54 protein-coding genes and 1 pseudogene (1 of these 55 cut by a window edge) are annotated in these 55564 nt (G+C 70.9%); 21 read left to right on the forward strand and 34 right to left on the reverse strand.

What is annotated here, in order from left to right; genetic code table 11:
• Positions 1–218 precede the first annotated feature (218 nt).
• The gene (locus ACFFCA_RS07565) at positions 219–1565 is read left to right on the forward strand and encodes an RNB domain-containing ribonuclease (protein ID WP_375483386.1); all 1347 of its coding nucleotides are present in this window, start codon (positions 219–221) and stop codon (positions 1563–1565) included.
• A 32-nt stretch (positions 1566–1597) separates the two neighbouring features.
• On the opposite strand, the gene ACFFCA_RS07570 is transcribed toward ACFFCA_RS07565, so the two are convergent.
• The 3 genes from ACFFCA_RS07570 to ACFFCA_RS07580 all read right to left on the reverse strand — a co-directional run bounded on the left by ACFFCA_RS07570 (position 1598) and on the right by ACFFCA_RS07580 (position 5109).
• Complete coding sequence (locus ACFFCA_RS07570; RefSeq protein WP_375483388.1) at positions 1598–2410, reverse strand: PhzF family phenazine biosynthesis protein; 813 nt, start codon at positions 2408–2410, stop codon at positions 1598–1600.
• A gap of 20 nt (positions 2411–2430) precedes the next feature.
• Positions 2431–3264: a 3-methyl-2-oxobutanoate hydroxymethyltransferase gene (panB, locus tag ACFFCA_RS07575; RefSeq protein WP_375483390.1), complete on the reverse strand. Its 834-nt coding sequence runs from the start codon at positions 3262–3264 to the stop codon at positions 2431–2433.
• 126 nt (positions 3265–3390) lie between these two features.
• Positions 3391–5109: an NAD+ synthase gene (locus ACFFCA_RS07580; protein WP_375483392.1), complete on the reverse strand. Its 1719-nt coding sequence runs from the start codon at positions 5107–5109 to the stop codon at positions 3391–3393.
• A gap of 353 nt (positions 5110–5462) precedes the next feature.
• Between ACFFCA_RS07580 and ACFFCA_RS07585 the strand changes: the two genes are divergently transcribed.
• The 3 genes from ACFFCA_RS07585 to ACFFCA_RS07595 all read left to right on the forward strand — a co-directional run bounded on the left by ACFFCA_RS07585 (position 5463) and on the right by ACFFCA_RS07595 (position 8995).
• Complete coding sequence (locus tag ACFFCA_RS07585) at positions 5463–6803, forward strand: Ig-like domain-containing protein (protein WP_375483394.1); 1341 nt, start codon at positions 5463–5465, stop codon at positions 6801–6803.
• A 98-nt stretch (positions 6804–6901) separates the two neighbouring features.
• On the forward strand, positions 6902–8260 hold the full coding sequence (glnA, locus tag ACFFCA_RS07590; protein WP_375483396.1) for a type I glutamate--ammonia ligase: 1359 nt from the start codon (positions 6902–6904) through the stop codon (positions 8258–8260).
• Positions 8261–8335: 75 nt separating this feature from the next.
• Positions 8336–8995, forward strand: a complete 660-nt coding sequence (locus ACFFCA_RS07595) for a cyclase family protein (RefSeq protein WP_375483398.1) — start codon at positions 8336–8338, stop codon at positions 8993–8995.
• An 88-nt stretch (positions 8996–9083) separates the two neighbouring features.
• Here the strand turns inward: ACFFCA_RS07595 and ACFFCA_RS07600 are convergent, their stop codons facing one another.
• The 5 genes and pseudogenes from ACFFCA_RS07600 to ACFFCA_RS07620 all read right to left on the reverse strand — a co-directional run.
• Positions 9084–9764, reverse strand: coding sequence for a hypothetical protein (locus tag ACFFCA_RS07600; protein WP_375483400.1), 681 nt, complete (start codon positions 9762–9764; stop codon positions 9084–9086).
• Between the two features lie 98 nt (positions 9765–9862).
• Positions 9863–10522, reverse strand: a complete 660-nt coding sequence (locus ACFFCA_RS07605; RefSeq protein WP_375483559.1) for an NADPH-dependent F420 reductase — start codon at positions 10520–10522, stop codon at positions 9863–9865.
• 18 nt (positions 10523–10540) lie between these two features.
• Complete coding sequence (locus tag ACFFCA_RS07610) at positions 10541–11473, reverse strand: SDR family oxidoreductase (protein ID WP_375483402.1); 933 nt, start codon at positions 11471–11473, stop codon at positions 10541–10543.
• 15 nt (positions 11474–11488) lie between these two features.
• A complete protein-coding gene (locus ACFFCA_RS07615; protein ID WP_375483561.1) occupies positions 11489–11860 on the reverse strand; it encodes a nuclear transport factor 2 family protein in 372 nt (123 codons plus the stop codon).
• Between the two features lie 3 nt (positions 11861–11863).
• Positions 11864–12475: pseudogene (locus tag ACFFCA_RS07620) on the reverse strand (NADPH-dependent F420 reductase); the annotation flags it as partial.
• Positions 12476–12599: 124 nt separating this feature from the next.
• On the opposite strand from ACFFCA_RS07620, the gene ACFFCA_RS07625 reads away from it, so the two are divergent.
• From ACFFCA_RS07625 to ACFFCA_RS07635, 3 genes are all read left to right on the forward strand, one after another.
• Positions 12600–13508: a LysR family transcriptional regulator gene (locus tag ACFFCA_RS07625; protein WP_375483406.1), complete on the forward strand. Its 909-nt coding sequence runs from the start codon at positions 12600–12602 to the stop codon at positions 13506–13508.
• A gap of 1235 nt (positions 13509–14743) precedes the next feature.
• Positions 14744–15403, forward strand: coding sequence for a GntR family transcriptional regulator (locus ACFFCA_RS07630; RefSeq protein WP_375483408.1), 660 nt, complete (start codon positions 14744–14746; stop codon positions 15401–15403).
• A 4-nt stretch (positions 15404–15407) separates the two neighbouring features.
• Positions 15408–16448, forward strand: a complete 1041-nt coding sequence (locus ACFFCA_RS07635; protein ID WP_375483410.1) for a 1-aminocyclopropane-1-carboxylate deaminase — start codon at positions 15408–15410, stop codon at positions 16446–16448.
• 67 nt (positions 16449–16515) lie between these two features.
• Here ACFFCA_RS07635 and ACFFCA_RS07640 read toward each other — a convergent pair whose 3' ends face one another.
• Entirely contained in the window at positions 16516–17211 is a 696-nt protein-coding gene (locus ACFFCA_RS07640) for a dienelactone hydrolase family protein (RefSeq protein ID WP_375483411.1), read from the reverse strand.
• A gap of 113 nt (positions 17212–17324) precedes the next feature.
• On the opposite strand from ACFFCA_RS07640, the gene ACFFCA_RS07645 reads away from it, so the two are divergent.
• Entirely contained in the window at positions 17325–18179 is an 855-nt protein-coding gene (locus ACFFCA_RS07645; RefSeq protein ID WP_375483413.1) for a methyltransferase domain-containing protein, read from the forward strand.
• A 126-nt stretch (positions 18180–18305) separates the two neighbouring features.
• On the opposite strand, the gene ACFFCA_RS07650 is transcribed toward ACFFCA_RS07645, so the two are convergent.
• Entirely contained in the window at positions 18306–18926 is a 621-nt protein-coding gene (locus ACFFCA_RS07650) for a TetR/AcrR family transcriptional regulator (RefSeq protein ID WP_375483415.1), read from the reverse strand.
• Between the two features lie 22 nt (positions 18927–18948).
• Here ACFFCA_RS07650 and ACFFCA_RS07655 point away from each other — a divergent pair, with 22 nt between their 5' ends.
• Positions 18949–19650: a VC0807 family protein gene (locus ACFFCA_RS07655; protein WP_375483416.1), complete on the forward strand. Its 702-nt coding sequence runs from the start codon at positions 18949–18951 to the stop codon at positions 19648–19650.
• A 38-nt stretch (positions 19651–19688) separates the two neighbouring features.
• Here the strand turns inward: ACFFCA_RS07655 and ACFFCA_RS07660 are convergent, their stop codons facing one another.
• The 4 genes from ACFFCA_RS07660 to ACFFCA_RS07675 form a co-directional block, all read right to left on the reverse strand.
• A complete protein-coding gene (locus ACFFCA_RS07660; RefSeq protein ID WP_375483418.1) occupies positions 19689–20231 on the reverse strand; it encodes a hypothetical protein in 543 nt (180 codons plus the stop codon).
• A 78-nt stretch (positions 20232–20309) separates the two neighbouring features.
• Complete coding sequence (locus ACFFCA_RS07665; RefSeq protein WP_375483420.1) at positions 20310–21071, reverse strand: class I SAM-dependent methyltransferase; 762 nt, start codon at positions 21069–21071, stop codon at positions 20310–20312.
• 25 nt (positions 21072–21096) lie between these two features.
• On the reverse strand, positions 21097–21690 hold the full coding sequence (locus tag ACFFCA_RS07670; RefSeq protein ID WP_375483421.1) for a hypothetical protein: 594 nt from the start codon (positions 21688–21690) through the stop codon (positions 21097–21099).
• Between the two features lie 136 nt (positions 21691–21826).
• On the reverse strand, positions 21827–22666 hold the full coding sequence (locus tag ACFFCA_RS07675) for a phytanoyl-CoA dioxygenase family protein (protein WP_375483423.1): 840 nt from the start codon (positions 22664–22666) through the stop codon (positions 21827–21829).
• A 57-nt stretch (positions 22667–22723) separates the two neighbouring features.
• Between ACFFCA_RS07675 and ACFFCA_RS07680 the strand changes: the two genes are divergently transcribed.
• The 3 genes from ACFFCA_RS07680 (at position 22724) to ACFFCA_RS07690 (ending at position 25629) form a co-directional block, all read left to right on the forward strand.
• Positions 22724–23722 carry a LacI family DNA-binding transcriptional regulator gene (locus ACFFCA_RS07680; protein WP_375483425.1) on the forward strand — a complete coding sequence of 333 codons (999 nt, stop codon included), beginning with the start codon at positions 22724–22726 and terminating at the stop codon, positions 23720–23722.
• Between the two features lie 87 nt (positions 23723–23809).
• Entirely contained in the window at positions 23810–24376 is a 567-nt protein-coding gene (locus tag ACFFCA_RS07685; protein WP_375483427.1) for an ArsR/SmtB family transcription factor, read from the forward strand.
• Between the two features lie 14 nt (positions 24377–24390).
• Positions 24391–25629 (forward strand): MFS transporter, encoded by a 1239-nt coding sequence (locus tag ACFFCA_RS07690; protein ID WP_375483429.1) that lies wholly within the window; start codon positions 24391–24393, stop codon positions 25627–25629.
• Here ACFFCA_RS07690 and ACFFCA_RS07695 read toward each other — a convergent pair.
• Positions 25614–26342, reverse strand: coding sequence for a hypothetical protein (locus ACFFCA_RS07695; protein ID WP_375483431.1), 729 nt, complete (start codon positions 26340–26342; stop codon positions 25614–25616). The genes ACFFCA_RS07690 and ACFFCA_RS07695 overlap by 16 nt on opposite strands.
• A 92-nt stretch (positions 26343–26434) precedes the next feature.
• Between ACFFCA_RS07695 and ACFFCA_RS07700 the strand changes: the two genes are divergently transcribed.
• On the forward strand, positions 26435–27352 hold the full coding sequence (locus ACFFCA_RS07700) for a type 1 glutamine amidotransferase (protein ID WP_375483433.1): 918 nt from the start codon (positions 26435–26437) through the stop codon (positions 27350–27352).
• On the forward strand, positions 27349–30399 hold the full coding sequence (locus tag ACFFCA_RS07705) for a bifunctional [glutamine synthetase] adenylyltransferase/[glutamine synthetase]-adenylyl-L-tyrosine phosphorylase (RefSeq protein ID WP_375483435.1): 3051 nt from the start codon (positions 27349–27351) through the stop codon (positions 30397–30399). Before ACFFCA_RS07700 ends, ACFFCA_RS07705 begins: the two co-directional genes overlap by 4 nt.
• 86 nt (positions 30400–30485) lie before the next feature.
• Here ACFFCA_RS07705 and ACFFCA_RS07710 read toward each other — a convergent pair whose 3' ends face one another.
• Together ACFFCA_RS07710 and ACFFCA_RS07715 are read right to left on the reverse strand one after the other, a co-directional pair.
• Positions 30486–31229 carry a TIGR00266 family protein gene (locus tag ACFFCA_RS07710; protein ID WP_375483437.1) on the reverse strand — a complete coding sequence of 248 codons (744 nt, stop codon included), beginning with the start codon at positions 31227–31229 and terminating at the stop codon, positions 30486–30488.
• The gene (locus tag ACFFCA_RS07715) at positions 31226–32020 is read right to left on the reverse strand and encodes a MerR family DNA-binding transcriptional regulator (protein WP_375483439.1); all 795 of its coding nucleotides are present in this window, start codon (positions 32018–32020) and stop codon (positions 31226–31228) included. Before ACFFCA_RS07715 ends, ACFFCA_RS07710 begins: the two co-directional genes overlap by 4 nt.
• A 51-nt stretch (positions 32021–32071) precedes the next feature.
• Here ACFFCA_RS07715 and ACFFCA_RS07720 point away from each other — a divergent pair, with 51 nt between their 5' ends.
• A complete protein-coding gene (locus tag ACFFCA_RS07720; protein ID WP_375483441.1) occupies positions 32072–32533 on the forward strand; it encodes a nuclear transport factor 2 family protein in 462 nt (153 codons plus the stop codon).
• A 24-nt stretch (positions 32534–32557) separates the two neighbouring features.
• Here ACFFCA_RS07720 and ACFFCA_RS07725 read toward each other — a convergent pair whose 3' ends face one another.
• Positions 32558–33805 (reverse strand): GAF domain-containing protein, encoded by a 1248-nt coding sequence (locus ACFFCA_RS07725; protein ID WP_375483443.1) that lies wholly within the window; start codon positions 33803–33805, stop codon positions 32558–32560.
• A 244-nt stretch (positions 33806–34049) separates the two neighbouring features.
• Here ACFFCA_RS07725 and mdo point away from each other — a divergent pair, with 244 nt between their 5' ends.
• Genes mdo through ACFFCA_RS07750 form a run of 5 tightly spaced genes read left to right on the forward strand, consistent with a single transcriptional unit; the run spans position 34050 to position 39784 of the window.
• Positions 34050–35342 carry an NDMA-dependent methanol dehydrogenase gene (mdo, locus tag ACFFCA_RS07730; protein WP_375483445.1) on the forward strand — a complete coding sequence of 431 codons (1293 nt, stop codon included), beginning with the start codon at positions 34050–34052 and terminating at the stop codon, positions 35340–35342.
• Positions 35339–36577 (forward strand): AAA family ATPase, encoded by a 1239-nt coding sequence (locus ACFFCA_RS07735; protein WP_375483447.1) that lies wholly within the window; start codon positions 35339–35341, stop codon positions 36575–36577. Before mdo ends, ACFFCA_RS07735 begins: the two co-directional genes overlap by 4 nt.
• 3 nt (positions 36578–36580) lie before the next feature.
• Positions 36581–38119 carry a VWA domain-containing protein gene (locus tag ACFFCA_RS07740; RefSeq protein ID WP_375483449.1) on the forward strand — a complete coding sequence of 513 codons (1539 nt, stop codon included), beginning with the start codon at positions 36581–36583 and terminating at the stop codon, positions 38117–38119.
• Entirely contained in the window at positions 38116–38997 is an 882-nt protein-coding gene (gene mftM / locus ACFFCA_RS07745) for a mycofactocin oligosaccharide methyltransferase MftM (RefSeq protein ID WP_375483451.1), read from the forward strand. Before ACFFCA_RS07740 ends, mftM begins: the two co-directional genes overlap by 4 nt.
• Before the next feature lie 31 nt (positions 38998–39028).
• Entirely contained in the window at positions 39029–39784 is a 756-nt protein-coding gene (locus ACFFCA_RS07750) for a GPR1/FUN34/YaaH family transporter (RefSeq protein ID WP_375483453.1), read from the forward strand.
• Between the two features lie 123 nt (positions 39785–39907).
• On the opposite strand, the gene ACFFCA_RS07755 is transcribed toward ACFFCA_RS07750, so the two are convergent.
• The 7 genes from ACFFCA_RS07755 to ACFFCA_RS07785 all read right to left on the reverse strand — a co-directional run bounded on the left by ACFFCA_RS07755 (position 39908) and on the right by ACFFCA_RS07785 (position 48472).
• Entirely contained in the window at positions 39908–40573 is a 666-nt protein-coding gene (locus tag ACFFCA_RS07755) for a response regulator (protein ID WP_375483455.1), read from the reverse strand.
• Between the two features lie 38 nt (positions 40574–40611).
• Positions 40612–42000 carry a histidine kinase gene (locus ACFFCA_RS07760; protein ID WP_375483457.1) on the reverse strand — a complete coding sequence of 463 codons (1389 nt, stop codon included), beginning with the start codon at positions 41998–42000 and terminating at the stop codon, positions 40612–40614.
• Positions 41987–43204 (reverse strand): iron-containing alcohol dehydrogenase, encoded by a 1218-nt coding sequence (locus ACFFCA_RS07765; RefSeq protein ID WP_375483459.1) that lies wholly within the window; start codon positions 43202–43204, stop codon positions 41987–41989. Before ACFFCA_RS07765 ends, ACFFCA_RS07760 begins: the two co-directional genes overlap by 14 nt.
• 26 nt (positions 43205–43230) lie before the next feature.
• Positions 43231–45204: an acetate--CoA ligase gene (gene acs / locus ACFFCA_RS07770; protein WP_375483461.1), complete on the reverse strand. Its 1974-nt coding sequence runs from the start codon at positions 45202–45204 to the stop codon at positions 43231–43233.
• A gap of 42 nt (positions 45205–45246) precedes the next feature.
• Complete coding sequence (locus ACFFCA_RS07775) at positions 45247–45681, reverse strand: DUF779 domain-containing protein (RefSeq protein WP_375483463.1); 435 nt, start codon at positions 45679–45681, stop codon at positions 45247–45249.
• 116 nt (positions 45682–45797) lie between these two features.
• The gene (gene adh, locus ACFFCA_RS07780) at positions 45798–47321 is read right to left on the reverse strand and encodes an aldehyde dehydrogenase (RefSeq protein WP_375483465.1); all 1524 of its coding nucleotides are present in this window, start codon (positions 47319–47321) and stop codon (positions 45798–45800) included.
• Positions 47322–47443: 122 nt separating this feature from the next.
• The gene (locus ACFFCA_RS07785) at positions 47444–48472 is read right to left on the reverse strand and encodes an SMP-30/gluconolactonase/LRE family protein (RefSeq protein ID WP_375483467.1); all 1029 of its coding nucleotides are present in this window, start codon (positions 48470–48472) and stop codon (positions 47444–47446) included.
• Positions 48473–48562: 90 nt separating this feature from the next.
• On the opposite strand from ACFFCA_RS07785, the gene ACFFCA_RS07790 reads away from it, so the two are divergent.
• Complete coding sequence (locus tag ACFFCA_RS07790) at positions 48563–49471, forward strand: undecaprenyl-diphosphate phosphatase (protein ID WP_375483468.1); 909 nt, start codon at positions 48563–48565, stop codon at positions 49469–49471.
• 12 nt (positions 49472–49483) lie between these two features.
• Here ACFFCA_RS07790 and ACFFCA_RS07795 read toward each other — a convergent pair whose 3' ends face one another.
• From ACFFCA_RS07795 to ACFFCA_RS07835, 9 genes are all read right to left on the reverse strand, one after another.
• Entirely contained in the window at positions 49484–49636 is a 153-nt protein-coding gene (locus ACFFCA_RS07795) for a hypothetical protein (protein WP_375483470.1), read from the reverse strand.
• Positions 49633–50082 (reverse strand): VOC family protein, encoded by a 450-nt coding sequence (locus ACFFCA_RS07800; protein WP_375483472.1) that lies wholly within the window; start codon positions 50080–50082, stop codon positions 49633–49635. The genes ACFFCA_RS07795 and ACFFCA_RS07800 overlap by 4 nt, the downstream gene beginning before the upstream one ends.
• A 49-nt stretch (positions 50083–50131) precedes the next feature.
• Positions 50132–51793: an acetolactate synthase large subunit gene (locus ACFFCA_RS07805; protein ID WP_375483474.1), complete on the reverse strand. Its 1662-nt coding sequence runs from the start codon at positions 51791–51793 to the stop codon at positions 50132–50134.
• A gap of 52 nt (positions 51794–51845) precedes the next feature.
• Positions 51846–53525, reverse strand: coding sequence for an FAD-binding dehydrogenase (locus ACFFCA_RS07810; protein ID WP_375483475.1), 1680 nt, complete (start codon positions 53523–53525; stop codon positions 51846–51848).
• A gap of 1 nt (position 53526) precedes the next feature.
• Positions 53527–54234 carry a GAF domain-containing protein gene (locus ACFFCA_RS07815; protein ID WP_375483477.1) on the reverse strand — a complete coding sequence of 236 codons (708 nt, stop codon included), beginning with the start codon at positions 54232–54234 and terminating at the stop codon, positions 53527–53529.
• A gap of 32 nt (positions 54235–54266) precedes the next feature.
• Entirely contained in the window at positions 54267–54665 is a 399-nt protein-coding gene (locus ACFFCA_RS07820; protein ID WP_375483479.1) for a VOC family protein, read from the reverse strand.
• A 24-nt stretch (positions 54666–54689) separates the two neighbouring features.
• On the reverse strand, positions 54690–55001 hold the full coding sequence (locus ACFFCA_RS07825; protein ID WP_375483481.1) for a YchJ family protein: 312 nt from the start codon (positions 54999–55001) through the stop codon (positions 54690–54692).
• Positions 55002–55105: 104 nt separating this feature from the next.
• Positions 55106–55396: an STAS domain-containing protein gene (locus tag ACFFCA_RS07830; RefSeq protein WP_375483483.1), complete on the reverse strand. Its 291-nt coding sequence runs from the start codon at positions 55394–55396 to the stop codon at positions 55106–55108.
• A 116-nt stretch (positions 55397–55512) separates the two neighbouring features.
• Positions 55513–55564, reverse strand: the 3' portion of a protein-coding gene (locus ACFFCA_RS07835) for a VIT family protein (protein ID WP_375483485.1). The gene runs 707 nt beyond the window's last position; only the last 52 of its 759 coding nucleotides appear in the window; the start codon falls outside the window, past its right edge — the gene reads right to left on this strand; the stop codon is at positions 55513–55515.

The following is a 55564-nucleotide window of genomic DNA, read 5'->3' on the forward strand; positions in this document are numbered from 1 at the left end:
GCGAAGAAGACGACCGCCCGCAAGAGCGCCGCGAAGAAGACGACGGCGCGCAAGACGGCTGCGAAGAAGACGACCGCCCGCAAGACCGCCGCCAAGAAGACGACGGCCCGCAAGACCGCCGCAAAGAAGGCCACCCGCAAGACGGCCGCCAGGAAGTCGACCAGCTGACGCATCGGGTCGCCGGTGTACCTCTCGACTTCGCCGCGCTGCGGACGGAGTTGGAGGTACCCGGCGACTTCGCGTCGGAGGTCCTCACCGAGGCCGAGCAGGCGGCCGCGCATCCCGATCTCCCCGAACTCGACGCGACCGACATCCCGTTCGTCACCGTCGACCCACCCGGCAGCACCGACCTCGATCAGGCCGTCCACCTCGCGCGCGACGGGGACGGGTTCGTGGTCAGGTACGCCATCGCCGACGTCGCCCCGTTCGTCCACCCCGGCGGCACGCTCGACGCCGAGACCCGCCGTCGCGGCGAGACGCTCTACTTCCCGGACACCCGGGTACCGCTGCATCCGCCGTCGTTGAGCGAGGGTGCGGCCAGCCTGTTGCCCGGCCGGCTGCGCCCCGCGGTGCTCTGGACCATCGCACTCGCCGCCGATGCGTCCGTCCGCTCGGTGGACGTCGCCCGCGCGCAGGTCCGCAGCACCGCGCAGCTCGACTACCCGGGCGTGCAGGCCGCCCTCGACGCCGGACGGATGCCCGAACCCATCGCCCTGCTCGGCGAGGTCGGGCGTCGTCGCATGGCTCTGGCCCGTGGGCGGCACGCCATCGACCTCGACCTGCCGGAGCAGGTCGTCGCCCACGGCGGGACGCGGGGTTGGACCCTGCAACTGCGCGACGACCTCGAGGTCGAGCGCTACAACGCGGAGATCTCGCTGCTGACCGGTATGTGCGCGGCGACGATGATGCTGGACGGCGGGTACGGGATCCTGCGCACCGTCCCGCCGCCCGACGCGACCACGATCGCCGAGCTGCGTCGCGCTGCGATCGCCCTCGGCGTCGAGTGGCCCGACGGAGCGACTCCCGGGGACGTCCTGGCCACCGTCGACCGCGCCGACCCGCACCAGGCCGCGGTGATCGAGCACGCGGTGTCGTTACTGCGCGGGGCCGCCTACGTGACCTTCGACGGCGCGGTGCCGGAGCAACCACTGCACAGCGGCATCGGCGCCGCCTACACCCACGTCACCGCGCCGTTGCGCCGTCTCGTCGATCGCTTCGCCACCGAGGTGTGCCTGAGCCTGCACGCAGGCGTGCCGGTGCCGGGGTGGGTGCGCGACGCCATGCCGACGCTGCCTGGCGACATGGCCGAGGCCGATCGTCGTGCGCACGCCGCCGACCGTGCGGTCGTGGACGCGACGGAAGCGTTCCTGCTCGCCGACCGGGTGGGGGAGACCTTCGACGCCGTCGTCATCGCCGCCGGCGAGCACAGCGGCACCGTCGTGCTCGACGAACCGGCGGTGCGTGCACGCTGCGACGGCACCGCGTTGCCCGTCGGCGAGCAGGTCCGCGTGCGGTTGACGCAGGCCGACGTCGCGTCGCGCACCGTGCGCTTCGAGCGCACGTAACGCCGCGGACGGGCCCCGGACGGGCGTGGCCGTCAGACGCGCAGCGTGCCGTCGAGCACGGTCACCGCGCGACCGTGCAGCCGCACGCGGCCGCTCATCACCTCGACACCGACGCGGCCGCCACGTGGGGACAGCTGCACGCCGGTCAGCACGGTGCGGCCGAGGCGGGCACTCCAGAACGGGGCGAGCGCGCAGTGCGCCGAGCCGGTCACCGGGTCCTCGTCGACACCGACCTGCGGGGCGAAGAACCGCGACACGAAGTCGTGGTCCGCGCCTGCGTCGGCGGCCGCGGTGACGACGATGCCCCGTGCCTCGACGCCGGCCAGCCCGTGCAGGTCGGGGTCGAGTCGGGCGACGGCATCCGCGTCGGCGAGCTCGACGAGCACGTCCTGCCCCGCGCGGTGCACCGACACCGGCGCCGTCCGCAGCGCGCGCTGCAGACCGGCTACGCCGGTCAGCTGCTCGAGCGGAGCGGCCGGGAAGTCCATGGTGATGGAACCGTTCACGCCCACCGAGGTGTGCAACAGTCCGCTGCGGGTGTGGAAGTCGAACGTGCCGCGGTCGGTGACGCCGGCCAGTACGTGCGTCGTCGCCAGCGTGGCGTGGCCGCAGAGGTCCACCTCGGTCAGCGGCGTGAACCAGCGCAGGTCGTGGCTGCCGTCGGGGCGCGCCACGACGAACGCCGTCTCCGAATGACGCAGCTCGGTTGCGACGTCCTGCATCCACGACGACGGGGGGAGCGAACCGCCCGCGAAGTCCCCGGCGGCAGCCGTCAGCAGGACGACTCCCGCCGGGTTCCCCCGGAAGGCGGTGTCGGTGAAGGCGTCGACGACGAAGACTCGCACGCCCGAACGGTACCTACGGGTCAGCTGTACTCGTGCTCCGGCGCGGGGTAGGTGCCGCCGCGGACCTCGTCGCCGAAGGTCGTCGCCGCGTCGTGCAGCACCGCTCCGACGTTCGCGAACTCCTTGACGAACTTGGCGGGCTTCCCGGTGCGCAGGCCGGCCATGTCCTGCCACACGAGCACCTGGGCGTCGCACGACGGGCCGGCGCCGATGCCGACGGTGGGGATGTCGAGCACACGGGTGATCTGGCCCGCGACCTCGGAGGGCACGACCTCCATGACCACGGCGAACGCCCCCGCGTGCTGCAGCGCCTTCGCGTCCTGCATGAGGCGGTGCGCGCCTTCGTCGCCTCGGCCCTGCACGCGGTAACCGCCGAAGGCGTTGACCGACTGCGGGGTCAGGCCGATGTGGGCCATGACAGGGATGCCGGCGGAGACGAGAGCCTCGACCTGGGGGGCCACGCGCTGGCCGCCTTCGAGCTTCACCGCCTGCGCACCGCCCTCCTTCATGAACCGCGCCGCGGTCTCGAGGGCCTGCGTGCGCGATGCCTGGTAGGAACCGAACGGCAGGTCTGCGACGACGAGCGCGCGCGATGCGCCGCGGACGACGCCGCGGACCAGAGGGAGCAGCTCGTCGACGCTCACCGGCACGGTGGTGTCGTAGCCGTACACCACGTTCGCGGCCGAGTCGCCGACCAGCAGAACCGGGATGCCGGCCTCGTCGAACACCTGCGCGGTGGAGTAGTCGTAGGCGGTCAGCATCGGCCAGCGCTCGCCGCGCTGCTTCGCTGCCTGTAGGTCGCGGATCGTGATCCGTCGACTCGTGACGCCGCCGTAGAGAGATGTCTCGGCCATCGTTTGCCTCACTTCGTTCCTCGAGGCCACGTCAGGGTCCCCGGGTGTGTCATGCGGACGAAACAATGGTGCAACGTACCGGCCGGTAAGTCTTGCCTGAGTGACGTGCGACGCAACCCGGTTAGATCAGCCGTTCTCACGCCAGCGGTTGGTGATGGGCAGCCGCCGGTCACGGCCGAAGGCCTTGTAGCTGATCTTGGTACCCGGCGGGTACTGCCGGCGTTTCCACTCCGCGGTGTCGACCATCCGGGCCACCTTGCGCACCAGCTCGGCGTCGAAGCCCTCCGCGATGATCTGCGCGACGCCGCGGTCGCCGTCGACGTACCGGGCCAGGATCGCGTCCAGGACCTCGTAGTCGGGCAGCGAATCACTGTCGAGCTGGTCGGGGCGCAGTTCCGCCGACGGCGGCTTGGTGATCGAGTTGGGCGGGATGGGCGGTGTCTCGCCGTCGGCCTCGGCCTGGGCATTGCGCCAGCGGGCCAGCGCCCACACCAGGGTCTTGGGCACGTCCTTCAACGGTGAGAAGCCGCCGATGGAGCCGGCGTCGTAGATCGTCGCGTACCCGACCGCCAGCTCGCTCTTGTTGCCGGTGGCCAGGACGAGATGGCCCTCGGTGTTCGACAGCGCCATGAGTGTCGTGCCGCGCACCCGCGCCTGGACGTTCTCCTCGGCCACCCCGGTCAGCGACAGCATCCCGACGAACTCGTCGATGACGCTCTTCATCGGGATGGACCGGTAGTGCGCTTCGATGCGTCGGACGAGGTCCTCGGCGTCGCTGCGCGAGTGCTCGGTCGAGTACGCGCTGGGCATCGAGACGCCGTAGACGTTCTCGCCGCCCAACGCGTCCGCGGCCACGGCGGCGACGACCGCCGAGTCGATACCGCCCGAGACGCCGAGCACGACCGACCGGAACCCGTTCTTGCCGACGTAGTCGCGCAACCCCACGACGAGGGCGTTCCAGACCTCGGCCTCGTCGGGGAGCCGCGGCGCCACCGGCGCCGGCTGCGGGTCGGCGGGCGGCGGCTCCGGCACGGACGTCGCGACCCGGGTGACGGTCATGACCTCGTCGACGACCTCGGGTGCGGGATCGGTGGCCTCGACCACCGGGACGTCGACGACGAAGACGCCCTCGACGAACTGCTGGACACGGGTGAGCAGGGTGCCGTCGGCGGCCACCACCATGGAGTCGCCGTCGAAGACCAGCTCGTCCTGCCCGGCGACCGAATTGACGTACGCGATCGGTGCGCCGGCCTCGGCGGCGCGGCGCACGAGCAGCGGCAGGCGGATGTCGTCCTTGTTGCGCTCGTAGGGCGAGGAGTTGATGTTCAGCACCAGCCCGACCCCGGCCGCCCCGGCGACGGTGAACGGGCCGCCGTCCTGCCACAGGTCCTCACAGACCGTCAGCGCGATGTCGACCCCGAGGTGGCGCACCACGGTGAGCGAGCGGCCCGGCACGAAGTACCGGCGCTCGTCGAACACGCCGTAGTTGGGCAGGTGATGCTTGAAGTACCGGGCCTTGACCTGCCCACCGAGCAGGAAGGCCGACGCGTTGCGCGGGACGCCGTCGTCGTCGACGTAGCCGACCACGACCGCGGTGTCGCCGAGCCCGGCGTCGGCGAGCGCACCGGCCAGCGCGTCGAGCGCGGCTCGCGAGGCGTCCCGGAAACCGGGGCGCAGCACGAGGTCCTCGACCGGGTACCCGGTCAGCATCATCTCCGGGAACATCACCAGCTGGGCACCTGCCGCCGCGGCCTCGGCCGTGCGGGCGACGACGATGTCGGCGTTGCCCGGAAGATCACCCACGGTGTAGTTGACCTGGGCCAGGGCGAGGCGCAGCACGATCACGTCTCCAGTGTGGCGCACGGAGGCCCCCGTCCGGGAGGTGGCTGTGAGCCGTGCGGTTGCGTTGGGCGAAAGCGCTCTCGGTCAGGCACAATCAGCCCTGACCAGCGCGGAGGACGCACGCCGCGACCGGTCTCGAGACACCCGCGACGTCGTCGGCGACCGCACGCCGCTCGAGGACGTCCACCTAAGTGTGAGCTGATCGTAATGCCCACACGGCCCAAATGTCGGCGCTCGCCGGTAAACACTGAGAGACTTACCAGGGTCCGCGTCGGGGTGCCCGTCACCCCGCCGGCACCCGCAGACCGACCGCGGCCACCGGCACGCAGTCGAGCCAGCACGTACGGAGGATTTGGATGCATCGGGTCGCTCGCACAGCCCACCACGGCACGGGTCGTGGCGCCGCGCTTCGTCGGGTCGCCCGGCGCCGCACCCTGGCCGGTGCCGGGGCGGCCGTCGTCGCGCTGACCACGCTGGCCGCCTGCACCTCCGGCAACGACAACCGCGCCCAGGGCTCGCCGGCCGCCAACGACACCTCCGCCTCCGCGGCAGGCAGCTCGTCGGCCGCGCCCTCGTCCTCGGCTCCGGCGCTACCGGCCGCCGTCACCGTGGCCGCGACGGGCGGGTTCACCCGGGCCAACCCGGCCGCACCCGTCACCGTGAAGGTCGCACACGGCACCCTGACGTCCGTCGTGCTCAAGAACCCCGCCGGCAAGGTCGTCAAGGGCGCCCTGGGCACCGGCGCGACCTCGTGGGCCACCGCCGAGGACCTGGGTTACGACAAGACCTACACCCTCACCGCCGTCACCAAGGACGGCGCGGGCCGAACCGCCACCAAGACCCAGAAGATCAGCACGGTGTCGCCGGACAACCTGACCCAGCCCTACCTGAACGACATCTACGGCACCGCCCTCGACGCCGGTGCCACCTACGGCGTCGGCATGGTCGTCTCCGCCTACTTCGACGAGGACATCCCCGACAAGGCTGCCGCCGCGAAGGCGCTGCAGGTCACGACCAGCCCGCACGTCGACGGCGCCTGGTACTGGGTCGACGCGCACACCGCCCACTGGCGCCCGCAGCACTACTACGCACCCGGCACCAAGGTCAGCGTCGCGACGAAGGTCTACGGCAAGAACCTCGGCCACGGCCTGTACGGCCAGTCCGACGTCAGCACACACTTCGTCATCGGCGCCAAGCACGTCTCGGTGGCCAACGCGAAGACCCATCAGGTCAAGGTCTACTTCAACGACAAGTTCCAGCGCAGCATGCCGACCTCCATGGGCCAGGGCGGCTACGTGAAGGGCAAGAACGGCGAGATCTCGCTGTGGACGATGCCGGGCATCTACACCGTCATCCACCACGAGAACCCGGCCCGCATGTCCTCCGACAGCTACGGCCTGCCGGCCAGCTCGCCGTACGGGTACCGCGCCGAGAACGTGTACTGGGCCACGAAGATCAGCATCGACGGCATCTACCTGCACCAGCTCGACACCACGGTGTGGGCGCAGGGGCACCAGAACCTGTCCCACGGCTGCCTCAACCTGAACCTGAAGAACGCCAAGTGGTTCTACAACAACGCCCGGGTCGGCGACGTCGTGCAGGTCGTGCACTCCGGCGGCCCGGCGATCCAGGTGTGGCAGGGCGGCGACTGGAGCGTTGCGTGGTCGACCTGGACCAGCGGCAAGGTCGCCAGCTAATCCGTGCGTAACCTTCTGCTGGGACGCTGAGGCGGCAGCGGCACGCGCAGTTGTCGCTGGGTCGCGAGGACAACAGTGAGGTCCGGGGTGGCGGAATAGTGGATCGGCAACAGGAATTCGTGCTGCGCACCATCGAGGAGCGCAACATCCGTCTGGTGCGCCTGTGGTTCACCGACGTCCTCGGCACGCTGAAGTCGGTGGCCATCGCCCCGGCCGAGCTCGACGGTGCCTTCGAGGAGGGCGTCGGGTTCGACGGCTCGGCGATCGAGGGGTTCAGCCGCACCAGCGAGAGCGACATGCTCGCCCGGCCGGACCCCGCCACCTTCCAGATCCTGCCCGAGAGCGACGGCAGCGCCCCGGACTCGGCGCGGATGTTCTGCGACATCCAGATGCCCGACGGCTCGCCGTCCTGGGCCGACCCGCGCTACGTGCTGAGGCGGGCTCTGTCGCGGGCGGCCGAGCGTGGTTTCACCTTCTACACCCACCCCGAGATCGAGTTCTTCCTGCTCAAGAACCGCCCGTCGGACGGGTCGGAACCGCTGCCGATCGACAACGGCGGCTACTTCGACATGTCGAACCACGACGTGGCCCACGACTTCCGGCGGGCCGCCGTCGGCGCGCTCGAGGGACTCGGCATCTCCGTCGAGTTCAGCCACCACGAGGTCGCGCCCGGCCAGCAGGAGATCGACCTGCGCTACGCGGACGCGCTGTCGATGGCCGACAACCTCATGACCTTCCGGCACGTCATCAAGGAGGTCGCGATCGCGCACGGGGCGCACGCGACCTTCATGCCCAAGCCCTTCCGTCACCAGCCGGGCAGCGGGATGCACACGCACCTGTCGCTGTTCGAGGGTGACCAGAACGCGTTCCACGACCCGTCGGACCCGCTCAACCTGTCCAAGACGGCCCGCGCGTTCATCGCCGGCGTGCTGGTGCACGCGCGCGAGATCACCGCGGTCACCAACCAGTGGGTCAACTCCTACAAGCGGCTGTGGGGCTTCGGTGCGCCCGGGTCGATCGTCGAGGCGCCGACGTTCGTCTGCTGGGGGCATGCCAACCGGTCGGCGCTGATCCGCGTCCCGCGCTACAAGCCGGGCAAGGCGGGCTCGACGCGGGTGGAGTTGCGCTCACCCGACTCGGCCTGCAACCCCTACCTGGCGTTCGCGATCATCCTCGGCGCCGGCATGAAGGGCATCGAGCAGGGCTACGAGTTGCCCCCCGGAGCCGAGGACGACGTGTGGTCGCTGTCCGACGTCGAGCGCCGCGCGCTGGGTTACGACGAGCTGCCGCACAACCTCGCCGAGTCGCTGCGGGTCATGGAGGACTCCGAGCTCGCGGCCGAGGTGCTGGGGGAGCACGTCTTCGACTTCTTCCTGCGCAACAAGCGCGAGGAGTGGATCGAGTACCGCTCGGAGGTCAGCCCGTTCGAGCTGCGGCGATACCTCCCCACGCTGTAGCGCCCGGGGCGGTGCGACACGTCGGAGGCCGGTCGCCTGGCCTCGTTCGCCCGGCGCCACCCGTGTGGAGCAACGATGCCACCGGACTCCGGAGGGGGTGATCTCGTGCCGTTGATCGACATCTCCCGGCGTATCGCGCCGGGCGTGGCGCTGCCGCCCGACGCGCCCGCCGTGGCCAGCAGCACCCTGGTCGACATCGAAGGGGTCTCGCCCTCTCGGGTGACTCGCCTGGAGAACTGGACCACGCATCTGCTCACCCACGTCGATGTACCGCGCCACTTCGCCACCGACGGCGCGGACCTCGACGCCGTCGCGCTCGAACGGTTCCGCGGGCCGGCGACCGTCGTGGAGGTCGCCGGGACAGCCGTGATGCCCGACGACGTTCCCCGATCGCCGCCCGGCCACAACCTGCTGTTCCGGACATCCAACAGCGGGCGCGACACCGCCACGTTCCATCCTGATCACGTGTTCGTCCATCCGGCGACCGTTCCGGTCCTGCTGGCGCATCGCCCCAATCTCGTGGGCATCGACTACTTCGGTGTGGATGCGCACGACGACCCGGACTGTCCGGCGCACCGTGGGCTGCTCGGCGCCGGCGTGCTTCTGCTCGAAGGTCTCGATCTCTCTGCTGCCGAACCGGGTGAGTACCAGCTGTGGGCCCTTCCGTTGAAGATCGCCAACGGAGACGGATCTCCGGTTCGGGCCGTGCTCGCTCATGGCGGCAACCCCGGATAGCGCGGAAGCGAGGGGCTCCCGCGCAGGGATCAGGGCGTGCGGCGTTGTGGCCGCCGGTGCGCGGCGGGGACAACACCCGTCCGCGGGCTCACCCGGTTCGGGCCCGTGCCGACCCGAACCGTCCCGGTCGACAGATGCCGATGAGCACGCCGCAGCAGAAGGCCACGAGGTGCTCGCGACCGTCCAGATCGTTCTGCACCGCGTCGGCCACCACGAGGGCGGCACCCAGCAGAACGACACAGCGGTGGGCTCGGAATCGGACGAGCAGCCAGGCCCCGACCGCAGTCGTCACGGCCGACGGGCCGGTGTCGAGCACGTGTGCCTGGCTCGCGGAGAGCCCGATCGCATGCAGGGTTGTCAGGCCGAGCAGCAGTCGTGCGGTGACGGTACTGACGATCTGGCCGGCGGCGGCCACGCCGAGTGTCGCCCACCGGCCCAGCAGCATCTCCGCCAGACCCACGACGACCACGATCTGGGCAACCGCGAGCGGCAACGGCAAACCTGGGGTCGGTAGGAATGCCGAAGCAGGTAGCCGCGCACATTCCACACACCACGGCAGCGCTGCGCGGACGGCACCGACGGCCAGCACACTCGATCGCAGGGCAGGAACGCCGTAGGTGACGGTGCCGGCGACCGACAGGACACCGAGCAGGGTGCCCAGCACCGGCCGTGAGCCGTCACGCCACCGTTGCCACGCCTTCTGACTCATCCATTTCAGCTCGTCACCGGGGATCCGGATCGCCGCGGCCGGCGAACGAGAACGATGCACCGTTCCATCATCGGCCGGGACGTTTCGACCTACGAGGGGGAGGTCTCCGCCTGGCGACGATCGCACCGCCCGGGGCTGTTCCGGTCGATCGTGCACGGTTACCGCGTCGCGGCGGCAAGTGCTGCCCGGATGACGTCCTCGTCGGCCGGTTGGCCCTCCTTGCTCGAGTAGGGCCCGTACGGGGTGCCCCAGACGGGGCTGCCCGTCTCCTGTCGCCAACTGTCGGCCAGCGGGCCCGCGTCCACGACGCCGTAGCCGATCGAATCGATGAACGCGGTGACCTGCGCCTTGGCGGACGGCGAGTCGCCGGCGATCGGGAGATACGAGCGGTCGGCCGCCCCCGCGGCACGAGCCAGTGACAGCAGGTGCTCGAAGTAGATGTTGTTGAACGCCTTGACGACGACGGCACCCGGCAGCTGTCGCGACAGCAGCTCGCTCGACGTGAGCGTCCCGTCGTCGAGCTCGGGGAGGTGGCCGTCCCGCTCGGGGCCGTAATTGCAGGTGTCGACAACCGTCTTTCCGACCAGTGCCTCCGCGGGCAGGTTCGTGAAGGCACTCACCGGGACCGTGACCACGACGAGGTCACCGGCAGCAGCGGCGTCCCGGCTGGTCGCGGCGGACGCCCCCGGCCCCAGCTCGGCGACGACACCCGCGAGGGTCTCGGGTCCTCGTGAGTTGCTGAGCACGGCCTGCTGACCAGCCCGGACGGCCAGGCGCGCAATGGTCGTGCCGATCTGTCCGCTCCCGATGATTCCCAGCGTCATTGAGCTCTGTCCTCACGTCTCGGAGAAGTAATAGCCGTTGTCCAGATCGTCGAGCAGGCGGGGGTGCACGGGTTCCCAGCCGAGGGTCCGACGGGTGATGAGGTTGGACGCCGGGTAGCTCTTCGTCACGATGTTGGCGAGGAAGCCGAAGTATCCCGGCACGATCAGTTCGTCCAGGGGAATGCTGACGGCGGGTAGCCCCAGGTGGCTGCCGATGGCCTCGGCGATGTCGCGGAACGCAATGCCACCGTCCTCGACGGCGTGCCAGTACCTGCCGGGCGGCCCCTTCTCCAGCGCGAGCCGGAACAGCGAGGCGACGTCCTGGACATGCACCGCGTTCCACAGGTTGGTCCCGTCCCCGGGGTAGCCGACGACGCCCTTCTCGTTCGCGAGCGCGATCAACATGGGCAGGAAACCGGCATCTGCGGTGCTGTGCATGATGTTGGCGATCCGCACGACGGAGGACCGCACGCCCTGCTCGGCGAGGCCGAGGACGGCGGCCTCCACGACATTGCGGACGTGAAGGGTGCCCCGGTGCTCCTCGCCGACGGCCAGGGCCAGATCCTCCTCGGTGGCCGGCCGACCCAGCGGCCCGGGCGAGCCGATGCTTCCCGCCGCCACCAGCGGCTTGCCCGTTCCCGCGAGCGCCTCTCCGTAGGCGAGCATGATCGGCAGTTCGGCGAGCGCGACGGCATCCATGCCGCCGGTCGGCAGCAGGTCCTGCCGGTGCGCGACGTGGATGACCCCGTCGGACTCGGCGGCAACCTCCTTGAGACCGTCCAGGTCCGCGAGCTCGCCGCGGCGCACCGTTGCGCCGAGCGCGGACACCGCAGCCGCAGCCTCGTCCGATCTGGCCAAGCCGGTGACCTCGTGCCCGGCGGCAATCAGCTCACGAATGATGTACGGACCGGAATGGCCGGTCCCGCCAGTGACGAAGACGCGCATGTGGGTGCTCCGTCCTCAGTAGGTTCGCAAGGACGAGATCTTGCCGTCCTCGTCGAAGGTCATCACGTCGATGACGTCGACCCGTCGGCCGGAAACGATCACCTGTACGTGAGCAGCTGCGTCTGCGCCGGTCACCTTCAACGAGACGACCTCGACGGCCTGCTCCCGGTCGTCCCACAGTGAGTGGTAGGCCCTGCGGATCGCGTCGACCCCGTGATGGACGTCGTCGCCGCTGCGGAAGACCGCATCGTCGGCGAAGAGCGCCGCCACGTCGTCAGCGCTCCGGTGTCCCTGGGCACTGCCGTGTCCCGCCAGCTCGAAGTAGGTTCGGACGACCTGGCTGGTCTTCTCCGCGCTCAACTCCGGCCCGTCGCCCGACCTGGTCACCTTGTCGACGCCGAGGGCGATGTCGAACCCTGCGCCGTTGCCGGCCAGCCCCATCATCAGCAGGCCCGCCCCCTCCAGCCAGTGCGCCATTGCCAGGGGGCCGACATCCAGCGGGCGCAGCCCAAGGCTCTCGATCAGCGTCGACACGCTCTCCTTGGCCCGCTCGTCGTCGCCGGCGAACAGCACGTCCAGTGGGCCGCCCAGGGCAAGGACGTGCCCGAACACGGTATTGAAAGCCTTGACGACGTGCGCGCCTGCCGCGGCGGCCTTCGCGATCTCCTCCGCACCGGACGTGCCGTTCGGCGTGACCAGTTCGGTGTCGTCGGGTGCGGTGAACGTGTTCGAGATGTCGACGATGACTTTGCCGTCCAGCGCGTCCCCGAATCGGGCGACCACTCCCACGGCGCTGGCGTACGGCACGGCGAGGATGACGAGGTCACCGGCCGGGATGCTGCCGAAGACGCCGGCCGTTGCGCCCGCGCCCAATGCAGCGGCCATGTCCTCAGCCTTCGCCGTATCGCGGCCGATGACCTCGACCGCGTGTCCGCTTTCGACCGCGCGGGCGGCCAGAGTGCGGGCCATGCCGCCCAATCCGATGATGCTGATGCTGCTCATGCGGTGCTTCTCTCCTCGACGTGTTGAACCCTCGACGTCCATGGTTGCCACCGCGGTGAGCCCGCGTCCAAGACCTCTTTCGAGCACGGCGATAGCCTGAAGGCATCGCCGATCGGGAGGCTGCATGGACCTGGACCTGCGCAAGCTGCGGTACTTCGTCGCCGTCGCCGACACATTGCACTTCGGCCGCGCCGCCGAGCAGCTGCACATCGCACAACCGGTGTTGAGCCGTCAGATCCGAGCGCTGGAGAAAGAGCTCGGTACCCCGTTGTTGACCAGGGACAGCCACGGTGTCGCGCTGACCGACGCCGGTCGCCAGCTGCTGAGCGACGCCGGTCCGCTGCTGGCCGCCGCGGACGCGGCCCGCCATCGGGTCACCGTGACCGCGCGAGGAAGCCAGCGCTTGACGGTCGGGTTTCGAGCAGGCATCGCCGTCGCTCCGGCTGTCCAGGTCTTCGCCGCTCAGCACCCGGACGTCCCGGTCGACGTGCAGCGGATCGAAGGCGACGAACAGTCGCAGGTGCTGCTCGACGGCCGCGTCGATCTCGGGTACGTGCGACTGCCCATCGACGAAACGGGTCTGCGCATCGCCCCGCTCTACACCGAGCCGCGAGTCGCGGTACTGCCCGTGAGCCACCGACTCGCCGGCAAGGAGGAAGTCACCGAGGCCGACCTGGCCCGCGAGATGCTGGTCTGGAATGCGGAGCTCCCGCAGCCCACCGCACGCCGACATCCCAACGCCGGGTACGTGGTGCGCGGGGTGGACGAAACGCTCGAACACGTCGCGGCCGGCCGGGGCATCTCGTTCCTGGCCCGTTCGGCGACCGTGTTCTACTCACACCCCGAGGTGGTCTACGTTCCAGTGCCGGACGTGGCGCCGGACCAGGTGTGCCTCGCCGTTGCGCAATCGCGTGTGTCACCGCTGGTCGACGCTTTCTTCGCCGCGGCCCAGTCGGCAGCCGAGGTCACGGCCGAGTGCGGGAACTACGAGATGTGGCAGCTGGGCGGCCCCGGCGCAGCGAGGCCCGGTTGACCGCGCGGCCGGTTGACCGCGCCTCGGAAGTCGGTTGCGGTCCCGGCGCGCCAGGTGATGGAAGTACCGGCCGATCGCAGTGGCCGCCGGATCGTCGGACACGGCGAGCCACATCTGGGTCAGGTGAGCCCTATGTAGATCGACGGGAGCGCCCGGAGGGCGCTACCGTTCGAAGCAAGCGATTTGGCTGCAGTGCGCCCGGGAGGTTCTCGAGCGCAAGGTAAGCGGAGCTCTCGCAAACCGCTCCGGTCGATCGGGACCAGGAGTGATCAGTAACAGCCGAAGAACCATCCCAACTCTTGCATCTGCGCCACCCCGGATGCGTTTACGTTCGAGGTCGAGTCTGCACGTATTCCCGTTGTCTTACAGGTTGCGGTGGCGTTGTCGTTGTTTGGGGGGTTTGTGAGCGCGACGCGGTAGACAGGGGACGCCGCTACGTGAACCGAGTATTTCTCCTGGCACGTGGTCGTTACGTCGCCAGTTCCGTCCGTTTTCTTCGACACCACGCTGGGACGTCCTTGGTGGACGGTCAGGATCACGCCGGTGCCGTTCATTATATTGACTGCACCTTCGCGTTCGCCGCACGTTGCGCCGCCTCGGTCCGACCCGGTGGCTATGTCGCTGCCCAGGAAAAAAGTCCAGCTGACCTTGCCTCGGACCGTGTCTTCCTTGGGCTTGGGCGGCGCAGGCGTCATCGTTCGGACCACAGTCTGTGTCGAGACTGCCGTGACGGTGCGCGTAACCGGAGTGGAGGTCGTCGCCAGGTGTCGATCGGCCGCACCTTGTCCACCCGGAGACGGTTGGCCAACGGCTCCTGGCAATCGCGCGGCGGCCGGGACCGCCTGATCGACATGCGAGCCATGGAGTTGGCCAGCGACGATCGCGCCCACTGCGAGGCCGACTACTAGACCAACACCACCTGTCAAAGTTGGGGAGCTGACCGCGCGGTTCCTCCGTCGATGAGCTGACACGAGGCGCCTCCAAGATCGTGTTAGATTCAAGTAAAGTAAAAGCTAGAGATCAGTTAGTCAAGGCTGCGTTGTGCGTACAGAGCAAGCCAGCGCGCGGACATCGATCACGCCGCCCGATGTCTCCTCAGCAGTCGCCAGCTGCCAAGTCGTCTCCGAGCAAGGGTTGTCCCTGCGTCCGAAGCGACGACTCCAGCAAGTCAGAAGCCGGCGGCTTCGGCTCAGGCCAGTTGGCGAGATTCAGTGCCTTAGGGTGCAATATTTTGCATGCCGATTCCGTCGTTCGCGTCATCGCTCCAGCGTGTGCCGCTGCGAAACGAGGTGTTCTACCGCCTGCGGACGGCGCTGGTCGACGGCTCGTTCGCGCCGGGGGAGCAGCTGCGGGACGGCGAGCTCGCGGACTGGCTCGGTGTCAGTAGAACACCGGCCCGCGAAGCGCTTCTGCGGCTGGCAGGTGCCGGGCTCGTGGAGTCGCGCCCGGGCCGCTCGACGACCGTGACCGCGCTGGATCACCGGGCGGCGCGGGATGCCTGCGAGGTCGTCGCTGCCAGGCATCAGCTGGCCGTGCGTGAGTCGGTAGCGAAACTCGCCCCTGCCGACCTCGCGGCCATGACGCGGGCGAACAAGCGCTTCTCCACGGCCGTCCGGGCGAGCGATCTGAACGCCCTGAGCGCGGACGACGACCTGCCCGCGGTACCGGTGGCGGTTGCCGCCAACGCGGCGGTCGCCGCCGTCCTGGATCAGTACACGCCGATGCTCCGCCGGGCCGAGCGGCTGCGTTTCGCCACCCTGGGCGGTCGAGCCTCCGTCGACCGGCACACGACCCTCATCGGCCTGTGCGCCCAGGGCCGAGCAGAGGCAGCCGCCGCCGTCGCCTTCGACACCTGGCACACGCTGCCGACCGACCGGCCCGACACCCAGGAGTGATCCGATGACCCTGTCCGACTTCCCGCGCTACCCGCTGACCTTCGGGCCCAGCCCGGTGCACCCGCTGCCGCGCCTCACCGCACATCTCGGGGGCGCGGCCATCTGGGCCAAGCGCGAGGACTGCAACTCCGGACTGGCCTACGGTGGGAACAAGACCCGCAAGCTGGAGTACCTCGTCCCGGACGCGATCGCGCAGGGTGCGGACACACTGGTCTCGATCGGCGGGTACCAGTCCAACCACACCCGCCAGGTCGCGGCTGTCGCAGCCCGGCTGGGCATGCAGGCGGTCCTGGTCCAGGAGAAGTGGGTCGACTGGCCCGACAGCGTGAACGACCGCGTCGGCAACATCCTGCTGAGCCGCATCATGGGCGCCGAGGTGCGGATCGATCCGGCCGGGTTCGGCATCGGGTTCAAGGATTCGTGGAAGCAGGCCCTCGACGACGTCACCGCCCGCGGCGGCACCCCGTACGCGATCCCGGCCGGCGCCTCGGACCATCGGCTGGGTGGCCTGGGCTTCGCCCGCTGGGCCCAGGAGGTCGCTGACCAGGAGCGCGAGCTCGACGTCTTCTTCGACACCGTCGTGGTGTGCTCGGTGACCGGCTCGACCCACGCCGGCATGATTGCCGGCTTCGCCGCGCTCGAGCAGGCCGGGGGTCGACCCCGTCGGGTGATCGGCATCGACGCCAGCGCGCGGCTCGACGAGACCCGCGATCAGGTGGCGCGGATCGCCCGCAGCACCGCGTCGCTCGTCGGCCTACAGCGCGACCTGCGCGACGACGAGATCGTCGTGCTGCCCGGTTGGGCCGGCGAGCGCTACGGGATCCCGGTGGACTCGACCCTGCACGCCATCAAGCTGACCGGGCAGCTCGAAGGGATGATCATCGACCCGGTGTACGAGGGCAAGTCAATGGCCGGCCTGATCGACCTGGTGACCGGCGGCGACATTCCGAAGGACTCGACGGTGCTCTACGCGCACCTGGGCGGGCAACCGGCACTGAACGCCTACAGCAGCCTGTTCACCCACGCCGACGCTCTGCCGCTGTGATCATCGTCGACCTCAGGGTGATCGCGAACCGCGGCGGGACGCCGGAGCGCCCCGCCGCGGGACGGCCTCACTGCACCTTGGAACGCAGGAACTCCAGCGTGCGGGACCAGGCCTGCTCGGCCAGTTCGGGCTTGTGTGTCCCCATCTTGTCGTCGGGGTTCATGAAGGCGTGGCCGGCGTCGTAGTAGAAGAACTCGACCTCGGCACCGGACTCGGAGCGGATCTGCTGCTCGGTCTTGTGGGCGTCGTCGACCGGCATCATCTGGTCCTGCTCCCCGTAGTGGCCCTGGACCGCGGCGGTGATCCCGGCGTAGCTGGTGGGGGTGCCGGGGCCTACGCCGTAGTACGGGACCGACGCCGAGACCCGATCGCCTTCCTGGGCGGCCAGCAGCAGCGCGAAGGCGCCGCCCATGCAGTAGCCGACGACGCCGACGGACGAGGACGTGACGGCGTCCTGGCCGAGGAGGAAGTCGACCCCGCCGGAGAGGTCCTTCGTCGCCTGCTCGACCGGCAGGGAGGAGAGCATCTGCCCGGCCTCGTCCGAGTCGTGGGCCACGCGACCGCCGTAGAGGTCGGGCGCGAGCGCGAAGAAGCCCTCGGCGGCGAAGCGGTCGACGACCTTCTTGAGGCTGTCGTCCAGCCCCCACCACTCCTGGATGACGATCAGTCCGGGCCCGGACCCGCTGTCCGGAACGGCAAGATAGCCGTGAGCCGTCCCGCCGTTGCTCGGGAAGGTGACGTTCTGGAAGGGTTGCTCGGTCATGGAACTCCTCGTTGTGGTGGGTCGAGCGTGATGTTCGGGCGGGCGCCCGCGCCGGGCTCGCTGCCACGAGCGTGCCCACCTCGCCCGCCGGTGCAACTCGTAGGCTCGGGCCCGTGACGAACGCCGACATGGGCAGGCACTGGGCGGACAGCGCCGCAGGTTGGGTGGAGCACGAGTCGATCTTCGACGCGATCTTCTCCCCGGTGACCGACGCGATCCTCGCCGCCGCGGACGTGCGTGCGGGTCAGCGGGTGCTCGACGTGGGCTGCGGCTCCGGCACGCTGCTCGCTGCGGCCACCGTCGTCGGAGCGACCGCCGTCGGCGTCGACATCTCTCCCGGCATGGTGGCAGCGGCGGCCGCGCGGGTGCCGGCCGCGACCGTGCTGCTCGGCGATGCGCAGACCATGGATCTGACACGCGACGCTCCTGGCCCTCCGTTCGACAGCGTGGTGTCGCGCTTCGGGGTCATGTTCTTCGCTGACCCGGTTGCAGCGTTCACCAACCTCCGAGGGGTCGCGGCCGGCGGCGCCCAACTCGTGTTCGCCTGCTGGCGCACCTTCGCCGAGAACCCCATGTTCACCCTGGGCACGACCGTGCTCGCCGAGCGGCTGGACCCGCGTCCCGGGCCGCCCGCACCGGACGAGCCGGGACCCACGGCCTTCGCCGGCCGCCTCCGGCTCGAGCGGCTGCTGGCCGACGCGGGCTGGGCGTCGGTCGATGTCACGCCGCTGGACGTCGTGCTCGACTACGGCTTCGACGGCGACGACGGCGTCGAGCAGCGCCTGGCCACCGTCCTCAGCGTGACCACCGGGCGCACGGCCCGGGAGAAGCTCCAGCCGAGCCTGGAACCGGGTGCATGGGCCGAGCTGCTCGACGAGGTGCGCGCCGAGTTGCGTCGTCACCTCACCGACGGGGTCGTGCGGGTGCCTGCCGCGCTCTGGTTGGTGACGGCGCGCAATCCGACCTGACCGCCAGGCACGACGCAGCGGCGTCCGCGCGCCGGTTGACGCGCCCGTCGATCCGCCGGACGCGCAGGCGCCTCGTCCACCTCGGACGACGAGTGCGAACGATCCCGGCGACGGAGCGGCCGTCGCTCACTCGACGATGAACGGTTGCGCGGCGAACCACAGCGCCTGCACGTAGGCGTCCTTGGCTTCGTCGGGCGGTACGGGCAGCTGGCCCGACAGTTCGAGGCTCACCATGCCGTGGGCCACGACCCACAGGTGCAGGGCGATGCGCTCGGGGTCCCCGACGAGGTCGCGGTTGTCGACAGCGACGCGCACTCCCTGCACCAGTGGCGCGTAGGTCGCGGCGGCGGCCGGATCGTCGGCAGGGTCGAAGGCAATGTCCTTGGGCAGAGGCCCGAACATGAGGCCGTAGAGGTGCGGGCTATCGAGGGCGGCCTGCCGGTAGGCCAAGCCGATCTCGAGCAGCAGGTTGTCGCCGCCCTCGTTCTCGCCTGCGTGTGTCAGCTGCTGGCCGAGGCGCCGGAACCCCTCGCGGTGCATCGCGGCGAGCAGGCCCGGCTTGCCGCCGAACCGGGTGTAGACCGACATCGTGGAGGTGCCGACGTTGGTCGCGAGCTTGCGCAGCGACAGCCCGGATGGCCCGACCTCGGCGAACATGCGGGCGGCCTCGTCGATCAGCCGACGATCGAGGTCGTCGTGCGGCCCACGGTCGTCGCGCGCGCGGTCGACGGGGTTGACACCGGACATGTCCGCATCCTATAACACTGTTATGAAGCGGTCGGGTCACGGCGCCTCGGTGCTGATCGAGTCGCCATCGCAAGGCCAGTCCGAACCGGGTGCGGCTCATGGGCCGACGTGGAACCGGGCCGGCCTGGCGTTCAACGTCGCCGTCACGGTGCTCGACGTCGGCGTGGCGATAGCCGCATTCGCCGTGGCCCGGGACGCGGGAGCCGGTGAGGCGACGGCCTACCTGATCGCCGGGGTGGGTCCGGTGCTGGGCGGTGTCGCGGTGTGGGTGCGCGCCGGCAAACTCAGCGGTGCGTCGCTCGCCGTGTTCGCGTTCACCGCACTGTCCGCAGCGGCGGCGCTCGTCGGCAGCCGCGATGCCGACGCGCTGCTCTACAAGGACGCGGCCGTCACCGGTCTGATCGGGCTCATCTTCGGCGGCTCGCTGCTCTGCCGACGCCCGCTGGCCTTCTACTTCGGCCAGCGCTACGCCACCGACGGCACGCACGAAGGCATGCAGGAATGGACCGGGATGTGGCAGTACCCGCGTTTCCGGCGCGCGCAGTACGTCATCACCGTCGTGTGGGCGGTGGCCTACCTGCTCGAGGCCGCCGTCCAGACGCTGGTCGTCCACGCCTCGACGTTCGACGTCGCGTATGCCTGGACGCAAGTGCTGCCGTGGATCGCCACGGCGCTGGCCGTCGCGGCGACAGTGGTGCTCGCGCGCCACTACGCCCGCCCCTGAGGACAGCTCGGTACGGCGCAAGCGCGACGCAGCTGCCGCTACTGGTACTCGGAAGCGACCCGGTCGGTGTCGTTCCACGCGAAGACGGACTCGTCGATGTGCGGATCGAGGTCCAGTTCGCTCCATCGGTGATAGGTGCCGAAGGCCTCGTTGCCCTCGTGCAGCGTCAGGAAGGTCTGCTGGTCGACGACGATCTGCATGGGCTCCGGCTTGTGTGGCGGTGGAGCGAGCGTGATGCGCCACGCCGGTCGACCCAGCATGAGCACCTCCTCGGGACCATCGACGGGCTCGGTGAAGTCGTTTCCTTTCCACCGGGACCAGTCGAACAGTCGGACGCCGAACTCGTAGTCGTCGGGGGCGTGGAGCAGGTGCGGGTCAGCTGGTTCGATGTCGAGCACGTCGCTGCCGTCTCGGCGACACCAGACCGTGCCCGTGCCGGCGATGACGTGTACGGCACCGTCGAGCGCCGAACAGCGCACGCGTCGCCCGTCGCGCTGGACACGATAGGTGAACTCGGTGCCTCCGTGATCCGCGATCCGGGCGCGCACGACACCGGACAGTCGGGTCGGGGCATCGGCCATCGCCGCCAACATCTCGTCGAACCACGGGACCGATCGGCGTCGCGGAGCAGGCACCCAGCCGTGGGACGGCACGCGTCCTCACACCGCCGATCGTGCGAGGTGCACCGTCAGGTCGGCGGCGATCGGCACCTGCTCCGGGAGCAGGGTGCGGATGTCGGCGGAGACGGTCTGGCGGTCGGTGTCGGAGAGCACCAGGAACGCCGAGATCGTCCCGAGGTGGCCGAGGTAGTCGTCGGGCGACAACTGCAGACGGCGCGGCACGTCGATCTGGCGCACGTCGGTGAACAGCGGAGAGCCGGCCAGTTCGCTCCCTGGCCAGCGCAGGTCGGGACCGGACGTCACCGGCTCGGGTGCTCGAAGGACCTCATCCGACACCACCCGGGACCGCGCTTCGGCAACGGCGGCGGCCAACCGCGGGTCCGCCAGCTCGAACGGGCCTCCGAGGTTGGCGAACACCCCACCGCCGGTGAGCAGGGCGGCGACACGTTCCCACCGCCCCGCGGCGGACGTCCAGTGCAGCGAGGCGGCGGAGAAGACGAGATCGTAGGTGCGGTCGGTCGGCAGCTGCTCGAAAGGTACGGCCATGGTCGCTACCTCGGGCTGCACCTGTCGGTGCAGTTCGGCCAACATGGCCGGATCGGGATCGGTGGCGGTGAGCGAGATCCCGCGGCGGACGAAGGCCCGGGTTGCCTTCCCGGTGCCGGCGCCGATCTCCAGGGCGGATCTGACCGGTCGCGTGGCGTAGCGCAGCACCTCGTCGACGACGGCGTCCGGGTAACCGGGCCGGAACCGTTCGTAGGCCACGGCCGCCGCACCGAAACTGAGCCCGCGTCCGGTCACCGGGTCATCGTGGCACGCGTGAGGTCTAGCGCGCCTGACGGTTGCCGGGCCGGCGCCGGTCGGGGAGCCATCGGAAGAAGAAGACCAGTCCGCCGGCGACGACCGGAACGACGGCCACCGGCGCGTACACGAGGGTGGTCAGCAGGGCCAGGACGGCGCAACCGATGAGGATCCAGGTGGAGGAGCTCTCGGGATGCCGGAACAGGTGGGTGACGGACAGGACCGACCCCAGGGCGACACACCCACCGAGCACCAGAAGGACCAGGCCCACGACCCACAAGCCGGTCTCGTCGCCGGAGGAGGCGTCGATCGACCACGGAACGGCGAAGCCGCCGTCGGCGGCGATCGCCAGGACGGGAATCGCGAGGGCGCGGGGCGCCCGCCAGTAGGCCAGCACCGCCGCGGACCCGATCGACAGCCCGCACCCGATCACCTGCCACGCCCGGTACGGCCCCTCGGCGACGCCGTCGACGTCGTAGTACGTGTGGTCCCAGCCCAGCCAGGCGAACCACATGGCGGCCGCGAACAGGGCCAGCAGGCCCGCGTTGATCAGTACCCGCCTGACGGGGGGAACCGGGTGCGGCGACGACGCGGGCCTCGGCGGGATGGGAGCGGACATCGGACCTCCTGGGACGAGCGACCCGCCACGAGCGGCTTGCCGCGTGACCACAGCGTTCGCGGCGGCCAGGGTGTCCACATCCGCACAAGTACTCAGCGGAGCCGGGACGGCCGTACGTCGCCGTGGCCCCGCGCGCTCACTGCTCGTCGGGGTCGATCCCCATGACCAGGCCCTCGATGTCGTGTTTCTGCGTGATCGGCTCCAGCGTGTCCACGATCGGGCATCGCAGGTGGGTGCGTACGTGTTCCGGCAGCGCGTCGACGTACGCACGGGTGACCGCCAGGTCGTGGTGCTCGGCGTTGCCCGCGCCGGGGGCGTCCACGCCCAGCACGAGGACCGGACGTGCCTTGGCCGACTGGTTGGCGGTGCCGCGGTGCAGCGTGAGAGCAGAACGCACCGAGATGTCGCCCCGCTTCGGGAACTTCCTGACCGCACGTTCGAGGTAGCGGTCGTAGCGCGACTTCGGCGGGAACATGCCGTGATCGAAGTCGGCGCCGTCGTCGTACTGGGTGCCGATCGCGATCTCGAACGGGCCCATGTCCGGCTCGGTGTCGACCAGGGTCACGTTGAACGCCAGCGACGTCAGCTGCTTGTCCCGCACGGTCGCCTCGGGGGAGCGGAAGTCCCGGTGCCAGGGCTGATGGCGCGCACCTTCGAACGGGATGTCGAAACCCACTTCGACGACGGTCCAGTCGGGACCGAGCACCGACCCGCACACCGCCTGCACCCAGGGGTGCCCGACCAACTCGGGAAACGCGCCGATGGCCTCCGGGTGGACCTCGCAGTACCAGCGTTGCGGGCCGCGGCCGATGGTGCCGCCTTCGCGACCGCGCGCCTCCTGGAACGCCGCCTCCACGTCGGTGCGCACGCCGTCTATCAGCTCGACGGGGAACGCCTGCTTGTTCGCCGCGATGCCGTCGCGCCGCAGCGTGGCCGCGTCATCGGTCACGTCCACCTGTCTGTCGGTCGCCGTCATGTGAGCAGTTTGCCACGTTGCAAACCATGCGCGCCAGGGGGCTGGCATGCTGGCGTCGTGCCCCCTGACCGTCCGCCGAGCCTGCGCACCGTCGCCGATCTCGCGGGCGTCTCGGTCCGTACCGTCTCGAACGTCGTGAACGACTACGTCCACGTCGCGGCGTCCACCCGGGCGACGGTGCAACGGGCGATCGACGAGCTGGGCTACCGCCCCAATCTCGCGGCCCGGCAGCTGCGCGGCGGCCGCACGGGACTGCTGGGCCTGGTGCTGCCGGAGCTCGCCTCCCCGTACTTCGCCGAGCTCGCCGCATTGATCGCGGGACAGGCGGCGCAGCACGGTTGGACGGTGCTGGCGGACGAGACCGCCGGCGACGCCGAACGCGAACGCGCGCTGCTCGGCCGCACCACCACCAATGTCGTCGACGGGCTGGTGGTGAGTCCGTGGTCGCTCGCGCCGGACGAGATCGTGGCCGTGGCCGACGGGCTGCCGGTCGTTGTCCTGGGCGAGCGTTCCGCGGCCGACGCCGACCACGTCGCGATCGACAACGTCGCCGCAGCCCGCGACGCCACCGCCCACCTGTTGGCACGGGGCCGGAAGCGGCTGGCCGTGATCGGGCTGCAGCCGCACCTGTCGAACGACACAGCCGCGCAGCGCGCTCGGGGGGTCCGCAAGGCGCTCGGTAGGCGTAAGCCGGTCGCCGAGATCGCGACGACGACGCTGCACCGCGCCGACGGCGCCGCCGCCGTCGCGTCGCTGCTGGCGTCCGGAACGGACATCGACGGGCTGATCTGCTTCACCGACGAACTGGCGCTCGGTGCGATACGCCAGCTCGCTGACCGGGGTGTCGGCGTGCCGCACGATGTCGCCGTCGTCGGCATCGACGACATCGAGGACGGGCGCTACTCGGTACCGCGGTTGACGACTGTCGCGCCCGACAAGCACACGATCGCCGAGACCGCCGTCCGCAGCCTGCTGGCGCGCATCGAGGGCAGTCCGGAACACCGGCCGACCGACTCTGTCGTACCCCATCGCCTGATCGTCCGGGAGAGCTCGTAACCAGCAGGTCTGAAAGGGTGTTGCAGGATTTCGCCGCAGGGTGTTGACTTGAGGCTTGAAAGAGTCTTTCAGGCTTCGGAGGTTGCCATGCCGACGGCGAAACGGCCCGTGCTCGACGATGCGGCGGTCCTGCAGGCGCTGGGCCACCCGGTACGGCTCGACGTGCTCAACCACCTCATGGCGGAGGGGCCGGCCACTGCGTCGGCGTGTGCCCGCGCGGTCGGTGACACCCCGTCGAACTGCAGCTACCACTTGCGGGCCCTGGCGAGGTTCGGGTTGGTGGAGCGGGACGAGTCGGGTGACGGGCGGGAGCGTCCGTGGCGCGCCGCGATCACCGGTTTCGACATCGACGACTCGGCGCCGGGCAAGGCGGGGGATGCCGCAGCCGGTGTGCTGGCCGCGGCCCTGCAACTGGACCAGCGGTTGGCCCGGGACTACCTCGCGGACAGGGACGGCGTCGACCCGGCGTGGCGCGCCGCGGACGCGTTCAGCCAGTACTCGTTGCGGATCACGCCGCGGGAGCTGACCAGGCTGCTGGCCGACGTCGATTCGCTGATCCGCCCGTTCATCGCGGCGACGCGGGAGAAGGCGCCCGCAAAGGCCGCCCAGGTGCACCTCGGCGTGCAGGCGTTCCGGCGCGCGCCCGCCACGTGAGACGGCCGTCGCCGTTGCGTCATGCGGCATTCCGCCGGTTGTGGACGGCCGGCCTCGTCTCGACAGCGGGCGACTGGCTGCTCTTCATCGCCCTACCGGTCGTGGTCTACCAGCGCACCGGATCGACGTTCGGGACCTCGGTCGCGTTCCTGCTCGAACTGCTGCCGGGCGTCCTGCTCGCCCCGCTCGCCGGCCGCGGTGCCGACCGGTGGGACCGCCGTCGGGTGCTCATCGGGGTGGCCGTTGCGCAAGCGGTCGCGCTGGCGCCGTTGCTGATCGCGGGCGACGGTGGGCTCGGCGTGCTCTACCTGGTGATCGTGCTCCAGGCCGCACTGACCGCGCTCGACGAACCGGCGCGCCACGCCCTGCTCCCGGCTCTCGTCGACCCCGACGAGGTCCTGGCCGCCAACTCGTGGAACGCCACCGGGGAGAACCTGGCGAGACTCGTCGGTGGTCCGATCGGCGGGGTGTTGCTCGCCGTCGGTGGGCTGCACCTGATCGTGCTGGTCGACATGGCCACCTACGTCGCTGCGGCGGCACTGTTGGCGACGATGGGTAGCGCGACGTGCGCGCGGGTCCGCACCCCCGGACGCGGAGGTGGCCCTGGAGGGATGCGCGACGTCCTGGCCGTCCGGGACGTCCGGGCCACGCTCGGCACCATCTTCCTCACCGCCGTGGCGCAGGGTGTGTTCGTCGTGGTGTTCGTGGTCTTCGTGACCGGACGCCTGGACGGCGGGGCCGGCGCGGTCGGTCTGCTCAGGGGTCTGCAGGCCATCGGTGCCATCGTGGGCGCGATCGCCCTTGCTGTGGTGGCGAGCCGCTTCCGTCCACGAACCCTCGTCGCGGTCGGCGCCCTCGCCTTCGGCGTGCTCGATCTGGCGATCTGGAACGGCCCTGCGGTCACGACCGCGTTGCCGGTCTACGTCGTGGGTTTCGCATTGGCCGGAGCTCCCGGTGTCGTCGTCGGCTCGGCCATGCTCTCGGCTCTGCAGACCGACGCACCCGGACACCTGCTCGGGCGGACCTTCGGGCTCGCCGGCCTGGCCACGAACAGCGGTCAGGCTCTCGGCATGCTCGCAGCCGGAGTGCTCACGGTGCCCTTGGGCCTGACCGCCGTGCTGGACGGTCAGGCCGGTATGTACCTGCTGGCCGGGGCGCTGGCGGCACGGGGCGCGATCCGCAGCGCCGGGCGAGCGGGGTCGTCGTCACGTGCACAGGAGTCGGCCCGTCGACCGAGTCATTTCCTGGCCTGAACGGCCCGGACCAGGGCGTAGGCCAACCCCGCGGCGGCCGTCGCCACCACCGTCCACACCACGATGACCAACCTGTCGTGCGGTTCGGCCTCCACCAGCGGCGCCACCCCCGCGACGATCACCGCGACCGACACGAGGAACGCGAAGAAGAAGCCACGGGTCTCGCTGAGTACCTGGGTCTGTTGATGGTCGAGCAGCTGCTGCTGCAGCGACGCGATCCGCTCGAGCATGTCGAGGGTGTCGGACGTCTGCGCGACCTCCTCCTCCAAGCTGTTCGGCGACACCTCGTCGTCGCCGACGTGATCCGCATCCGCCGGGTCGTCGACGGCGGAGGCCACCGGATCGGACGCAAAATCGGGCGCAGGGCTGGGCGCAGGGTCGGGCGCAGGACCGGACACCGGCTCGGGGCCGAGGTCCGGGAGCCGCTTGCGGGCGCGATCCGCCTGGGCCGCGAGGCGCTGCTGGGCGCGCTGGTAGGAACGGCGCATCGCCGGATCCAGGTTCGCGGGTCCACCGCGTCCTGCCCGTTGCAGCGAACTCTCGACGAGGGAGGTCGTCTCCTCGCGCAGTGCAGCCAGCGCAGCGTCGAACCGGCGCTGCTCGTCCTCGGTGAGCACCCCGTTGCCGGGACGGGACAGCTGACGCAGAGTGCGGAAGTCGAGGTGTCGCAGCTGCTCCGCGGTCAGCTCGGCCGGCAGGTCCGAGCGCGTCACGCGCTGACGGTCGGGGCGTCCGGGCGGCGGCATCCCGTCATCCTGCCCTCTCGACCGGCGCCCGTCCGCCCCGGTTCACTAACCTGGGGAACATGCCCTCATCCCGCGTCCTGGTCGTCGAACTGCACGAGGACGACCCGGTGGGCCGCCTCGGTGACTGGCTTCGTGACGCCGGGCTCGACCTCGACGTCGTCCGGGCCCCGGACTTCCCCGACGCGCTCGACGGGCACGCCGGCCTGATCGTCATGGGCGGACCGATGGGCGCCAACGAGGACGCGTTGCATCCGTGGCTGCCCGGGCTGCGCGCGCTGCTGCGCGCCGCGGTCACGGCCGAGGTGCCGACGCTTGGCGTCTGCCTCGGCGGGCAGCTGCTGGCCGCGGCCCACGGCGGACGGGTCGTCCCCAGCGCCGACCAGCAGGAGATCGGTAACCAGCTCGTGGCCAAGCGCTCCAACGCGGCCACCGACCCGCTGTTCCGGCCGCTGCCCATCACCCCGGACGTCATCCAGTGGCACTACGACGCCATCACGACCCTGCCCCGCGGAGCCATCCACCTGATGAACTCGCCGGTGTGCGAGAACCAGGCGTTCCGCCTCGGTCGGCTGGCCTGGGGAATCCAGTTCCACATCGAGACGACGCCGGCGATGGTGCGCACGTGGGCGGCCCACAACGCCGAGGGGCTCGAGGACTACGACCTCGACGCGGTGCTCGCTCGCGCCGATGCGGTGCACGACGACCTGGAGGAGGTCTGGCGCCCGTTCGCCGACTCCTTCGCCGGTGTCGTCCGTGACCCCGACGCGGTCGCCGCGCACCGTGGGCCGTCGCTGTCGAGCGCCGCCCCGGTCACCGAGCCCGACGCCATCCGTGCCGCGCTGGCCTCGCTCGGCGCCGAGCAGAACGCCGCCCGCAGCTCCCCGCTGCCGATGCCGACGCTCCGGCCCGAGGGAGGCGCCGAGCCGAGCGACCAGGGCCTGCACGACAGCAGCGGCCCCCGGGACGCCGGCCGGTGACCGACGCGGTCGAGATCCCATCGCGGGTCGCCGCACGCCTCACCCGGCTGTCGTTCGCCGACGCCGCGACCGCAGCCGGTCTCCTCGTCGGCGAACCGCTGGCGTGGTGGGACGCCGAGGGCAACGCCCCCGTCGGCGACGAGGCCGCGATCGTGCTGGCCGCGCTCGGCCGCACCGCCGACCCCGACGGTGCCCTCGCCGCCCTGTCCGCGATCGCCGCGACCGACGAGGGCCGCGGTCTGCGCCAGGCGATGGAGGTGCTGCCCGAGCTACGCGGTCGCCTCCTCGCCCTGCTCGGCGTGTCCGTCGAGCTCGCGGAACACCTGCGCACCCACCCGGCCGACTGGCAGGTGCTGCTCGACGACTTCGACCTCGCCGGCGTCGGCCGCCGCATCGCCGAGGCCGTGGGCGCCGACGTCGACGACCCGGTCACCGGCACCTCGGGCACCCCGGCCACGGTTGACGGGCCCGACGCCGTCCGCGCCCTGCGCGACGCCTACCGGCGCGAGCTCGTCGCGATCGCCGGGCGCGACCTCGCCGGCGACCTCGACCTGCGCGTCGTCACCGAACTGCTCGCCGACCTCGCCGGGCACACCCTGCAGGCCGGTCTCGCGGTCGCCCTCGCCGACCAGCCTGACGGCAGCGCCCCCTGCCGGCTCGCCGTCATCGCCATGGGCAAGACCGGTTCGCGCGAACTGAACTACGTGTCCGACGTCGACGTCGTGTTCGTCGCCGAACCCACGGCCGACAACCCGGACGCCACCGACGGCGCGCTCACGACCGCCACGCGGCTGGCGTCGGCGATGATGCGGGTGTGCCGGGACGCGGCCTGGGAGGTCGACGCCAACCTGCGGCCGGAGGGCAAGGACGGCGTCCTCGTGCGCACCCTGGCCAGCCACGAGGCGTACTACCAGCGCTGGGCCAGCACGTGGGAGTTCCAGGCCCTGCTCAAGGCGCGGCCGGTCGCGGGCGACCCCGGCCTCGGCGCCGACTACGAGCAGCTCGTCGCCCCGATGGTCTGGACCGCCGCCGAGCGGCCGAACTTCGTGGCCGACGTGCGGGCCATGCGCCGTCGCGTCGTCGAACTGATCCCAAAACAGATCGCCGACCGTGACATCAAGCTCAGCCGGGGCGGGCTGCGCGACGTCGAGTTCGCGGTGCAGCTGCTGCAGCTCGTTCACGGTCGTGGTGATCAGATGCTGCGCGTCGCCGAGACGCTGCCCGCGCTCGACGCGCTGCGCAACGGCGGCTACGTCGGTCGCGACGACGCGGTGAGCCTCATCGACGCCTACCGCTTCCTGCGTGCCACCGAGCACCGCATCCAGCTGCGCAAGCTGCGTCGCACGCACATCCTCCCCGACGACCCGGAGACGCTGGAATGGGTGGGCCGTGCGATGGGCTACCGGCCCGACCACCGCGGCCCGTCGCGGGCTGTGTTCCAGGCCGAGTGGGACCTGCACGTACGCGAGGTCCGTCGTTTGCACGAGAAGCTGTTCTACCGCCCGCTGCTCGAGGCCGTGGCCCGCGTCCCGTCCGCCGAGCTGCGCCTGACCCCGGTCGAGGCGGGCCGCCGGTTGCAGGCCCTCGGCTTCAACGACCCCGACGGCGCGCTGCGACACATCGAGTCGCTGACGCAGGGCCTCAGCCGACGAGCCGCCCTGCAACGCACGTTGCTGCCGGTGCTGCTGTCCGAGCTCGCGGACGTCCCCGATTCCGACGGTGGGCTACTGGCCTACCGTCGCCTGTCCGACGAGCTCGGCACCACGCCGTGGTACCTGCGGTTCCTGCGCGACGGCGACACCGTGGTGTCGCGGCTGGCCTACGTGCTCGGCACCAGCCGTTACGCCGGTCGGATGCTCGGCCGGGCCCCGGACGCCTTGCGCATGCTCGGTTCACCGGAGCAGCTGCGCCCGCGTGAGCCCGGCGACCTGCTCGCGGCGATGCACGAGACCGCGCACCGGCAGGACACTCCGGGCACCGCGGTCACCGCCATCCGCGCCGTCCGTAGGCAGGAGCTCCTGCGCACCGCCTTCGCCGACCTGCTCGACGTGTCCGACGTCGACCAGGTGTGCGCAGCGCTGAGCGGCACCACCGACGCCACGCTCGAGGCCGCCCTGCAGGTCGCGACGCGCGCGGTGCTCGACCGGCGTTCGCTGGACGAGTCGCCCGTCCGCTTCGCCGTCATCGCCATGGGACGGTTGGGCGGTGCCGAGGTCGGCTACGGCTCGGACGCCGATGTGATGTTCGTCCACGACAGCGTCGCTGCCGATGCCACGTCGGCGGACGGCGAACTGGGGAGCAACGTGGCGCGCGACATCGCGGGGGAGCTGCGCTCGCTGCTCGCGGCACCGTCGTCGAACGACCCGCCGCTCGTCGTCGACGCGAACCTGCGACCGGAGGGGCGCAACGGCCCGTTGGTCCGCACCCTCGCCGCCTACGAGCGGTACTACGCACGCTGGTCCTCGCCGTGGGAGGCGCAGGCCCTGCTGCGCGCGCGACCGGTGGCGGGCGACGCCGAGCTCGGCCGCCGCTTCGTCGAGATGGTCGATCCGGTGCGCTACCCGGCGGGTGGGGTGTCGCCTGCCGACGTCCTGGAGATCCGCCGGCTGAAGGGTCGCATCGACAGCGAGCGGCTCCCGCGCGGGGCCGACCCGACGACGCACACCAAGCTCGGGCGCGGCGGCCTCACCGACATCGAGTGGACGATCCAGCTGCTGCAGCTCGGTCACGGCCACGAGGTCCCCGAGCTGCGCACGACCCACACGCTCGGCGCGCTCGCCGCGGCCGCGCACGCCGACCTCATCGACGGAGACCAGGCCGAGGTGCTAGAGACCGCGTGGCGCTTCGCGACCCGCGTGCGCAACGCCCTGATGCTCGTGCGCGACAAGCCCGGCGATCAGCTGCCCGAGATGGGCGCCGAGCTGGCGGCCGTCGCGCGGGTGCTGGGCTACTCGCCCGGTACCGACCCCGGACAGCTGGTCGACGACTACCGCCGCGCCGGTCGCCGTGCCCGCAAGGTCGTCGAGGACGTGTTCTACGGCCCGTGAGGCCCTCTCGCCGTTGATCAAATAGCGTTCAGCAGGGCTGCACACCTGCACAACGCGAGTTGATCACTGAGTTCCTCGAGACGCGGTCAGCGGAACAGGCTGCCAGCCCCGCCGCCGAACCCGCCCAGCCCGCCGAGCCCCTCGCGTGGCTGCTCGTTCGGCACCATCTCGGCGACCCAGCTGGCGAACGCGTCGGGGTTGCGCGACTGCAGCAGCACCAGGCCCGGGCCCCAGAAGTCGAACACCCAGCCCTCGCCGGACTTCATCGACTGGATGGTGCGGCCCTGCACGGCCCGTCGCATCTGGAAGCGGACCGAGAGCGAGTAGGCGACGACGTGGCCGGTGTCGATGGTGACCTGCTCGCCGTCGGCCAGGTCCATCATGTCGACGGCGCCGTAGATGCTGACGATGGCCTGTCCCTGGCCCGCGGCGCGGTAGCCGAACCCGCCCTCGCCGCCGAACAGATTGGCCATGCCGCCCCACTGGGTGTCGACCTGCACGCCCGCGGAGTTGGCGATCCAGCTGCCGCGGCGCAGGAAGAACGGCGTCTCGGGTTCGACGTCGATCGAGACGGTGTCGCCCGGCAGGACGCCGGCGACGTCGACCCACCCGCCCTGCGGGGGAGCGGTGTAGGTGGTGACGAAGAACGATCCGCCGCCGAGCACGCTGCGTTTCAGCCCGGCCATGACGCCGCCCTGCGCCTTGGACTCGAGTTGCACGCCGGCGCTGTGGGCGATCATGGCGCCGCCCTCGACGCGCACCGTCTCGTTGCCGTCCAGCACGCACCGGGCCACCGTGAAGGCCGGGGCGTGGCGGGTGTCCACTCTCATGACGCGGATCCTGCCACCCGTCCCAGGTCCTGGCGCAACTGCGACATGAACCGTTGCTGCGCCGGGTTGAGCTGCCCACTGAGCAACTTGTCCATAAGCTCGAGGTCGACGGCGGCCGGGCGGTTGGGCCGCCGGCGGCGGGGCAGCACCTGCGCGACGTCGCGAGCCAGCGCGGTGACGTCGTCGGACGGGGTGTCGTCGTCCAGGGCCCGGAAGCGCTGCAGCAGCACCATGAGGCGGGCGTTCGACGACGGGTCGCTGAGCAGCCGGTTCGCCCGGGTCAGCACTCCCGACATGCCCTTGGGGTGCAGCGCGTCCAGCAACGTCGCGGCCGACTCCTCGCCCTCGTCCAGTTCGTCGGACGGGCCGAGCAGTCCCGCGCCGCGCAATGCGTCGGTGAGGGCCCGGACCGGCTGGTCGAACGTCTCGGAGTCCGCGAGCTCGCGCAGCCGGTCGCGCGTGGTCTGCAGCTGCGCGATCTCGCGGTCGAGCTCGTCGGCGAGCGCCCGCAGGTCGTTCGGCAGCGCCCGCAGGTCGTCGGACATGGACGGCACGGCACCGACGCGGGCGGCGATCTGCGGGATGGGCATGCCCAGCGCGCGCAGGCGGACGATCCGGACGAGCGCCACGACCTCGCGGGCGCCGTACCGCCGGTACCCGGCACTGTCGCGGGCGGGCTCGGGGATGAGCCCGATGGCGTGGTAGTGCCGGACGGTGCGGGTGGTCACCCCCGCGAGCCGGGCCACCTCGCCGACCGAGAGGTGCGCGCCCGGGTCCGCAGTGGTGGTCATGACCTTCACGCTACGTCAACGACCACGCTGTCCGGCTGGCATGCTGACCCCATGCCCGAGGACCGTCCACCACTTCCCCCGTTCACCCGCGACACCGCCGCGCAGAAGGTGCAGGCGGCCGAGGACGCCTGGAACACGCGCGACCCGCAGCGGGTGTCCCTGGCCTACACCGAGGACTCGGTCTGGCGGAACCGCGACACCTTCGTCACCGGTCGGGCCGCGATCGTCGACCTGCTCACCGAGAAGTGGGAGCGCGAGCTGGACTACGCGCTGCGCAAGAACCTGTGGTCGTTCGCCGACGACCGGATCGCGGTGCGTTTCTCCTACGAGAGCCGCGACATCGACGGGCAGTGGTGGCGCAGGTACGGCAACGAGCTGTGGCAGTTCGACGCGCACGGCTACATGGCGCGTCGGGAGGCCAGCATCAACGACGTCCGCATCGCCGAGGGCGAGCGCCGGATCTTCGGGCCGCGCCCGGAGAGCGAACGCGGGGTGGAGTTCCCGTTGCAGTGACGCGGCGCCGCAGCACCCTGCGGGTCAGACGCCGAGTTCGCGATTGAGGCGGCGGACCTCGGCGTGCACCAGCGGGAGCAGCGGTGAGCTGCCGGGCAGCAGGCCCGCCTGGCGCTGCCACATCTCGACGTCGGCAGCGCCCCAGCGCGAGCGCGTCCAGGCCACCATGAGGTCGAGCTGGTCGCTCGCGAACACCGCGCCGCGCAGGTCACGTTCGAGCCGCTCGCGCCGGGCGACCACGCCGGGTGCGTCGGAGTGCGGCAGCAGCGGGCCCTGGTAGGCGCGGATGGCCTCGCCGACCCGGCCGGCCTCGATCAGGCCGCTGACCGTCAGCCAGTCGCAGTCGGGCGCGACCTGCAGCCGGTACGGGCGCGACGGCAGCACGTCGTCGCCGAGCAGCCCGCGCAGCCGCGTCATCTCGGCGCGGACGGTGGAGGTGTTGACGTCGTCGGCGTAGAGCTCGATAGCGAGTTGGTCACCGGACATGCCCTGCGGGTGGTCAGCGAGCAGCACCATCAGCTCGCTGTGCCGCGGGCTCAGCCGCAGGGTCTGGTTCCCGAGCTCCACCTGGCAGTCGGGCCGGCCGAGTGCCTGGACGCGGCACAGACGCTCGGCCGGCGGCGACCACAGCCGGGTGCGACCGGACACCGCGAGGATGCGGCCCAGCTCGGCTTCGGCCATCCGGGCCGCGGCCCGCACCATGGCCATGGTCTGAGGTCCGGCAATCGCGTCGGTGCCGGTGACGTCCACGACGCCCAGGACGGACTGCGTCACCGGGTCGTGGATGGGTGCGGCCGCGCAGCTCCAGGGCTGCACGGCGCGGCGGAAGTGCTCGGCCGAGCTGATCTGGACCGGTGCGTCCAGGCGCAGGGCCGTGCCGGGCGCGTTGGTGCCGGCCTGGGTCTCGTCCCACGCGGTGCCCTCGGCGAAGTTGATGCCCTCGGCCTGGCGCAGCACGCCCGGACGGCCGCACACCCAGAGCAGGCGCCCCTCCGAATCGCCCACCGCCATCAGGCTGTCGCACTCCTCGGCGGCCCGCCCGAGCACGTCGTAGAGCAGCGGGAAGACCTGCGAGAGCGGGTGCGCCGAGCGGTAGTCCGACAGCTCGGCGCGGTCCAGGGCCAGCGGGGCCTCGCGGCGGTCGACGTCGACGCCGGCGGCGAGCGAGCGCACCCAGGAATCGGCGACCAGCCCGCGCACTCCGGTCGGCAGCGTCCCCGATTCCAGGAACCGCTCGTGCTCGACGTGCGCGCTGCCTGCCGCCACGCTCACGCGGCGCTCACTGTGTCTGCAGTCACAACACTGCGGAGGCTACCCGAACCGCGACCCGCACATGCGAACAGCGAGGCGGGAACTGCCCGAACGGCCAGGGTGTGCTCGGCGAGTCGGGGAGTGCGCGCCCGGCGTCCGGCCGGTTTACCCGCGGATCTCTCGTCGCCGCCGAACGTCCGCCCTAGCGTCACCCCCGTCAAGCGCCGCGTGCCGGCGCCGCCGCTCACACCCCAGCGAGGTCGCCATGCAGGTCGATGAACTGCTCAAACCGTTCCCGATCAAGGAGTTCCACCCGTTCCCACGGGCCCTGCTGGGCCCCGGCTCGCACGAGCTCATCGGGCCCGAGGCGCTGAAGCTGGGGTTCAAGAAGACCCTGGTCATGACCTCCGGCCTGCGCGGCACCGACGTCGTGCACAAGATCGTCGAGTCGATGAAGTACCACGGCCTCGAGGTGGTCGTGTACGACAAGGTCGAGTCGAACCCCAAGGACTACAACGTCATGGACTCCGTGGCGATGTACCAGGAGAACAACTGCGACTCCTTCGTCTCCATCGGCGGCGGATCGTCGCACGACGCCTGCAAGGGCGCCCGCGTCTCGGTGGCCCACGACGGCCGCAACGTCAACGAGTTCGAGGGCTTCAACATGTCCGAGAACCCGAAGAACCCGCCGCACATCGCGGTCTCGACCACGGCCGGAACGGGCTCGGAGACGAGCTGGGCCTACGTCATCACCGACACCACGACCGACCCCGACAAGCCGCACAAGTACGTCGCGTTCGACGACGCGTCGGTCACCACCCTGGCCATCGACGACCCGGTGCTCTACTTCGACTGCCCGATCGACTACACCGCGCAGTGCGGTTTCGACGTGCTCGCCCACGCCAGCGAGCCCTACGTGTCCCGGCTGAACTTCGAGCCGTCGCTCGGCAACGCGATCCGCGCCATCAAGCTCACGGCCGAGAACCTGCGCGAGGCGGTGTGGAACGGTCAGGACCTCAAGGGCCGCGAGGGCATGATGTACGCCCAGTACATCGCCGCGCAGGCGTTCAACTCCGGCGGTCTGGGGATCATCCACTCGATCTCGCACGCGGTCAGCGCCTTCTACGACACCCACCACGGCCTGAACAACGCCATCGCGCTGCCCCGCGTGTGGGCGTTCAACATGCCGGCCGTCTACGGTCGCTTCGCCGACATCGCCGAGGCGATGGGCATCGACACCCACGGCATGACCAAGCCGCAGGCCGCCGACGCCGCCCTCGCCGCGTCGATCCGGCTGCTGCGCGACGTGGGCATCCCGGAGAAGTTCACCGACGTCACGGAGGACTCGTACTCGAAGAACCGGTTGGGCCAGGGCCCGACCAAGTACTACGAGAGCCAGAACGTCATCACCGGTGACGACGCGGACGTCGACCGCATCACCAACCACGTCCTCGGCGACGCCTGCACCCCGGGCAACGCCAAGGAGTGCACCTTCGAGACGGTGCGCCCGGTCGTCGACCACTGCATGAACGGCGACCTGGACGACCTTCTTTCATGAGCGAAACTGCAGGCGCGGCAACGGACGGCGCCACCTTCACCTCGGTCGAGGACGTGATCGACCGCTTCGCCGAGCACGGCTACCTCGCCGACCAGCGTCTCGCCACCACGGTCTTCCTGCAGTCCCGGTTGGACAAGCCGGTGCTGCTGGAGGGGCCCGCCGGCGTGGGCAAGACCGAGCTCGCGAAGTCGTTGGCCGAGGTGACGGGCCGTCCGTTGCTGCGTCTGCAGTGCTATGAGGGGCAGGACGAGAGCACTGCGCTCTACGAGTGGGACTACGGCAAGCAGCTGCTCTACACGCAGCTGCTGCGGGAGAAGATCGGCCAGATCGTCGGCGACGCCACCAGCATCGCGGAGTCCGTCGACCGCATCTCGGCCGAGGACAGCGTGTTCTTCTCCGAGCGCTTCCTCGCTCCGCGACCGCTGCTGGACGCGGTGCGCTCGGACGTCCCCGTCGTCCTGCTGATCGACGAGGTCGACCGGGCGGACGAGGCGCTCGAGGCCGTCCTGCTCGAGCTGCTGGCCGAGTACCAGGTGTCGGTTCCCGAACTCGGCACCTACGTCGCGAAGCACAAGCCGTACGTGGTGCTGACCTCGAACAACACCCGCGACCTGTCGGCCGCCCTCAAACGGCGCTGCCTGCACCTGTCGCTGGACTACCCGGACGCGGACCGCGAGCTCGACATCATCCGATCGAAGGACACCGGCCTGCCCGACGCGCTGGCCCGCACCCTCGTCGAGGTCGTCCGCGGCCTGCGCGAGCTGGACCTGCGCAAGGCGCCGAGCATCTCCGAGACCATCGACTGGGCACGCACGCTGGCGGTGCTCGGCGCCGCCGAGCTGACTGCCGACCTGCTGGCGCAGACGGCGAACGTCGTGGTCAAGTACGACCGCGACCTGCGGCGCACGTTGGAGGTGCTGCCGAAGCTGGTCGATCCGAACGCGACCGTGCCGAGCTCGCGCGATCACGGCCATTCGCACGGGCACAGCCACGGGGGGACGTCGCACAGCCACGACGGCGGCGACCACGACCACGAGCACGACACGGGTGGCGACGAGCCGGCTCCGGCGGACCCGGCGGGTCGCGAGGTGCGCGCGGCCAAGGACACGCCCGGACGGCACAACGCACCCAACTTCGGGGTCGCGCCCAAGGGCACCCCCGCCGTCGGCCGGGGTCAGGGTGAGCGCTCCTTCCGCTCCGCCGGTTCCCGCGGCAGTCGACGGCGACCGGTGTAGGCCGTGGAGGAGTCGATCCACCGCTTCGTGCGGCTGCTCCGGCTGTCGGGCGTGCGGATCGGGGTCTCCGAGGCGGTCGACGGCATGCACGCGCTGGCCGTGCCCGGTATCGCCGGCGACCGCGAGCTGACCCGCGCCGCCCTGCGCGTCAGCCTCGTCAAGGACCGCCGCGACGAGCCGGTCTTCGACCGGGTGTTCGACCGCTTCTTCCGCCTGGTGCGGGTGTTCGACGACGAGGACGCAGAGCACGGCCACTCCCACGACGACCTGTCCGACGAGGGCACGCTCGACACGTTCAGCCTGTCCGACGAACCCGGCGACCAGCCGCAGGGCGGGCACTCGCACGGCAAGCCCGAGGACATCAAGCAGTTCTTCAACGAGGAGGACATGGCGCAGCAGTACAACCTGCACCAGGAGGCCAACCGCCTCGACATGGCCTCCATGACCGACGAGATCGTGCTGTCCGACGACGCCGCCACCGACGCGGACAAGGCCGCCCGGGTGCAGCTGTCCACCTCCCGGCTGCACAACCCCGGCCGGCCCGGTGACCTGGCGCCGACCGAGGGCATGAAGATCGACGGTGAGCTGTCGGTCGCGCAGGAGATGGCGTTGCTCGCCTGGCTCGCCGACGACGAGGCCGAGGAGCTCGTCGATGGCGACGACCTCGACCCCGAGGAGCTCGCCGCCCTCAAGCAGCGCCTGGGCGGCCTGATCGAGCGGCTCCCGGACGCCCTGCGCAAGCACCTCGAGCGGTTGATGGCCGGCGGCCTGCAGATCGAGTCGCCGGACATCGCGGCGCCGAAGGCCGAGCGCATCGACGAGCGCGAACGCGCCGAGCAGGAAGAGGCCGTGCGCCGCCTGCTCCGCAGCCTGCACGGGGCGCCGCGCCCGCGCCGCCGGGTTGCGGCCAAGGGGTCCGTCGACGGTGCGCGGACGATGCGCCACAACATGCGCTACGACGGCGTGCCGTTCAAGCCGATCACGGTCGCGCGGGTCGCCGACCGGCCTCGGCTGCTGCTGCTCGTGGACGTGTCGCTGTCGGTACGCACCGCCGCCCGGTTCACGCTGCAGCTGGTCCACGGCCTGCAGAGCATGGCCTCGACGGTGCGCTCGTTCGCCTTCGTGTCCGACCTCGTCGAGATCACCGACCTGTTCGACGACCACCCGCTCGAGGACGCGCTGGGCCTGGTGATGGCCGGTCTACCCGCAGGCGGCGTGCTCGATGTCGACGCCGACTCCGACTACGGCAATGCCTTCGGTGAGTTCCTCGAGGACCACGGGGGTGCGATCACGCGGCGTACGACGGTGATCGTCCTGGGCGACGGGCGCGGCAACGGCAAGGACCCCAACTTCGGAGCGCTGTCGGAGATCTCGCGACGATCGCGCGAGCTCATCTGGCTCACGCCCGAGCCCCGGTACTCGTGGCGCCTGGGGTCCTGCGACCTGCCGGCGTACGCGGGCTACTGCGACCGCGTGCACGTCGTGCGGGACCTCGCGGCACTGGACCGAGTCACCGGCATGAGCCTGGCCCGGACCTCATGAGCCAGGTGCTGCACCGACCGGTGGCCGAGCCCATCGAGCCGTTGCACTCGTGCCCGGGCGGACGCTACGAGGACGCGCTGGTCACCGTGGTGCACGAACCCCGCGGTGACGGCCCGCCGCTGCGGGCCCGCGCGGAGGGCGGTCGCATCGTCGTCTCGCACCGGCTGGCCGCCGGCGGATCCGACGACGAGGTCGGGGTGCGCCTCGCCGAGGCGCTGGCCGCGCTGACGGACGACCACGAGGTCTTCGCCCGCGCGTTCACCGGCGTGGTGCTGACGACCGACCGCTACGCGCCGCGTGCGTGGGCGCGGTTCTACCGCAACACGCTCGACCTGATCCGCGACACCGCGGCGCCGGGCTACACCGGGGTCTACCGGCACGCTCTCGACCTGTTGCCGACGACGAGCGTCGCCGACCTGGGGTGCAGCTTCGGCTTCCTGGCCCTGCACCTCGCGTCCCGCGGCACTGCCGCTCTGGCGTGGGACGTGGACGCCGGGACGACCGCGCTGCTGCGGTGCATGGCCCGGACCCTGCGCCGTGACGTCGACGTCCGCGACGACGTGCACGCCATCGCCGACGGCGAGACCGACGGGGTCGCGCTGCTGCACGTGCTGGAGCACGTCGACGCGCCGACCGGCCGGCGCCTCCTTGCGCACGCCCTGCGGATCGCCCGCCGGCGCGTCGTGGTGGCCGTGCCCGTCGAGGACGTCCCCGACCCGCTGTTCGGCCACGTCCGGAGGGTGGGCCTCGACGACCTGCGCGACCTCGGGGCCGAGAGCGGGTGGACCTACGACGTGCACGACCACCTCGGTGGGTGGCTGGTGCTCGACCGAACGGAAGGCAGCACGTCCACGCACCTGTCCGGGTGCGCGGTCTAGTGGCACGCAACGAGAGCAGGGGAGCAAGGACATGACGAACGTCGACCCGAACCCGAGACCTGGCGGCGGCGCGACCGAGCAGGACGTCGCTCCGCACCCGAGCCCGTCCCACGCAGCACCCGAACCGGTGGCCGATGCGTATGCATCCCCGGTGCCCGTGGCCAACGCGGCCCTGGTCGGGGTGCCCACGTTCTTGGTGGGCTCCATCGCCCTGGGGCTGAACCTCGTCGACTACGTGCCGCAGGGCATCGTCGGCGCGCCGATCGCCATCATCGCCATGGCCACCGGCCTCGGTCAGGTCATCGCCACGATCTTCGCGCTGAAGGCGGGGGAGAGCGCCGTCGCCAGCGTGTTCGGCATCTTCGGCGGTTTCTGGCTCAGCTACGCCGCCCTGGTGCTGGGCATCCTGCACAACTGGTTCGGCTTCACGACGCCGCCGGCCGGTGCGTCGGCGTCGCAGGCGGCGTCCGCGGCCGTGACCGCCATCGACGACTCGGTGAAAACGTTCCTGCTGGCCTGGCTCATCCTCATCGTCATCCTGACGCTGGCCTCGATCCGGCTGCCCGCCGCCTTCACGCTGCTGTTTGCGCTCGTGGACGTGGCCCTGCTGTTCGTGTACCTGGCCTACCACAACGCGTCGGCGGGCGTGCCCGACTCGGGGCAGCTCAAGACCGGCGGCGTGTTCGTGTTCGCGTTCGTAGCGGTGGGCGCCTACCTGTTCTTCGACGCCATGTTCGCGGCGACGGGCGGGAAGAACCTGCCCCTCGGGCGGCCCGTCCTCAAGTAGTCCCGCGGTGATCGACTGCGCCACCGGTCGTCCTGCGACCGCCGGCGCAGTTGATCACGGGTGGGAGTCGGGTCAGAGGGCGAGTCGGGTCAGAGGGCGAGTCAGGTCAGAGGGCGAGCCGCGTCAGAGCGCGCCCATCTTGCTGGCGACGTACACGGCCTCGGCCCGGTGCCCGACCTCCAGCTTGCGCATGATGTTGGCGACGTGGAACTTGGCCGTGGTCTGGCTGATGAACAACGCCTTGCCGATCTCGCCGTTGGACAGCCCGCGGGCCAGCAGCCGCAGCACCTCGAGCTCGCGGGCGGTCAGGGCCTGGGCGCCGGGCCCGCTGTGCGAGCTCAGCCCGCGCACCATCGCCGAGGCGGACTTGGGGTCGAACGCGTTCTGCCCCGCGTGCACGGTGCGGATGGCCCGCACCAGCTCGGAGGTGTCGACCTCCTTCACGACGTAACCGCGCGCCCCGCGCCGCAGCGCCGCCGCGACGATGCTGTCGTCCAGGGTGGTGGTGAGCACCAGCACGGCCAGGCCCGGGTGGGCGGTGACCAGGGCCTCGCAGAGGTCCAGACCGGCCAGCCCCGGCGCGCCCGACAGCTTGAGGTCGAGCAGCACCAGCGACGGCGAGGTCGCGGCGACCACGGCCATTGCCTCCTCGGGCGTCGCCGCCTCGCCGACGACCCGCAGGTCGCTCTCGCGCCCGAGCACCGAGCTGAGCCCCTGCCGGACGATCGCGTGGTCGTCGACCAGCACGAGATCGACGGTGCGGGGGCCGGCGGGAAGGGTGGCGGTCATCGGAACTCCTCGGGGGTCACTGACGGCATGGCTGGGACTCACGAGCCGGTCGGCCCCGGAACGGGAACGCCGACCTCGATACGGACGCCGCCCATGCGGGCGCGGCGGATGGTGAACGAGCCGCCGAGGTCGGTGGCGCGGTGGCACATGTTCGACAGGCCCTGGTGCCGCCCGTCGGCACTGCCCGCTCCCGACGACGACCGCAACCGGCGACGCAGCTCGCGCGGGTCGCCGGTGCCGTCGTCGCTGATCCACAAAGTGACGACGTCGCCGCGGTACCGCAGGCGCACCGTGGCCCGCGTCGCGTGGGCGTGGATCGAGGTGTTGAACAGGGCCTCGCCGGCGATGCGTGCGAGCGCGTGTTCGACGCGGGCGCCCAGCGTGACCGGTACCCCCTCGACGTGCACGCCGACCGCGAGCGACGGGCGGTGCTGGGCGGCGAGCCCGTGCAGCAGGTCCGACAGGCTGACGACCTCGTCGCCCACCGGTTGGTGGTGCAGCGCGTAGATCACCGAACGCACCTGGTCGCCGGCCTGGGCGACGAGGTCGCGGGCGTGGACCAGGCGCGTGACGGTGTCGCCGGTCGTGCCCTCGCGCTCCAGGGCCTCGGCCCGGCAGACGTCGACGGCAAGGCCGGCCGACAGCACGTACTGGGCGACGCTGTCGTGGAGTTCGAGGGCGATGCGGTGCCGTTCGGCGTCGAGCAGCTCGCGCTGGTGCAGCACCGTGAGCCGGCCCTCGGCGCGTTGCAACTCCTCCGTCCGGGTGCGCAGGTCCGCCGAGCCCCGGGCGATCTCGTCGAGCAGGTGCTGCGCGTGCTCGCGCTGCTCGGTGGCCGTCGAGTACAGCGCGGACGTGTGGATCGACATCGCCGCCTGGTTGGCCAGGATGCGCAGCACCCAGAGGTCCTCCGGGTCGATCGTGCCGCCGGGCAGGTAGGACACGACCAGCCGGCCCAGCACCTCGCCGTCCAGCAGCATCGGCACCTGCACCCACCCGTCGCGCACCACGGTCGTGGTGTGCAGGTTGCGGCGCACCTGGTACAGCTGCTCGCGCAGCGTCGCGGGCAACGCGCGCTCGGAATCGACCAGCGCGCCCGTCCGGCCCGCCGCGAGGAACCGCACCCCGAGGTGCGGCAGGGTCGAGTCGCGCAGGGCCACCATCGTCCAGTCGGCGTGCAGGTGCCCGGCGGCGGCACCGAGCACGCCGTGCAGCAGCCCGACGGGGTCGTCGCGGGTGCGCACCAGGGCCGAGGAGATCCCCTCCAGGGCGTGGACGGCCGAGGTCATGCGTTCCTCGGTGCGTTGCAGCTGCAGGTAGTACGACTTCTTGCCCGAGCGGACCCCGGTGAGGGTGCTCAGGCTGGCGTTGTCGGCCGGCCGCCCCGACGGCGCGGCGTGGTGGTCGTCGCGGTCAGAGAGCGGCACGGAACAGGTCCGCGAGATCGGCCTCGCTGGTGCTGCGGGGGTTCGTCGACAGGCAGGCGTCGGCCAGAGCGTTCCGGGCCAAGGTCGGGATGTCGCTGTCGCGGACACCGAGCTCGGCCAACCCCTTCGGGACGCCGAGCCGGTCGGCCACGCCTCGGACCTCGTCGGCCAGCACCTCGCCCACCTCGTCGGCGGGGATCGCCCTGCCGACGCCCGCCGTCGCGGCCAACGGCACGAAGCGCTCGCCGCCGACCGCCGCGTTGAACCGGATGACGTGGGGGAGCAGCACCCCGTTGACGACACCGTGCGGCAGGTCGAGCAGCCCGCCCACCTGATGGCTCATCGCGTGGGTCGCGCCCAGGATCGCGTTGCTGAAGGCCAGCCCCGCCTCGAGGCTGGCCTGAGCCATGTTGCTGCGGTGGTGGGCGGACCCGCGCTGGTCGATCATCTGCGACAGGTTGCCGAAGACCAGGCCGACGGCGCTGAGCGCGTGCCCGTCCGTGAGCGGGTTGTGGGCGCGGGACACGTAGGCCTCGATGCCGTGCGTCAGCGCGTCGAGCCCGGTGGCCGCGGCGAGGTCGTCGGGCATGGTCTCGAGCAACGACGGGTCGGTCAGGGAGATGTCGGGCACGAGCGCGCGGCCCATGATCGTCACCTTCACCGAGTTGGCGGTGTCGGTGATGATGCAGAACTGCGAGACGTCCGCGCCGGTGCCGGCCGTCGTCGGGATCATCAGCATCGGCGGGATGGTGCGGGTGACGCGGTCCACGCCGGCGTAGTCGAGGATCGACCCGCCGTTGCAGGTCAGGATCGCGATGCCCTTGGCCGCGTCCATGCACGAGCCGCCGCCGAGCGCGACGAGCACGTCGCAGCCGGACTCCAGATAGCGCTCGTAACCGGCTGCGACCTCGTGGTCCTTCGGGTTGGGGGTGACGCCGGACCAGACGGTGGCGTCGAGCCCGGCGTCGGCCAGGAACCGGTCGAGGCACTCGGCCCACCCGGCGCCCTGCAGGCCGCTGTCGGTGACCACGAAGGGCCGCCGCGCCCCGAGCCGGAGCGCGGCGAAACCGGCCTCCCGCAACGAGCCGGCGCCGAAGACCACCTCGGGGGCCTGGAACTTGATGACCCCTGCCGGCGCGTCGTGGTCGTGGCGTGCGCCCGTGCCGAGCGGCGCCTCGCGATGGAGCGTGGCGAGTGCAGGCAACGTTGCCTCCTGTGTGGGTGCAGCGATCAGGCGTCGTCGCTGGGCGCCGCGCTCATGTTCTCGCTGATGAGATCCATGACGCTGGAATCGGTGAGCGTGGTGACGTCGCCCAGTTCTTTGTGGTCGGCCACGTCGCGCAGCAACCGGCGCATGATCTTGCCGGAGCGGGTCTTGGGCAGTTCGGCGACGACCATGATCTGCCGCGGTTTGGCGATCGCGCCGATCTCGGACGCTACGTGGTTGCGCAGCTCCTTGACCAGCTTTCCGCCCTCGTCGGCGTCGCTGGGCGTACTGCCGCGCAGGATGACGAACGCGACGATGCCCTGCCCGGTTGTCGGGTCGGAGGCTCCGACGACGGCGGCCTCGGCGACGGCGGGGTGCGAGACCAGCGCGGACTCGACCTCGGTGGTCGAGATGCGGTGCCCGGACACGTTCATGACGTCGTCGACGCGGCCGAGCAGCCAGTAGTCGCCGTCGTCGTCGAGCTTGGCGCCGTCGCCGGCGAAGTAGTAGCCCTGGGCCTCGAACTTCTCCCAGTACGTCTCCTTGAACCGTTCCGGGTCACCCCAGATGCCGCGGGTCATCGACGGCCAGGGTTCGGTGAGCACGAGCAGGCCGCCGTTGCCGTCGCCGACGGGTTTGCCGTCGTTGTCGACCACGTCGGCCCCGATCCCGGGCAACGGGCCGATGGCCGAGCCCGGCTTGGTCTCGGTGACGCCCGGCAGCGGGCTGATCATCATGGCGCCGGTCTCGGTCTGCCACCAGGTGTCGACGATCGGGCAGCGGCCCCCGCCGACGTTGGTGTGGTACCAGACCCACGCCTCGGGATTGATGGGCTCACCGACGCTGCCCAGCACGCGCAGGCTGGTCAGGTCGTGGGCGGCGGGGATGTCCTCGCCCCACTTCATGAACGTGCGGATGAGCGTCGGCGCGATGTAGAGCAGCGTGACCTTGTTGCGCTCGATGATGTCGAAGAAGCGGTGCTCGTTCGGGTGGTTCGGTACGCCTTCGTACATGAAGCTCGTGGCGCGGTTGGCCAACGGCCCGTAGACGATGTAGCTGTGCCCGGTGATCCAGCCGATGTCGGCGCCGCACCAGTACAGGTCCGTGTCGGGCTTGAGGTCGAACACCTCGTAGTGCGTCCAGGCGGCCTGCGTCAGGTAGCCGCCCGACGTGTGCAGGATGCCCTTGGGCTTGCCCGTGGTGCCCGAGGTGTACATGACGAACAACGGGTGCTCGGCGTCGAAGAACTCGCACCGGTGCTCCGGTGAGGCCGCTTCCACGACGTCGTGCCACCAGTGGTCGCGGGCGTCGTCCCAGGCGACGTCCTCGCCGGTCCGCCGAACCACCAGCACGGCCTCGACGCCGGGGCACTTCGCGACCGCCTCGTCGACGGCGGGCTTGAGGGCCGACGGGGCGCCGCGCCGGAAGCCGCCGTCGGCGGTGATGACCACGTGGGCGTCGCAGTCGTTGATGCGGTCGACGAGCGCGGTGGACGAGAATCCGCCGAAGATGACCGTGTGGACGGCGCCGAGCCGGGCGCACGCCAGCATCGACACGACCGTCTCGGGGATCATCGGCAGGTAGATCGCGACCCGGTCGCCGGCCCGCACGCCGAGGTCGGTGAGGGCGTTCGCCGCCCGGCAGACGTCGTCCTGGAGCTGGGCGTAGCTGATCTCACGGGTGTCGCCGGACTCGCCTTCCCAGTGGTAGGCGATCTGGTCGCCGTGGCCGTCCTCGACGTGCCGGTCGACGCAGTTGTAGGCGACGTTCAGCTTGCCGCCGACGAACCACTTCGCGAACGGCTTGTCCGACCAGTCGAGGACGTCGGTCCACTTCTGATCCCAGGTCAGCCGTTCGGCGGCCTCGGCCCAGTAGGCCAGGCGATCGGTGCCGGCACGCTCGTAGGCGTCGGCCGTGACGTTCGCCTGCGCCGCGAAGTCGGCCGGCGGCGGGAAGCGGCGCTCCTCGTGGGACAGGTTGGACAACGTCTCACTCATGGTGACTTACCCCCTGGGTCGGCGCGGTGGTCGATCGCGATGTCAGATCAGGTCGAAGGCGTGCAGCTCCGCGTCGGTCATCAGGCGGGAGCGGATGAGGAAGCGCACGCCCTCGGGCGCCTCGACCGAGAAGCCGGCCCCGCGCCCCTTCACGACGTCGATGGTGATGTGGGTGTGCTTCCAGTACTCGTACTGGCTGGTCGACATGTACATGGGGATGCCGCGATCGACCCCGATGTCGAGGTCGCCGAGGTGCACGTCACCGGTGTCGCTGATGAGGAAGTCGCCGTCGGGGAAGCACATCGGCGACGAGCCGTCGCAGCAACCGCCGGACTGGTGGAACATCAGGTCGCCGTGGCGCTTGGTGAGGTCGCGCAGCAGTTCTGCGGCCCGGTCGCTGACCCCGATCCGGGACTCGGTGTTCTCGGATGCGCTCGACGGGTGGATCGCCGGCGGGACGGTCGGGGTCTCGGACATGGGCGGCACTTCCTTCCTGGGGCGGACGTTACGCCGGGGTCGTCCTCCGTGCACCGATTCGGCCCGTCGTCGGCGAACCGACGACGGGCCGAGCGGGGATGCGCGTCCGGACCGGTCTAGAAGAAGCCCAGCTTGTCCGGCGAGTAGGACACCAACAGGTTCTTGGTGTTCTGGTAGTGGTCGAGCATCATCTTGTGGTTCTCGCGCCCGACGCCGGACTGCTTGTACCCACCGAAGGCGGCGTGCGCCGGGTACTGGTGGTAGCAGTTGGTCCAGACGCGTCCGGCCTGGATCTCGCGTCCGGCCCGGTAGGCCTGCGATCCGTCGCGGGACCACACGCCGGCACCGAGGCCGTAGAGCGTGTCGTTCGCGATCTTCAGGGCGTCGGCCTCGTCGTCGAACTTGGTGAGCGAGAGGACGGGCCCGAAGATCTCCTCCTGGAAGATCCGCATGCCGTTGTGACCCTCGAAGACGGTCGGCTCGACGTAGTAGCCCTCGGACAGGTCGCCGCCGAGATCGCTGCGATTGCCGCCGGTGAGGACCTTCGCGCCCTCCTGCTTGCCGATGTCGAGGTAGGACAGGATCTTCTCGAGCTGGTCGTTGCTCGCCTGGGCACCGATCATCGTGTCGGTGTCGAGCGGGTTGCCCTGCTTGACGGCCTTGACCCGCTCGATGGCGTCGGGCACGAACTGGTCGTAGATCGAGGCCTGGACGAGGGCACGCGACGGGCACGTGCAGACCTCGCCGTTGTTCAGAGCGAACATGGTGAAGCCCTCGAGCGCCTTGTCGTAGAAGGCGTCCCGGGACGAGGCCACGTTCTCGAAGAAGATGTTCGGGCTCTTGCCGCCCAGCTCGAGGGTGACCGGGATGAGGTTCTGGCTGGCGTACTGCATGATCAGCCGGCCGGTGGTGGTCTCACCCGTGAACGCGATCTTCGCGATCCGTGGCGAGGACGCGAGCGGCTTGCCCGCCTCGGAGCCGAACCCGTTGACGATGTTCAGCACGCCGTCGGGCAGCAGGTCGCCGATGACCTCGACGAGCTTGAGGATCGACCACGGGGTCTGCTCGGCCGGCTTGAGCACCACGCAGTTGCCGGCAGCCAGGGCCGGGGCCAGCTTCCAGACCGCCATGAGGATCGGGAAGTTCCAGGGGATGATCTGGCCGACGACGCCCAGCGGCTCGTGGATGTGGTACGCGACGGTGTCACCGTCGATCTCGCTGATACCGCCCTCCTGGGCGCGCAGCGCACCGGCGAAGTAGCGCCAGTGGTCGACGGCCAACGGCAGGTCGGCGGCCATCGTCTCGCGGATGGGCTTGCCGTTCTCCCAACACTCGGCGATGGCCAGCATCTCGAGGTTCTCCTCGATGCGGTCCGCGATCTTGTTGAGGATGTTGGCGCGGGCGGCGGCCGGGGTCGCGCCCCACGCGCGCTTGGCGCCGTGGGCGGCGTCCAGCGCCTTGTCGATGTCCTCGGCGGTGCCGCGGGCGATCTCGGTGAACGGCTTGCCGTTCACCGGCGAGATGTTCTCGAAGTACTCGCCCTTCGACGGTGGCACCCAGTCGCCGCCGATCCAGTTGTCGTACCGGCTCTGTACCGAGACCGGGCTGTCCGCGCTGCCGGGTGCTGCGAAAACACTCATGGGGCCCCCTTCGTCGACCGAATGGCCACCGCTCGGTGCGCCACGTCACAGACAGTAGGTAGCGCCGCGTTGCAACGACGCTGCATCGGCTGTGGGTGGACGAGGAAGGCCCGCCGGGCGGCCTAGTGCGGCCGGCGGGCGACGGCCAGTGCGGTCTCGTGCAGGCTGCCGAGGTACAGGACCCCGTCCCGTTCGGCGACGCCGGTGACCATGGAGTACTCGTCCCCGGGGCCCTCCAGGTCGTGCACCACCCGACCATCGAAGGACACCGCCACGACCCGCACGGTTCGCTTCGGGGCAGGTCTGAGGCGCTCGGGCAGCAGCCAGACGAGCTGACGCAGGACGCCGGGGCGCGGCAGCAGCGCGTCGAGCAGCCGGTCGCGGGGTGCGGCGAGGGTGACCCAGACCAGGCCGTCGCTGCCCAGGCTGATGTTGTCGGGGAAGCCGGGCAGGTTGTCGACGAGGACGTCGTGCGCTCCTGCCCGCGGCCCGGCGAGCCAGTACCGGCGCAGCCGGTACGCGCCCGTCTCGGCCACGACGACGCACGAGCCGTCCGGGGCCAGCGCCACACCGTTCGCGAACTGCAGCCCGTCGAGCAGGGTCTGCACCTGCCCGTCGCGGTCGCGGCGGAACAGCCGGCCGGTCCCACGGTGCTCGAGCAGGGCTCCGAGGTAGTGGTCGAGGTCGAAGTCGCGTGACGACGCGCTGAAGTAGATGGTGCCGTCCGAGGCCTCGACCACGTTGCTGGCGAAGTTCAGCGGCACCCCGTCGACGTCGGCCACCAGCGTGGTGACGGTGCCGCCGGCCTCGAGATCGACCTGCAGCAGGCCCCGCTCGCTGTCGCAGACGAGCAGGCGTCCACTCGCGCACCACTCGAGCCCCAGCGGCCTCCCGCCGGTGCGCGCGATGGTCTCGACCACTCCGTCGACCGGGTCGATGCGCAGGATGCGCCCGTCGCTGACGCCGACGAGCGCCCGGCCGTCGGCGTCGAGGACGACGTCCTCGGGCCCGACCCCGGAGAGCTCGAGGCGACGCAGTCCCAGGGGGCGCACGTCGGCCGCGTTGGGTGCGGGTCGGGGCGGGGACCAGCGGCGGGTACGTAGGCGTCGGTGCGACACCTCGACACCGTAGTCGGCCGGTGGTCCGGGCACTCGGGCAGCGTCGTGACGAGGAGCGGCCCAACGTGAATCCCGCCTGAGCGGCCGGCCGGGTTACTACTCAGTCGATAGTAAGTTCGCACGGTGCATCACCATCTGAGCTGGCTCGAGGCCGGCGTCGTCGGGGCCGTGCAGGGTGTGGCCGAGCTCTTCCCCGTCTCGAGCCTGGGCCACAGCGTGTTGATCCCGGCCGTGGTCGGTGGCTCGTGGGCGAGGGACCTGGACGTCCGTTCGGCCGAGTCGCCCTACCTGGCCTTCATCGTCGGTCTGCACGTCGCCACGGCGCTGGCGCTGCTCGTCTACTTCTGGCGTGACTGGGTGCGCATCGTGCGCGGCCTGGTCAGCAGCATCGCCCGTCGCGAGGTCGCCGACGCCGACCAGCGTCTGGCCTGGCTGCTGGTGCTGGGCACGGTGCCGGTCGGCATCGTGGGACTGGTCGGCGAGCACTTCTTCCGCACCGAACTGGCACGTCCCGTCCCGACCGCCGTCTTCCTCATGGTCAACGGCGTGGTGCTCCTCGGTGTCGAGCGAGGGCGGCGGACCGACCGAGAGCATCGTGACGTCGAGTACGTCGACGAGCGCGTCAGTGGCGTGGAGTCCGACCACCGCATCGTGCGCACCTCCGTGCTGCGCTCGGTCGCGATCGGTGCGACGCAGATCCTTGCCCTGGCGCCGGGCATCTCGCGCTCGGGCGTCGCGACGACCGGCGGCATGCTGGCCGGTCTGACCCGCGAGGACGCCGCCCGCTTCAGCTTCCTGCTCGCCACACCGGTCATCCTCGCCGCGGGTGCGCTGAAGGTCGGCGACCTCACCGGCCCGCTGGGTGACGGCATCCGTCCCCAGGTGCTGTTCGGGTCACTGCTCTCGGGCGTCGGGGCCTACCTGTCGGTGCGGTTCCTCACCCGGTACCTCGCCGGCCGGTCGCTGCGCCCGTTCGGGGCGTACTGCCTCGCCGCGGGCGCGGCCTGCCTCGTCTGGTTCGCAGTCCGCTGACCCGGCACGCCGTCAGGCGTCGTCGCGCTGGTTGAGCAGTTTCTCCCGCTCGCGACTCAGCTGGGCGAAGCGGTCCGACTCCCGGTCGCCGTCGTCCTCGAGCTTGCGGAGCTCGTTGTCGAGTTCGGTGAGCCTGGCCTCGTGCTTCTCGTCGTTGCCGCTCATGAGGACACCGGTGCCACGAGTTCGACGTTGATGTCGTCCGGGTCCTGGAACGACAGGATGGCCATGCCGGCGTCCTCCAGGACGTCGACGGTGCCGTGCTCGACCCCGGCGCTGTCGAGGGTCGTCGCAGCGGCGTGCAGGTCGTCGACCGAGGCCACCCCGAAGCTCACGTGGTCGAGCCCCACCCTGGTCGAGTCGAAGGTGTCGTTGCTCCCGGCCACCGGACGCAGGCCGAGCAGCTGGTCGCCGACCGAGAACACGCAACCGCCGTAGAACCGGGCACGGTCCTCGCGCGCACCGGGCTCGTCGACCTGGTCGCTGAAGTCGATCGCCGGGTCGCTGCCGAACAGCCGTACGTAGAACGCCTTGGACCGGGCGATGTCCGTGACGGTCAGACGGACATGGTGGATGCCGTGCGGGCTGATGGCGTTGCTCGAGGAGGTCATGCCCTGGCTGTACCCGGGCGGGCGGCCCGTTTCCCAGAACGGGGCCGTGTCAGGACAGGGTCTCGTCCAGCTCGCCGAGGGACGCGATGAGCTCGCTGTTGACGGAGTAGTCGACCGGGCAGGCGATCACCGAGACGGTGTCGGCGGCCAGCGCCGTGCGCAGGGTGGGCAGCAGCTCGTCCGCCGCGGTGATGCGGTAGCCCGTGGCGCCGAAGCTCTGGGCGTAGGCGACGAAGTCCGGGTTACCGAACGCGGTGTCGACGTTGTGGCCGATCTCGAGGTCCATCTTCCAGCTGATCAACCCGTACGCGTCGTCGACCCAGATGAGGATGACCATCGGGGTGCGCAGGCGCAGCGCGGTCTCGATCTCCTGCGAGTTCATCAGGAACGCCCCGTCGCCGGTCGCCACCAGCACCTTGGCCTCGGGCCGGGCGATCTTGGCCGCGATGCCGCCCGGCACCGTCCACGCCATCGTCGACAGGCCGTTTGAGATCAGGCAGGTGTTGGGCTCGTAGGTGGGGTACAGGCGCGCCATCCACATCTTCAACGCGCCGGTGTCGACGAGGGCGATGTCGTCGCGGCGCAGCGCCGCCCGGGTGTCGGCGACGATGCGCGCCGGGGCGAGCGGGAACCGGTCGTCGGTCCGACCTCGATCGAGCTCGGCCGACAGCAGTTCGCGGATGCGCTCACCGCCCGACGGTGCGAACGACACGTCGGGGCCGACCGCGTCGGCCAGCGCGTCCAGGCTGCGCGAGATGTCGCCGTTGAGGCCCACCGCGACGTCGTAGTGCGCGTCGACCTCCGCCGGGAAGCGGTGCACGTGAATGATCTTCGTGTCGCCGCGGGGGTTGATGCGGACGGGGTCGAACTCCTGCAGCTCGTAACCGGCCGACACGATGACGTCGGCTCGGTCGAACCCGAAGTTGACGTAGTCGTGGCGCATGAAGCCGACCGCGCCGAGGGCGAGGCGGTGGTCGTCCGGGAACACCCCCTTGCCGTTGAAGGTGGTGGCCACGGGAACGTCGAGACGCTCGGCGAAGCGCAGCAGGGCGGCGCCGGCCTGCGACCGGGCCGCGCCGTGGCCGGCCAGCAGCACCGGGTTGCGCGCGCCGCGCAGGATCTCGGCGGCGCGGGCGACCTGGGCATCGGACGGGTCGTCGGCGCGCGGCGTGTTCACCGGGAGCGGCACGAGCTCGGGACCGACCTCGGCCTCCTCGACGTCCTCCGGCACCGCGAGGTACACCGCGCCGGGCCGCTCGGTCTGGGCCAGCTTGAACGCCTTGCGGATCATCTCGGGGGCCGCGCCCGGGGTGGCCATGAGTGCGGACCACTTGGTGACCGGCTCGAACATGTGCACCAGGTCGACGCTCTGGTGGGACTCCTTGTAACTGCGGTTCATGCCCACCTGCGCCGACAGCGCGACGAGCGGCGTGGAGTTCGTGGTGGCGTCCGCGGTGCCGAGCAGCAGGTTGATCGCGCCCGGGCCGAGGGTCGCGGAGCACACGCCCGCCCGCCCGGTGATCCGGCCGTAGGTCTCGGCCATGAACGACGCGCCCTGCTCGTGACGGGTCAGCACGTAGGTGATGTCGGACTCGGACAGGGCCTCGACCAGCCGGATGTTCTCCTCGCCCGGGATGCCGAACACGTGCGTGACGCCCTCGTGGGCGAGGCACTCGACGATCAGGTGGGCGGTGCTGCGCTGGTCGGCCATGTCACCGAGCCTAGGCGGATCCGGGCCGCGCGGGGCCGGGCAGTGGCGAGGGTCAAACCGCGGCGGCAGCCGCCCGCCCGGCCGCGCGGCCACTGAACAGGCAGCCGCCGAGGAAGGTCCCCTCCAGGGCGTTGTAGCCGTGCACGCCGCCGCCACCGAAGCCCGCGACCTCGCCCGCGGCGTAGAGCCCGGGGATCGGTTCGCCGTCGTGACCCAGCGCGCGCGACGCCAGGTCGGTCTGGATGCCGCCGAGCGTCTTGCGGGTGAGGATGTGCATCTTGACCGCGACCAGCGGGCCCGCGTCCGGATCGAGGATCCGGTGCGGCGTCGCCACCCGGCCGAGCCGGTCGCCGAGGAAGCGCCGCGCGTTGTGGATGCCCTGCACCTGCGCGTCCTTGCCGTACGGGTTGGCGATCTGCCGGTCGCGGGCCTCGATCTGGGTCCGCAACGTGGCGACGTCGAGCAGGGGCTGCTCGGTGAGCGCGTTCATACCGGCGACCAGGTCCTCCAGGCGGACGGCCGTGACGAAGTCGGCGCCGCGGCGTTGGAAGGCCAGGATGGGTCCGGGCGCGCCCTTGCCGAGCACGCGGCTGCGCAGCACCTCACGCACGTTCTTGCCGGTGATGTCGGGGTTCTGCTCCGAGCCCGACAGCGCGAACTCCTTGGCGATGATCTTCTCGGTGAGCACGAACCAGGAGTGGTCGTAGCCGGCGATGTCGGGCGTCGTGCGCAGATGCCGCAGCGTGCCGAGCGTGTCGTAGCCCGGCAGGCACGGGTCCGGCAGGCGCCGGCCGAGCGCGTCGAACCACATCGACGACGGGCCGGGCAGCACCCGGATGCCGTGCCCGGGCCAGATCGAGTTCCAGTTCTCGATGCCCTCGGTGTAGTGCCACATACGGTCGCGGTTGACCAGCCGCACGCCGGCGTCGGCGCTGATGTCCAGCATGCGGCCGTCGACGTGCGCCGGGACGCCGGTGACCATCGTGGCCGGGGGAGTGCCGAGCCGCTCGGGCCAGTAGCGCCGCACGATGTCGTGGTTCGCGCCGATGCCCCCGGACGTGACGATCACGGCCTGGGCGCTGAACGCGAAGTCGCCGACGACGGTGCGGTTCGACGGAGCGCCGCGGACCGCGTCGTCCGGAGCCAGGACGCTGCCCCGCACGCCGGTGACGACGCCGTCGGTCATCACCAGCTCGTCGACCCGGTGCCGGTGGGCGAACGTCACGGTGCCCCGCGACGCCGCGTCGCGGGCCCGGTCGGCGAACGGCTCACTGACGCCGGGCCCCGTGCCCCAGGTGAGGTGGAAGCGCGGGACGGAGTTGCCGTGGCCGTCGGCCCGCAGGTCGCCGCGCTCGGCCCAGCCGACCGTCGGCATGAGCTTGACGCCCTGCTCGGCGAGCCAGGCGCGCTTCTCTCCCGCGGCGAACTCGACGTAGGCGCGGGCCCAGCGCTGCGCCCACTCGTCCTCGGGGCGTTCGCCGGTGAGCCGGTCGAACTGGGCGCTGCCGCACCAGTCGGACCAGGCGAGCTCGAAGGAGTCCTTGACCCCCAGCCGCCGCTGCTCGGGGGTGTCGACCAGGAACAGGCCGCCCAGCGACCAGAACGCCTGGCCGCCCAGGTTCGCGGCGTTCTCCTGGTCGACGAGCAGGACCCGTTTGCCGCGGGAGGTGAGTTCGTGGGTGGCGACGAGGCCCGCCAGTCCGCCTCCGACGACGATGACGTCCGCGTCCATGTCAGCCCACCGCCCCGGAGCGCGGGCCGAGCACGGAGCTGCGCAGGTTGGTCAGCGCGGTGTCGACGCTGCCGATCGCGCTGTCCATGAGCCGGGCGACCGGCCCGGCGGTCTGCGATCGTGCGCTGCCGAGCACCATCGACAGGCCCAGCAGTTCGTGGGCGACGCTCTCGTTCAGTGCGCTCGCGGCGCGTTCGCGTTCGGCAAGAACGGCGCTGCGCTGTTTGGACTCGACCAACTGCAGCTGGGCCGAGCAGACGACGGCGAGCTGTCGAAGCGTCTCCACCTGGACGTCGGTCCAGGCCCGGGGGGCGGGGTCGAACACGCACAGCGAGCCGATGACCACGCCGCGCAGGTCGCGCAGCGGCATCCCGGCGTAGGCGACGACCTGGTTCGCCACGATGGCCGGGTTCTCGGAGAGCAGCGGGTGGACACGGGCGTCGGTGACGATGAGCGGCTCGGCCCACGTGACGACGTGCTGGCAGAATGAGAAGGGCAGCGGCGTCTCCCGCTCGGCCGTCATGACCTCGTTGAGGCCGGCCGCACCGGGGAACACCTGGCGGTCGGGGTCGACGAGGGTCACGGACGCGGCCGGGGCGTCGAGCACGCGCCGGGTGAGCGCCGCCATCTGGTCGAACTCCTCGACGGGTGCCGCGGGCAGCAAGGTGCACTCCGGCAGCGTGAACGGTGCTGCGGTGAGGGCGTCCACCCGCTGATGATCGCACGGGAGGACGCGGGTCCTCAGTGGCGCGGCTCGCCCCGGTACGTGCCGAACGACCAGCGGTTGCCCTCCGGGTCGCGGATGGCGAAGTCGCGCGAGCCGTAGTCGGTGTCGTGCAGCCCGGTGGTCACCTCGGCTCCGGCCGCCGCGATCCGTTCGTACCGGGCGTCCGGGTCGTCGACGACGACGTAGGCGCCGAACGTCCCGGGCTCGAGCCCCCAGTCCGTCCCCGGGCGGGCGGAGCCCAGCATCACCCCGCCGCCGAGGGGCCAGCTGAGCTGGGCATGGTGGACCACGCCGTCCTCGGCGTAGACCGTGGTCTCCTCGAACCCGACGACGTCGACGAGGAAGCGGATGAGCGCCGGCGCGTCGCGGGCGCGCAGCGTCGGCCAGACCTGGGGCGGGGGTGCGTCGCTCATCCGGTCATCGTGCACAGGACCCCGTCAACTCGCTGTGACGCCGTCGAGGTAGTACCACCGGCCCCGGCGGCGGGCGAAGCGGCTGCGCTCGTGCTGGACACCTCGGACGGCACCGGTCCGGTGATGAGCGCGGAACTCGACCTCGCCGGTGTCGGCGAACGGGCCGCCGTCCGTCGCGTCGAGGATCTCCAGCCGTACCCAACTGCGTGCCGGGTCGAGTTCGAGGGCGGCGGGGCGGGTGCTCGGGTGCCAGCTCGAGAGCAGGTACGTGAGGTCGCCCAGCGCGAACGCGCTGTAGCGGGCCCGCATCAGCGTCTCGGCCGTAGGCGCGGGCACGGAGCTGTCGTGGCGGGGTCGGCAGCAGGCGGTGTAGACCTCTCCGGTCCCGCACGGGCAGCGACCTTCGGCGCTGCCCGCCGACGGCCCCGGGCCCGACCCGCTCAGGGTTCCCAGTCGAACAGCTCGTAGGTGCCCGCGATCTCCATCAGCCGCACGAGGCGGTGGTTCGCCCCGCGCAGGACCAGGCGCTTGTTCAGATCCTTGGCCGCGGCGTGGGCGTTGATCAGCATGCCGAGCCCGGTCGTGTCGACCATGCGGGTCCGGTCGAGCTCGACGACCACCGTGTCGCCCGGCGTGGCCGCGATGGTGGCCTGCAGCCGTTCCAGGTGCGACGGCGCAGTGCTCGCGTCGACCTCGCCGGCCAGCGCGTACGCCGCTGGTGCTTGGGTCACTCTGTCCGCCGATCCGTCGTCCCCGGGCGTGTCGTCGTCCATATTTGCCGACACCGCCCGTTCAGGCAACGGTCACGTGGCGCCGGCCGCGTCACGCCCACGCCGCGCGGCCCCTGTCACCCGATCGCGGTACCGAACAGCGACCCGACGGCGTAGGTGAAGGCCAGG

Origin of the sequence: uncultured Jatrophihabitans sp. (assembly GCF_964252635.1) — a bacterium.
Lineage (GTDB): Bacteria > Actinomycetota > Actinomycetes > Mycobacteriales > Jatrophihabitantaceae > Jatrophihabitans.

What these genes read in the sequence shown, in the direction of transcription:
- ACFFCA_RS07720 (WP_375483441.1), top strand. Translation starts at nt 32,072, where the DNA reads ATGCCCGAGGACCGTCCACCACTTCCCCCGTTCACCCGCGACACCGCC.
- ACFFCA_RS07700 (WP_375483433.1), top strand. Translation starts at nt 26,435, where the DNA reads ATGCCCTCATCCCGCGTCCTGGTCGTCGAACTGCACGAGGACGACCCG.
- adh (WP_375483465.1), bottom strand. Translation starts at nt 47,321, where the DNA reads ATGAGTGTTTTCGCAGCACCCGGCAGCGCGGACAGCCCGGTCTCGGTA.
- ACFFCA_RS07795 (WP_375483470.1), bottom strand. Translation starts at nt 49,636, where the DNA reads ATGAGCGGCAACGACGAGAAGCACGAGGCCAGGCTCACCGAACTCGAC.
- ACFFCA_RS07820 (WP_375483479.1), bottom strand. Translation starts at nt 54,665, where the DNA reads ATGAGCGACGCACCCCCGCCCCAGGTCTGGCCGACGCTGCGCGCCCGC.
- mftM (WP_375483451.1), top strand. Translation starts at nt 38,116, where the DNA reads ATGAGCCAGGTGCTGCACCGACCGGTGGCCGAGCCCATCGAGCCGTTG.
- ACFFCA_RS07630 (WP_375483408.1), top strand. Translation starts at nt 14,744, where the DNA reads ATGCCGATTCCGTCGTTCGCGTCATCGCTCCAGCGTGTGCCGCTGCGA.
- ACFFCA_RS07660 (WP_375483418.1), bottom strand. Translation starts at nt 20,231, where the DNA reads ATGGCCGATGCCCCGACCCGACTGTCCGGTGTCGTGCGCGCCCGGATC.
- ACFFCA_RS07735 (WP_375483447.1), top strand. Translation starts at nt 35,339, where the DNA reads ATGAGCGAAACTGCAGGCGCGGCAACGGACGGCGCCACCTTCACCTCG.
- ACFFCA_RS07775 (WP_375483463.1), bottom strand. Translation starts at nt 45,681, where the DNA reads ATGTCCGAGACCCCGACCGTCCCGCCGGCGATCCACCCGTCGAGCGCA.
- ACFFCA_RS07800 (WP_375483472.1), bottom strand. Translation starts at nt 50,082, where the DNA reads ATGACCTCCTCGAGCAACGCCATCAGCCCGCACGGCATCCACCATGTC.
- ACFFCA_RS07650 (WP_375483415.1), bottom strand. Translation starts at nt 18,926, where the DNA reads ATGTCCGGTGTCAACCCCGTCGACCGCGCGCGCGACGACCGTGGGCCG.
- acs (WP_375483461.1), bottom strand. Translation starts at nt 45,204, where the DNA reads ATGAGTGAGACGTTGTCCAACCTGTCCCACGAGGAGCGCCGCTTCCCG.
- mdo (WP_375483445.1), top strand. Translation starts at nt 34,050, where the DNA reads ATGCAGGTCGATGAACTGCTCAAACCGTTCCCGATCAAGGAGTTCCAC.
- ACFFCA_RS07610 (WP_375483402.1), bottom strand. Translation starts at nt 11,473, where the DNA reads ATGCGCGTCTTCGTCACTGGCGGGACCGGCCATTCCGGTCCGTACATC.
- ACFFCA_RS07755 (WP_375483455.1), bottom strand. Translation starts at nt 40,573, where the DNA reads ATGACCGCCACCCTTCCCGCCGGCCCCCGCACCGTCGATCTCGTGCTG.
- ACFFCA_RS07640 (WP_375483411.1), bottom strand. Translation starts at nt 17,211, where the DNA reads ATGACCGAGCAACCCTTCCAGAACGTCACCTTCCCGAGCAACGGCGGG.
- ACFFCA_RS07670 (WP_375483421.1), bottom strand. Translation starts at nt 21,690, where the DNA reads ATGTCCGCTCCCATCCCGCCGAGGCCCGCGTCGTCGCCGCACCCGGTT.
- ACFFCA_RS07805 (WP_375483474.1), bottom strand. Translation starts at nt 51,793, where the DNA reads ATGGCCGACCAGCGCAGCACCGCCCACCTGATCGTCGAGTGCCTCGCC.
- ACFFCA_RS07710 (WP_375483437.1), bottom strand. Translation starts at nt 31,229, where the DNA reads ATGAGAGTGGACACCCGCCACGCCCCGGCCTTCACGGTGGCCCGGTGC.
- ACFFCA_RS07585 (WP_375483394.1), top strand. Translation starts at nt 5,463, where the DNA reads ATGCATCGGGTCGCTCGCACAGCCCACCACGGCACGGGTCGTGGCGCC.
- ACFFCA_RS07625 (WP_375483406.1), top strand. Translation starts at nt 12,600, where the DNA reads ATGGACCTGGACCTGCGCAAGCTGCGGTACTTCGTCGCCGTCGCCGAC.
- panB (WP_375483390.1), bottom strand. Translation starts at nt 3,264, where the DNA reads ATGGCCGAGACATCTCTCTACGGCGGCGTCACGAGTCGACGGATCACG.
- ACFFCA_RS07685 (WP_375483427.1), top strand. Translation starts at nt 23,810, where the DNA reads ATGCCGACGGCGAAACGGCCCGTGCTCGACGATGCGGCGGTCCTGCAG.
- ACFFCA_RS07675 (WP_375483423.1), bottom strand. Translation starts at nt 22,666, where the DNA reads ATGACGGCGACCGACAGACAGGTGGACGTGACCGATGACGCGGCCACG.
- ACFFCA_RS07750 (WP_375483453.1), top strand. Translation starts at nt 39,029, where the DNA reads ATGACGAACGTCGACCCGAACCCGAGACCTGGCGGCGGCGCGACCGAG.
- ACFFCA_RS07635 (WP_375483410.1), top strand. Translation starts at nt 15,408, where the DNA reads ATGACCCTGTCCGACTTCCCGCGCTACCCGCTGACCTTCGGGCCCAGC.
- ACFFCA_RS07715 (WP_375483439.1), bottom strand. Translation starts at nt 32,020, where the DNA reads ATGACCACCACTGCGGACCCGGGCGCGCACCTCTCGGTCGGCGAGGTG.
- ACFFCA_RS07595 (WP_375483398.1), top strand. Translation starts at nt 8,336, where the DNA reads ATGCCACCGGACTCCGGAGGGGGTGATCTCGTGCCGTTGATCGACATC.
- ACFFCA_RS07655 (WP_375483416.1), top strand. Translation starts at nt 18,949, where the DNA reads ATGAAGCGGTCGGGTCACGGCGCCTCGGTGCTGATCGAGTCGCCATCG.
- ACFFCA_RS07810 (WP_375483475.1), bottom strand. Translation starts at nt 53,525, where the DNA reads ATGGACGCGGACGTCATCGTCGTCGGAGGCGGACTGGCGGGCCTCGTC.